The organism is Bordetella saccharivorans, assembly GCF_045862855.1.
GTDB lineage: Bacteria > Pseudomonadota > Gammaproteobacteria > Burkholderiales > Burkholderiaceae_B > Bordetella_A > Bordetella_A petrii_F.
Map to the genome: position 1 here is coordinate 2,948,510 of NZ_BAAFZO010000001.1, position 54,551 is coordinate 3,003,060.

The 54,551-nt window shown below is 67.3% G+C and carries 53 protein-coding genes (2 of these 53 running past the window's edge); 26 read left to right on the forward strand and 27 right to left on the reverse strand.

The window, feature by feature from the left end; translation table 11 throughout:
* From ACKTT0_RS14110 to dnaJ, 3 genes are all read left to right on the forward strand, one after another.
* Nucleotides 1-343, forward strand: partial view of a thioredoxin family protein gene (locus ACKTT0_RS14110; RefSeq protein ID WP_407850486.1) — the 3' portion only. The gene continues 38 nt to the left of window position 1, outside the view; 343 of the gene's 381 nt are visible here — the last part of the coding sequence; the start codon falls outside the window, past its left edge; it ends in the stop codon at nucleotides 341-343.
* A 79-nt stretch (nucleotides 344-422) separates the two neighbouring features.
* The gene (gene dnaK, locus ACKTT0_RS14115; RefSeq protein WP_028356566.1) at nucleotides 423-2,348 is read left to right on the forward strand and encodes a molecular chaperone DnaK; all 1,926 of its coding nucleotides are present in this window, start codon (nucleotides 423-425) and stop codon (nucleotides 2,346-2,348) included.
* Between the two features lie 106 nt (nucleotides 2,349-2,454).
* On the forward strand, nucleotides 2,455-3,579 hold the full coding sequence (dnaJ, locus tag ACKTT0_RS14120) for a molecular chaperone DnaJ (RefSeq protein WP_028356565.1): 1,125 nt from the start codon (nucleotides 2,455-2,457) through the stop codon (nucleotides 3,577-3,579).
* A 343-nt stretch (nucleotides 3,580-3,922) separates the two neighbouring features.
* On the opposite strand, the gene ACKTT0_RS14125 is transcribed toward dnaJ, so the two are convergent.
* Both ACKTT0_RS14125 and ACKTT0_RS14130 read right to left on the reverse strand, forming a co-directional pair.
* Nucleotides 3,923-4,258, reverse strand: a complete 336-nt coding sequence (locus tag ACKTT0_RS14125; protein WP_407850487.1) for a DUF4148 domain-containing protein — start codon at nucleotides 4,256-4,258, stop codon at nucleotides 3,923-3,925.
* A 283-nt stretch (nucleotides 4,259-4,541) separates the two neighbouring features.
* On the reverse strand, nucleotides 4,542-7,304 hold the full coding sequence (locus ACKTT0_RS14130) for a M16 family metallopeptidase (protein ID WP_407850488.1): 2,763 nt from the start codon (nucleotides 7,302-7,304) through the stop codon (nucleotides 4,542-4,544).
* Nucleotides 7,305-7,552: 248 nt separating this feature from the next.
* Here ACKTT0_RS14130 and ACKTT0_RS14135 point away from each other — a divergent pair, with 248 nt between their 5' ends.
* Entirely contained in the window at nucleotides 7,553-7,927 is a 375-nt protein-coding gene (locus tag ACKTT0_RS14135; RefSeq protein WP_407850489.1) for a hypothetical protein, read from the forward strand.
* A 50-nt stretch (nucleotides 7,928-7,977) separates the two neighbouring features.
* Nucleotides 7,978-8,535 carry a GNAT family N-acetyltransferase gene (locus ACKTT0_RS14140; protein WP_407850490.1) on the forward strand — a complete coding sequence of 186 codons (558 nt, stop codon included), beginning with the start codon at nucleotides 7,978-7,980 and terminating at the stop codon, nucleotides 8,533-8,535.
* Nucleotides 8,536-8,548: 13 nt separating this feature from the next.
* On the opposite strand, the gene ACKTT0_RS14145 is transcribed toward ACKTT0_RS14140, so the two are convergent.
* Nucleotides 8,549-9,721: a vWA domain-containing protein gene (locus ACKTT0_RS14145; protein ID WP_407850491.1), complete on the reverse strand. Its 1,173-nt coding sequence runs from the start codon at nucleotides 9,719-9,721 to the stop codon at nucleotides 8,549-8,551.
* Nucleotides 9,722-9,744: 23 nt separating this feature from the next.
* The gene (locus ACKTT0_RS14150) at nucleotides 9,745-10,617 is read right to left on the reverse strand and encodes an AAA family ATPase (protein WP_407850492.1); all 873 of its coding nucleotides are present in this window, start codon (nucleotides 10,615-10,617) and stop codon (nucleotides 9,745-9,747) included.
* Between the two features lie 152 nt (nucleotides 10,618-10,769).
* On the opposite strand from ACKTT0_RS14150, the gene ACKTT0_RS14155 reads away from it, so the two are divergent.
* Nucleotides 10,770-11,111 (forward strand): c-type cytochrome, encoded by a 342-nt coding sequence (locus tag ACKTT0_RS14155; protein WP_407850493.1) that lies wholly within the window; start codon nucleotides 10,770-10,772, stop codon nucleotides 11,109-11,111.
* A gap of 14 nt (nucleotides 11,112-11,125) precedes the next feature.
* Nucleotides 11,126-11,488 carry a c-type cytochrome gene (locus ACKTT0_RS14160; protein WP_407850494.1) on the forward strand — a complete coding sequence of 121 codons (363 nt, stop codon included), beginning with the start codon at nucleotides 11,126-11,128 and terminating at the stop codon, nucleotides 11,486-11,488.
* Between the two features lie 97 nt (nucleotides 11,489-11,585).
* On the opposite strand, the gene ACKTT0_RS14165 is transcribed toward ACKTT0_RS14160, so the two are convergent.
* Entirely contained in the window at nucleotides 11,586-12,011 is a 426-nt protein-coding gene (locus tag ACKTT0_RS14165; RefSeq protein WP_407850495.1) for a DUF1841 family protein, read from the reverse strand.
* Between the two features lie 278 nt (nucleotides 12,012-12,289).
* Between ACKTT0_RS14165 and icd the strand changes: the two genes are divergently transcribed.
* Entirely contained in the window at nucleotides 12,290-13,546 is a 1,257-nt protein-coding gene (icd, locus tag ACKTT0_RS14170; protein WP_407850496.1) for an NADP-dependent isocitrate dehydrogenase, read from the forward strand.
* A gap of 455 nt (nucleotides 13,547-14,001) precedes the next feature.
* Entirely contained in the window at nucleotides 14,002-15,138 is a 1,137-nt protein-coding gene (locus ACKTT0_RS14175; protein WP_407850497.1) for a porin, read from the forward strand.
* Nucleotides 15,139-15,214: 76 nt separating this feature from the next.
* Here the strand turns inward: ACKTT0_RS14175 and ACKTT0_RS14180 are convergent, their stop codons facing one another.
* Nucleotides 15,215-15,610 (reverse strand): pyrimidine dimer DNA glycosylase/endonuclease V, encoded by a 396-nt coding sequence (locus ACKTT0_RS14180; RefSeq protein WP_407850498.1) that lies wholly within the window; start codon nucleotides 15,608-15,610, stop codon nucleotides 15,215-15,217.
* A 344-nt stretch (nucleotides 15,611-15,954) separates the two neighbouring features.
* Here ACKTT0_RS14180 and ACKTT0_RS14185 point away from each other — a divergent pair, with 344 nt between their 5' ends.
* Complete coding sequence (locus ACKTT0_RS14185; protein ID WP_407850499.1) at nucleotides 15,955-16,236, forward strand: DUF4212 domain-containing protein; 282 nt, start codon at nucleotides 15,955-15,957, stop codon at nucleotides 16,234-16,236.
* Nucleotides 16,236-18,317 carry a VC_2705 family sodium/solute symporter gene (locus ACKTT0_RS14190; RefSeq protein ID WP_407850500.1) on the forward strand — a complete coding sequence of 694 codons (2,082 nt, stop codon included), beginning with the start codon at nucleotides 16,236-16,238 and terminating at the stop codon, nucleotides 18,315-18,317. Before ACKTT0_RS14185 ends, ACKTT0_RS14190 begins: the two co-directional genes overlap by 1 nt.
* A gap of 12 nt (nucleotides 18,318-18,329) precedes the next feature.
* On the opposite strand, the gene ACKTT0_RS14195 is transcribed toward ACKTT0_RS14190, so the two are convergent.
* The 3 genes from ACKTT0_RS14195 to trxB are packed head-to-tail and all read right to left on the reverse strand — an operon-like array spanning nucleotide 18,330 to nucleotide 20,270.
* Entirely contained in the window at nucleotides 18,330-18,662 is a 333-nt protein-coding gene (locus ACKTT0_RS14195; RefSeq protein ID WP_407852431.1) for a DMT family transporter, read from the reverse strand.
* Nucleotides 18,659-19,324 carry a Smr/MutS family protein gene (locus tag ACKTT0_RS14200; protein ID WP_407850501.1) on the reverse strand — a complete coding sequence of 222 codons (666 nt, stop codon included), beginning with the start codon at nucleotides 19,322-19,324 and terminating at the stop codon, nucleotides 18,659-18,661. The genes ACKTT0_RS14195 and ACKTT0_RS14200 overlap by 4 nt, the downstream gene beginning before the upstream one ends.
* Nucleotides 19,311-20,270: a thioredoxin-disulfide reductase gene (trxB, locus tag ACKTT0_RS14205; protein ID WP_407850502.1), complete on the reverse strand. Its 960-nt coding sequence runs from the start codon at nucleotides 20,268-20,270 to the stop codon at nucleotides 19,311-19,313. Before trxB ends, ACKTT0_RS14200 begins: the two co-directional genes overlap by 14 nt.
* Before the next feature lie 42 nt (nucleotides 20,271-20,312).
* On the opposite strand from trxB, the gene ACKTT0_RS14210 reads away from it, so the two are divergent.
* Nucleotides 20,313-22,676 (forward strand): DNA translocase FtsK, encoded by a 2,364-nt coding sequence (locus tag ACKTT0_RS14210; RefSeq protein WP_407850503.1) that lies wholly within the window; start codon nucleotides 20,313-20,315, stop codon nucleotides 22,674-22,676.
* The gene (gene lolA / locus ACKTT0_RS14215; protein ID WP_407850504.1) at nucleotides 22,676-23,302 is read left to right on the forward strand and encodes an outer membrane lipoprotein chaperone LolA; all 627 of its coding nucleotides are present in this window, start codon (nucleotides 22,676-22,678) and stop codon (nucleotides 23,300-23,302) included. The genes ACKTT0_RS14210 and lolA overlap by 1 nt, the downstream gene beginning before the upstream one ends.
* On the opposite strand, the gene ACKTT0_RS14220 is transcribed toward lolA, so the two are convergent.
* Both ACKTT0_RS14220 and ACKTT0_RS14225 read right to left on the reverse strand, forming a co-directional pair.
* Nucleotides 23,292-25,388 carry an acetate--CoA ligase family protein gene (locus tag ACKTT0_RS14220; RefSeq protein WP_407850505.1) on the reverse strand — a complete coding sequence of 699 codons (2,097 nt, stop codon included), beginning with the start codon at nucleotides 25,386-25,388 and terminating at the stop codon, nucleotides 23,292-23,294. The two genes, lolA and ACKTT0_RS14220, sit on opposite strands and share 11 nt — an antisense overlap.
* A 39-nt stretch (nucleotides 25,389-25,427) precedes the next feature.
* A complete protein-coding gene (locus tag ACKTT0_RS14225; RefSeq protein WP_407850506.1) occupies nucleotides 25,428-26,777 on the reverse strand; it encodes an MmgE/PrpD family protein in 1,350 nt (449 codons plus the stop codon).
* A gap of 217 nt (nucleotides 26,778-26,994) precedes the next feature.
* Here ACKTT0_RS14225 and ACKTT0_RS14230 point away from each other — a divergent pair, with 217 nt between their 5' ends.
* Entirely contained in the window at nucleotides 26,995-27,990 is a 996-nt protein-coding gene (locus tag ACKTT0_RS14230; RefSeq protein WP_407850507.1) for a Bug family tripartite tricarboxylate transporter substrate binding protein, read from the forward strand.
* Here ACKTT0_RS14230 and ACKTT0_RS14235 read toward each other — a convergent pair.
* Complete coding sequence (locus tag ACKTT0_RS14235) at nucleotides 27,987-28,892, reverse strand: LysR family transcriptional regulator (protein ID WP_407850508.1); 906 nt, start codon at nucleotides 28,890-28,892, stop codon at nucleotides 27,987-27,989. The two genes, ACKTT0_RS14230 and ACKTT0_RS14235, sit on opposite strands and share 4 nt — an antisense overlap.
* A 122-nt stretch (nucleotides 28,893-29,014) precedes the next feature.
* On the opposite strand from ACKTT0_RS14235, the gene ACKTT0_RS14240 reads away from it, so the two are divergent.
* Entirely contained in the window at nucleotides 29,015-30,172 is a 1,158-nt protein-coding gene (locus ACKTT0_RS14240) for an acyl-CoA dehydrogenase family protein (protein ID WP_407850509.1), read from the forward strand.
* Nucleotides 30,172-31,035, forward strand: a complete 864-nt coding sequence (locus tag ACKTT0_RS14245) for an alpha/beta fold hydrolase (RefSeq protein ID WP_407850510.1) — start codon at nucleotides 30,172-30,174, stop codon at nucleotides 31,033-31,035. Before ACKTT0_RS14240 ends, ACKTT0_RS14245 begins: the two co-directional genes overlap by 1 nt.
* Nucleotides 31,036-31,048: 13 nt before the next feature.
* On the opposite strand, the gene ACKTT0_RS14250 is transcribed toward ACKTT0_RS14245, so the two are convergent.
* The 9 genes from ACKTT0_RS14250 to ACKTT0_RS14290 are packed head-to-tail and all read right to left on the reverse strand — an operon-like array spanning nucleotide 31,049 to nucleotide 40,562.
* On the reverse strand, nucleotides 31,049-31,462 hold the full coding sequence (locus ACKTT0_RS14250; protein ID WP_407850511.1) for a RidA family protein: 414 nt from the start codon (nucleotides 31,460-31,462) through the stop codon (nucleotides 31,049-31,051).
* Nucleotides 31,459-32,943 (reverse strand): N-acyl-D-amino-acid deacylase family protein, encoded by a 1,485-nt coding sequence (locus ACKTT0_RS14255; protein WP_407850512.1) that lies wholly within the window; start codon nucleotides 32,941-32,943, stop codon nucleotides 31,459-31,461. The genes ACKTT0_RS14250 and ACKTT0_RS14255 overlap by 4 nt, the downstream gene beginning before the upstream one ends.
* Nucleotides 32,944-32,947: 4 nt before the next feature.
* Nucleotides 32,948-33,817 carry a MurR/RpiR family transcriptional regulator gene (locus ACKTT0_RS14260; protein WP_407850513.1) on the reverse strand — a complete coding sequence of 290 codons (870 nt, stop codon included), beginning with the start codon at nucleotides 33,815-33,817 and terminating at the stop codon, nucleotides 32,948-32,950.
* Between the two features lie 38 nt (nucleotides 33,818-33,855).
* Nucleotides 33,856-34,836, reverse strand: a complete 981-nt coding sequence (locus ACKTT0_RS14265; protein WP_407850514.1) for an ABC transporter ATP-binding protein — start codon at nucleotides 34,834-34,836, stop codon at nucleotides 33,856-33,858.
* A complete protein-coding gene (locus ACKTT0_RS14270) occupies nucleotides 34,833-35,840 on the reverse strand; it encodes an ABC transporter ATP-binding protein (protein ID WP_407850515.1) in 1,008 nt (335 codons plus the stop codon). Before ACKTT0_RS14270 ends, ACKTT0_RS14265 begins: the two co-directional genes overlap by 4 nt.
* A gap of 2 nt (nucleotides 35,841-35,842) precedes the next feature.
* On the reverse strand, nucleotides 35,843-36,712 hold the full coding sequence (locus ACKTT0_RS14275) for an ABC transporter permease (protein ID WP_407850516.1): 870 nt from the start codon (nucleotides 36,710-36,712) through the stop codon (nucleotides 35,843-35,845).
* 1 nt (nucleotide 36,713) lies between these two features.
* Nucleotides 36,714-37,655, reverse strand: a complete 942-nt coding sequence (locus ACKTT0_RS14280; RefSeq protein WP_407850517.1) for an ABC transporter permease — start codon at nucleotides 37,653-37,655, stop codon at nucleotides 36,714-36,716.
* A 31-nt stretch (nucleotides 37,656-37,686) separates the two neighbouring features.
* The gene (locus ACKTT0_RS14285) at nucleotides 37,687-39,240 is read right to left on the reverse strand and encodes an ABC transporter substrate-binding protein (protein WP_407850518.1); all 1,554 of its coding nucleotides are present in this window, start codon (nucleotides 39,238-39,240) and stop codon (nucleotides 37,687-37,689) included.
* Between the two features lie 38 nt (nucleotides 39,241-39,278).
* Nucleotides 39,279-40,562: an amino acid deaminase gene (locus ACKTT0_RS14290; protein ID WP_407850519.1), complete on the reverse strand. Its 1,284-nt coding sequence runs from the start codon at nucleotides 40,560-40,562 to the stop codon at nucleotides 39,279-39,281.
* Between the two features lie 181 nt (nucleotides 40,563-40,743).
* On the opposite strand from ACKTT0_RS14290, the gene ACKTT0_RS14295 reads away from it, so the two are divergent.
* The 3 genes from ACKTT0_RS14295 (at nucleotide 40,744) to ACKTT0_RS14305 (ending at nucleotide 43,936) form a co-directional block, all read left to right on the forward strand.
* Nucleotides 40,744-42,084 (forward strand): replication-associated recombination protein A, encoded by a 1,341-nt coding sequence (locus ACKTT0_RS14295; protein ID WP_407850520.1) that lies wholly within the window; start codon nucleotides 40,744-40,746, stop codon nucleotides 42,082-42,084.
* Between the two features lie 42 nt (nucleotides 42,085-42,126).
* Complete coding sequence (gene serS / locus ACKTT0_RS14300; protein ID WP_407850521.1) at nucleotides 42,127-43,473, forward strand: serine--tRNA ligase; 1,347 nt, start codon at nucleotides 42,127-42,129, stop codon at nucleotides 43,471-43,473.
* Between the two features lie 214 nt (nucleotides 43,474-43,687).
* Nucleotides 43,688-43,936, forward strand: a complete 249-nt coding sequence (locus tag ACKTT0_RS14305; protein WP_407850522.1) for a hypothetical protein — start codon at nucleotides 43,688-43,690, stop codon at nucleotides 43,934-43,936.
* A gap of 279 nt (nucleotides 43,937-44,215) precedes the next feature.
* Here ACKTT0_RS14305 and ACKTT0_RS14310 read toward each other — a convergent pair whose 3' ends face one another.
* Entirely contained in the window at nucleotides 44,216-44,524 is a 309-nt protein-coding gene (locus ACKTT0_RS14310; protein ID WP_407850523.1) for a virulence factor, read from the reverse strand.
* A gap of 332 nt (nucleotides 44,525-44,856) precedes the next feature.
* Here ACKTT0_RS14310 and ACKTT0_RS14315 point away from each other — a divergent pair, with 332 nt between their 5' ends.
* Nucleotides 44,857-45,054, forward strand: a complete 198-nt coding sequence (locus ACKTT0_RS14315) for a hypothetical protein (protein ID WP_407850524.1) — start codon at nucleotides 44,857-44,859, stop codon at nucleotides 45,052-45,054.
* A gap of 5 nt (nucleotides 45,055-45,059) precedes the next feature.
* Here ACKTT0_RS14315 and ACKTT0_RS14320 read toward each other — a convergent pair whose 3' ends face one another.
* Nucleotides 45,060-45,779 carry a glutathione S-transferase family protein gene (locus tag ACKTT0_RS14320; RefSeq protein WP_407850525.1) on the reverse strand — a complete coding sequence of 240 codons (720 nt, stop codon included), beginning with the start codon at nucleotides 45,777-45,779 and terminating at the stop codon, nucleotides 45,060-45,062.
* 100 nt (nucleotides 45,780-45,879) lie between these two features.
* Between ACKTT0_RS14320 and ACKTT0_RS14325 the strand changes: the two genes are divergently transcribed.
* Nucleotides 45,880-46,470: a TetR/AcrR family transcriptional regulator gene (locus ACKTT0_RS14325; RefSeq protein WP_407850526.1), complete on the forward strand. Its 591-nt coding sequence runs from the start codon at nucleotides 45,880-45,882 to the stop codon at nucleotides 46,468-46,470.
* 12 nt (nucleotides 46,471-46,482) lie between these two features.
* Here ACKTT0_RS14325 and ACKTT0_RS14330 read toward each other — a convergent pair whose 3' ends face one another.
* The gene (locus ACKTT0_RS14330; RefSeq protein WP_407850527.1) at nucleotides 46,483-47,184 is read right to left on the reverse strand and encodes a MarC family NAAT transporter; all 702 of its coding nucleotides are present in this window, start codon (nucleotides 47,182-47,184) and stop codon (nucleotides 46,483-46,485) included.
* A 179-nt stretch (nucleotides 47,185-47,363) separates the two neighbouring features.
* Between ACKTT0_RS14330 and chrA the strand changes: the two genes are divergently transcribed.
* Nucleotides 47,364-48,572, forward strand: coding sequence for a chromate efflux transporter (gene chrA / locus ACKTT0_RS14335; protein WP_407850528.1), 1,209 nt, complete (start codon nucleotides 47,364-47,366; stop codon nucleotides 48,570-48,572).
* Nucleotides 48,573-48,612: 40 nt separating this feature from the next.
* Here the strand turns inward: chrA and ACKTT0_RS14340 are convergent, their stop codons facing one another.
* Both ACKTT0_RS14340 and ACKTT0_RS14345 read right to left on the reverse strand, forming a co-directional pair.
* Complete coding sequence (locus ACKTT0_RS14340) at nucleotides 48,613-50,007, reverse strand: HAMP domain-containing sensor histidine kinase (RefSeq protein ID WP_407850529.1); 1,395 nt, start codon at nucleotides 50,005-50,007, stop codon at nucleotides 48,613-48,615.
* Entirely contained in the window at nucleotides 50,004-50,711 is a 708-nt protein-coding gene (locus ACKTT0_RS14345; RefSeq protein ID WP_407850530.1) for a response regulator transcription factor, read from the reverse strand. Before ACKTT0_RS14345 ends, ACKTT0_RS14340 begins: the two co-directional genes overlap by 4 nt.
* Before the next feature lie 248 nt (nucleotides 50,712-50,959).
* On the opposite strand from ACKTT0_RS14345, the gene ACKTT0_RS14350 reads away from it, so the two are divergent.
* The 3 genes from ACKTT0_RS14350 (at nucleotide 50,960) to ACKTT0_RS14360 (ending at nucleotide 52,852) form a co-directional block, all read left to right on the forward strand.
* The gene (locus ACKTT0_RS14350; protein WP_407850531.1) at nucleotides 50,960-51,388 is read left to right on the forward strand and encodes a MarR family transcriptional regulator; all 429 of its coding nucleotides are present in this window, start codon (nucleotides 50,960-50,962) and stop codon (nucleotides 51,386-51,388) included.
* Nucleotides 51,389-51,493: 105 nt separating this feature from the next.
* Entirely contained in the window at nucleotides 51,494-52,045 is a 552-nt protein-coding gene (locus ACKTT0_RS14355) for a methylated-DNA--[protein]-cysteine S-methyltransferase (RefSeq protein ID WP_407850532.1), read from the forward strand.
* A 489-nt stretch (nucleotides 52,046-52,534) separates the two neighbouring features.
* The gene (locus ACKTT0_RS14360; protein ID WP_407850533.1) at nucleotides 52,535-52,852 is read left to right on the forward strand and encodes a hypothetical protein; all 318 of its coding nucleotides are present in this window, start codon (nucleotides 52,535-52,537) and stop codon (nucleotides 52,850-52,852) included.
* Between the two features lie 50 nt (nucleotides 52,853-52,902).
* On the opposite strand, the gene ACKTT0_RS14365 is transcribed toward ACKTT0_RS14360, so the two are convergent.
* Nucleotides 52,903-54,060 (reverse strand): type I restriction endonuclease, encoded by a 1,158-nt coding sequence (locus ACKTT0_RS14365; protein WP_407850534.1) that lies wholly within the window; start codon nucleotides 54,058-54,060, stop codon nucleotides 52,903-52,905.
* A 463-nt stretch (nucleotides 54,061-54,523) separates the two neighbouring features.
* On the opposite strand from ACKTT0_RS14365, the gene ACKTT0_RS14370 reads away from it, so the two are divergent.
* A protein-coding gene (locus ACKTT0_RS14370) for a nitroreductase family protein (RefSeq protein WP_407850535.1) crosses the window boundary here: on the forward strand, nucleotides 54,524-54,551 show its beginning. The gene runs 590 nt beyond the window's last position; only the first 28 of its 618 coding nucleotides appear in the window; it begins with the start codon at nucleotides 54,524-54,526; its stop codon lies beyond the right edge, outside the window.

Sequence of the window (54,551 nt, forward strand, 5' to 3'; positions counted from 1 at the left end):
CGAGGTTTTCGCCATGCGGCCGGTAGGCTCGCAGGACTTCGATCAGGCCGTGGTCGAGGCGCCGGGCGATGACCTGCGCTGCGTTTTCCTGTGGGGCCAGGATTGTTACAATTGTAATATTTTCAAGCAGACCGCCTTGCTGCATCGCCAGGCGCTGCTCGAACTGGGCCTCACCTGGTACCAGGCCGACGTCTATGCCGACGAGGCGCTGGGACGGCGCTTTTCGCTGCATGGCGTGCCCACTTTCGTGCTGTTCCGCTCGGGCAAGCGGCTGGGGCGCATCACCGGCTGGCCGGGCCTGCCCCAGTTCACCGGGGCCATCGCGCGGCTGCGCAGCTCTTGAAAAACCCCTGCGGCAACCCCAGTTAGGCTAAGACTCAGTTTTCCATTCCATTAACGGAACTCAATCAAGGCATTTCACCATGAGCAAAATCATCGGCATCGACCTGGGCACGACCAACAGCTGCGTGGCTGTGATGGACGGCAGCCAGGTCAAGATCATCGAGAACGCCGAAGGTGCGCGCACCACGCCCTCCATCGTTGCCTACATGGACGATGGCGAGACCCTGGTTGGCGCGCCGGCCAAGCGCCAGGCGGTCACCAACCCCAAGAACACCCTGTACGCGGTCAAGCGCCTGATCGGCCGCAAGTTCGACGAAAAAGCGGTGCAGAAGGACATCGACCTGATGCCCTACAGCATCGTCAAGGCGGACAACGGCGATGCCTGGGTCGAAGTGCGCGGCAAGAAAATCGCGCCTCCCCAAGTGTCGGCCGACGTGCTGCGCAAGATGAAGAAAACCGCCGAGGACTACCTGGGCGAAGAAGTGACCGAAGCCGTCATCACGGTGCCGGCCTACTTCAACGACAGCCAGCGCCAGGCCACCAAGGACGCCGGCCGCATCGCCGGCCTGGAAGTCAAGCGCATCATCAACGAGCCGACCGCGGCCGCGCTGGCGTTCGGCCTGGACAAGTCCGAAAAGGGCGACCGCAAGATCGCCGTCTATGACCTGGGCGGCGGCACGTTCGACGTGTCCATCATTGAAATCGCCGATGTCGATGGCGAGAAGCAGTTCGAAGTGCTGTCCACCAACGGCGACACCTTCCTGGGTGGCGAAGACTTCGACCAGCGCATCATCGACTACATCATCGGCGAATTCAAGAAAGAGCAGGGCGTCGACCTGTCCAAGGACGTCCTGGCCCTGCAGCGCCTGAAGGAAGCCGCCGAAAAGGCCAAGATCGAGCTCTCGTCGAGCCAGCAGACCGAGATCAACCTGCCGTACATCACGGCGGATGCGTCCGGTCCGAAGCACCTCAACCTGAAGATCACGCGCGCCAAGCTGGAAGCGCTGGTCGAGGAACTGATCGAGCGCACCATCGAGCCCTGCCGCGTGGCCATCAAGGACGCCGGCGTGAAGGTCTCCGAGATCGACGACGTGATTCTGGTCGGCGGCATGACCCGCATGCCCAAGGTCCAGGAGAAGGTCAAGGAATTCTTCGGCAAGGATCCGCGCAAGGACGTCAACCCGGATGAAGCCGTCGCCGCCGGCGCCGCCATCCAGGGTTCCGTGCTGTCGGGCGACCGCAAGGACGTGCTGCTGCTGGACGTGACGCCCCTGTCCCTGGGCATCGAGACCCTGGGCGGCGTGATGACCAAGATGATCCAGAAGAACACCACGATCCCGACCCGGTTCTCGCAGACGTTCTCCACCGCGGACGACAACCAGCCGGCCGTGACCATCAAGGTGTTCCAGGGCGAGCGCGAAATCGCCGCGGGCAACAAGAGCCTGGGCGAGTTCAACCTCGAGGGCATTCCGCCGGCGCCGCGCGGCGTGCCGCAGATCGAAGTCACGTTCGACATCGACGCCAACGGCATCCTGCACGTGTCCGCCAAGGACAAGGGCACCGGCAAGGAAAACAAGATCACCATCAAGGCCAATTCGGGCTTGTCGGAAGAAGAGATCGAGCGCATGGTCAAGGACGCCGAGGCGAACGCCGAGGAAGACCACCGTGTCGCCGAACTGGCCCAGGCCCGCAACCAGGCCGACGCGCTGGTGCATGCTACCCGCAAGTCGCTGACCGAGTATGGCGAAAAGCTCGAGGCTTCGGAAAAGGAAGCGATCGAAAACGCCATCAAGGAACTCGAAGAGGTCCTGAAGGACGGTGACAAGGCGGCCATCGACGCCAAGGTCGAAGCGTTGTCGACGGCCTCGCAGAAGCTGGGCGAGAAGATGTACGCCGACATGCAGGCTGGCCAGGCTGCGCAGCAGCAGGCGGCGGCCGACGCGGCCAAGCCGGTGGACGACAACGTGGTCGATGCCGACTTCAAGGAAGTCAAGCGCGATCAATAATGGCCGTCCATGACGCCTAGAATGCGCCCGGTAGCCGGATTCCCCGGCTACCGGGCGGATTCGTTCAGTACCCCCAAGTCACGGCTCGTTCCCGGGCCCATCCAATATGGCAAAACGCGATTACTACGAAGTCCTGGGCGTGGCGAAGAACGCCTCGGACGATGAACTGAAGAAGGCCTACCGGAAGCTGGCCATGAAGTACCATCCGGACCGCAATCCGGACAGCAAAGACGCCGAGGAAAAGTTCAAGGAAATCAAGGAAGCCTATGAAGTCCTGGGCGACGAGCAGAAGCGCGCCGCCTACGACCGCTATGGCCATGCCGGCGTCGATCCGAACGCCGCCGGCATGGGCGGTGGCATGGGGGGCGGTTTCGCCGACGCGTTCGGCGACATCTTCGGCGAGATCTTCGGCGCCGCCGCCGGGCGCCGTGGCGGCGGGCCGCAGGTGTACCGCGGCGCCGACCTCAAGTATTCGCTGGAAATCACCCTGGAACAGGCCGCCCACGGCTTCGACACCGAGATCCGCGTGCCGAGCTGGGAGCAGTGCGAAACCTGCCATGGCAGCGGCGCCAAGCCCGGCACTTCGCCCAAGACCTGCCGTACCTGCGGCGGTTCGGGCGCGGTGCGCATGCAGCAGGGCTTCTTCAGCGTGCAGCAGACTTGCCCGACCTGCCACGGCAGCGGCAAGGAAATCACCGATCCTTGCACGGCCTGCGACGGCGTGGGACGCATCCGCCGCAACAAGACCCTGCAGGTCAAAATTCCCGCCGGCATCGATGACGGCATGCGCATTCGCTCCAGCGGCAACGGCGAGCCGGGCATCAACGGCGGCCCGCCGGGCGACCTGTATGTCGAGATCCACATCAAGCCGCACAAGATCTTCCAGCGCGACGGCGACGACCTGCACTGCGAGCTGACCATCCCGTTCACCACGGCGGCGCTGGGCGGCGAGTTGCAGGTGCCGACCCTGGGCGGCAAGGCCGAGATCTCCATTCCCGAGGGCACCCAGTCCGGCAAGACTTTCCGCCTGCGCGGCAAAGGCATCCGCGGCGTGCGCGGCAGCTATCCCGGCGATCTATACTGCCACGTGGTGGTAGAGACGCCGGTGCGCCTGAGCGACGAGCAGAAGGCCATCCTGCGCCAGTTCGAAGCCTCGCTGAATGACGGTGGCGATCGCCATTCGCCCCAGAGCAAGTCCTGGACCGATCGCGTCAAGGAATTCTTCAGCTGATTACCGGGCCGCGCCGGCGACAAGGCATTCGGCACGCAAGTGCCGCCCCTTCTGGCACGCGCAGGCGCGTAGGTGCCTGACACCCCAGCACGCATAGGTGTCTGACACCCCGGGAGATATCCGGGGCATGCCCGCAGTGCCGCAGGGGGTGTCAGACACCTCCTGGGGGGAGATATCCGGGGCATGCCAGCAGTGTTGCAGGGAGGGGGGCAGACACCTTCTGTTCTTCGCCAGACATCGGTGCCCCGACCTGCCCGCGAACAACAAAAAGCCCCTGCCGCGATTTACGGCAGGGGCTTTTCGCTGCAGGGCGCCGGCCCGGTAAGGCCGGCTGGCGTGCCGATCAGCGCACGACCGGAGGGTACTCCAGTTCGCCGAAGGTGTATTCGCCGTTGGCCTTGGCTTGGGCCAGCTCGGCCTTGACCTGTTCGCGGGTCTTGCCGGGGGCGGTGGAGACCTGGACGGCGGGGTAGTCTTCTTCGCCGTAGGTCACCAGGCCGGCGGCCTTGGCCTGGGCCAGGTCGGCTTCCACCTGGGCGCGGGTCAGCGCATTGGCGTCAGCCTGGCCATACACGCCCTGGAACGGGACGTTGTTGGGCTCGATATTGGGCGAAGCGGCATGGGCGCCGGCGCTCAGCAAGCCCATCGAAACAAATAGCGCGGTAGCAAGGGTTTTCATAAGACCTCCATTCGTCTGTTGATCTGGGACTGAATCCGGCGGCCTTTCCGTCGTGGTTCGTTGTGTTTCCCGATGACTGCATTCTGCGCCGATCGGAACCTGGGATAAACCCTGATTTATTGAAAATATTTTTCCATTATTCGGTGCAATCGGTTTTTGTGTGCCGTTTAGCGCTTAAAAATGGCTTAATAGGCCAGGGTGCCTTGGCCGCTGGACGAGCGCGCGCAAAAAGAAAGCGCCGGCCAAGCGGCCGGCGCCAAGGGGTGCGGAAAGCAGGCAGCGTCTAGGGCGTTGCCTTCTTGGCCGGGGTGAAGTCGCCCGCCACGGCGGTGCTGAACCCGGCCGGGTCCAGGTACTTGCGCAACGCCGCGTTGACCTGCTCGGGTGTCAGGGCGGCGATCTGGCGGTCCATCTGGGCGGACCATTCGAAGGTGCGGCCCCGCTTCAGGTAGTCGATCCAGGTCGAGGCCAGGACGTCATCCTGCGCCCGCGCCAGCTTGCGATAGTTGAGCAGCGCCGCGATGCCGTCGCGCACTTCTTCGTCGCTGAAGCCGTCTTTCAGGGCTCGCGCCAGCTCCTCGCCGATGGCTTGCTCGAGCCGCTCGCGGTTCTGCGGCGCATAAATGGCATAGATGGTCCAGTTGGCCGAAGGTTCGAACGAGGACACCGCCAGCGAGCTGCGGACGTTGTACGAGAGGCCCTCGGTCTCGCGCACGCGGTTCCACAGTCGCGAGGTCTCGGACGTGCCCAGCAGGAAGTTGGCCAGGTACAGCGCGGGGAAGTCCGGGTCGGTGTCCTGCAGCTTGAGCGGCATGCGCGAGATGTAGAAGGCGTTGGCCTTGTCGGGCGTATCGATGCTGTACTGCTTCGAGGCCACGTCGCGGTACGGGTCGTCCAGCCGGGTATAGGCGGGCGCGCGCTTCCAGTCCTTCAGGCCGGCCGCCAGCGTCTGCTTGACCGCGGCGGGGTCGAAATCGCCGACCGCCGAGAACTTGACGGCGCCCGCGCCGTAGAAGCGCTCGTGGAACGCCGCCAGCGGGCCGCGCTCCAGGGCCTTGGCCTCGGCCAGGGCTTCCTCGAACGAGGGCACGTAGCGCACGTCGTCGGCCGGCCACGGGTTGTTGTGGCGGGCCAGCGCGCGCGAGGCCAGGGCGGTGGGCTCGGTCATGGCGCTGCGGATCGAGGTAATGGCCTGGCGCTGGTATTCCTCGACCTGCGCCGCCGGGAAGTCCGCATTGCGCACGATGTCCAGCACCAGCGCCAGCAGCGCGGGCAGGTGTTCGCTGGCGGTGGACATGGACACGGCGAGGTCGGTGCCCGAGCCGCGGAATTCCACCTGGGCCTGCAGGGCGTCGAAGCGGTCCTGGATGTCCTGGCGCGACAGCTTGGGCGTGCCGCGCTCGAGCAGGTCGGCCACCGCCGAGGCGTTGACGCGTTGTCCGCGCAGACTGTCGGCGTCGCCGAACTGCACCAGCAGTTCGGCCTGCACGCGGCCGCCGCGCGTGGCCTTGGGCAGCAGGGCCAGCGCCACCGGCCCGTTGGGCAGGTCCAGCTGGCTGCGCTGTGTGAGCTTGTCGATGTTCTCCGGCGTGGGATCGAAGGCGTCGGCCTGCTTGAAGTCGGGGTCGCCTTGGTAATCCTTGAGCAGGGTCGCCAGGTCGGGGCGCTGGGCGGCGGGGGCGCGCTGGGGTTTCTCGGTGGGGATGTAGCGGCCTTCGGTCCGGTTGCTAGCCACCAGGTAGGCATCAGCCACGCGCTGCACGTCGGCCAGCTTGGCTTCGCGCACGCGGTCGCGCTGCACGAAGAACAGGCGCCAGTCGCCCGCCGCGATCGCCTCGGATAGCGCCACGCCGATTTTCTCCGGGTCGGCGTAGATCTGCTGCCAGGCCGTCAGCCATTTGCTGCGGGCCCGGTCCAGTTCGGCCTGGGTGAAGGGCTTGCCGGCCAGCGATTCGAGCGTGGCGGTCAGTGTCCGCAGGGCCTGGTCCTGGTCCATGCCGGGCTGCAATTGCGCGCCGAACATGGCGATGCCGGGATCGTGCTGGTCCATGGTGAAGCCGAACACGTCGGTGGCCTGCTTGGTGGGCACCAGCGCATGGTACAGGCGGCCGGACGGCGTATCGGCCAGGATGGTCGCGGCCAGGTCGAATGCGGCGTAGTCGGGGCTGCCGGCGGCCGGTATGTGATACATGGCCGCCACCAGGGGCGTCCCGCCGGCGCGGCGCAGGGTCACGGCGCGCTCGCCGTCCTGGACCGGCTCGACGGTGTACTCGGGCGGCAGCTCGCGCTGCGGCTTGGGCAGCTTGCCGAGCGTGTCGCGGATGGCGTCCAGCGTGCTTTGCGGGTCGAACTTGCCGGCCACGATCAGCACCGCGTTGTCGGGCTGGTAATACTGGTGGTAGAACGCCCGCAATTGGCCGACGTCGACATTTTCCACGTCGGAGCGCGCGCCGATGGTGCTCTTGCCGTAGCTGTGCCACTGGTACGCCGCCGCCTGCATCTTCTGCATCAGCACGCGGAACGGGTTGTTCTCGCCGCTTTCCATTTCGTTGCGCACCACGGTCATCTCGGAGTCGAGGTCTTCCTTGGCGATCAGGGAATTGACCATGGCATCGGCCTGCCAGCCCAGGTACCACTTGAGGGTTTCCGGGTTGGCCGCGAAGCTGGCGAAGTAATTGGTGCGGTCGGCCGAAGTGGAGCCGTTGGCCTGCAGCCCGCGCCGCGAGAATTCGCCCAGCGCGTTGCGCACCGTCGGGGTGCCCTTGAACAGCATGTGTTCCAGCAGGTGGGCCATGCCGGTCTGGCCGTAGTTTTCCTGGCGCGATCCCACCAGGTAGGTCATGTTGACCGTGGTGGTGGGTTTGGAGGCGTCGGGCGCCAGCAGTACGCGCAGCCCGTTGGCCAGGCGGTATTCGGAAATGCCCTCGACCGAGGCGACTTCGGACAGGCCCGCCGGCGCATTGGCGGCGCCGGCCTGGAAGGCCAGGAACGACGTGATCAGCAAGGCGTTCAGCCGGGCGGACAAACCGGAAAGCGAAAAACGCATGGCAGCAATCCATGTAACGGACGAATGTCGTTGGAGTGTATACGGATCGGATGGTTCCGATTTGAACCGCTTCCCGTCCCGGGTGTAAGCTGTACTGGACCACTGCCGTTACAAAAGACGGGATGCGCGAGGGCCTGCCAGCAGGCTTCCCGTCCTGCGCCTGCGCCGGGGCCGTCGGCCCGCAGGCGCCTGTCGTTCGCGCGCTTGTTGCCGGCGCCGGGCCGGCCAACCTGACCGGAGGAACGGCCATGCTGACCGATCTCGTCACGCGCGCCCTGTCCCAGCTGATCGGCACGCCGCTCAGCCAGGATCGCATCAAGGGACGTTTCCGCTATGCCTATGCCAGCGACGATGGCCAGTTCGTCGCCATCCTGGGACACGACCTGACCACCTATGTCGTCGATGTCCCGGCGCAGCGTTATTGCGCCGAGTGCGGCGGCTCGCCGCGCGGCTTTGCCGGCCATGTGCTCGAAATGGAAGGCCTGCCCTCGCAACTGCGCCGCTGGCCGGCCGCCAACGAACTATTCGATCTCGACATGGACAGCGACGATATCTCGTGGCGCCGCTGTCCGGGCCCGCAGGAGCATTTCTCGGTACCAGCCGGGCAGACGCGCGCGGCCTAGCCGAAGCGCCTGCCGGTGTGCCGGATGGGTTGCGCCGCTACAATGCGCGCATGGAATCCGCCGCCCCTTGCCCGATGCCGTCCGGCGCCACGCTGGTCGAGTGCACGCACACGCGCCATGCCGGCGCGATCCTGGCCATTTTCAACGACGCCATCCTGACTTCCACGGCCCTGTACGATTACAAGCCGCGCGCCGCCGCGTCCATGGAAACCTGGTTCCAGGCCAAGGCGGCCGGCCGGTTCCCGGTCGTGGGGTTCGAAGACGCGGAGGGCGAGCTCATGGGCTTTGCCAGCTATGGCACCTTTCGCGCCTGGCCGGCCTATAAATACACGGTGGAGCACTCGGTCTACGTCGACAGCCGCTTCCGCGGGCAGGGGCTGGGCGAGGCGCTGATGCGCGTACTGATCGATCGCGCCCGCCAGGGCCAGGTGCACGTGCTGGTGGGCGGCATCGACGCGGCCAATGCGGGCAGTATCCGCCTGCACGAAAAACTCGGCTTCAAGCATGCCGGCACCATCGCCCAGGCCGGCTTCAAGTTCGGCCGCTGGCTCGACCTGGCGTTCTACCAGCTGACCCTGGACACGCCCGCGCAGCCGGTCGACGGCTGAGCGCGCCGCGCTCTTATTTCGAGAGCAGCCGCATGGCCTGCTCGAGGCCGGCCACCGTCACCGGGAACATGCGCTGCTGCATGATGTCGCGCAACAGCGCGATCGACTGCCGGTATTGCCATGAGGCGGTGGGCTCGGGATTGAGCCACGCGGCCTTGGGCCAGGCGTCCAGCAGGCGGCGCAGCCAGACCGCGCCGGGCTCTTTGTTGTAGTGCTCGACCGAGCCGCCCGGCTGCAGGATCTCGTACGGGCTCATGGTGGCGTCGCCGACGATGATCAGCCGCCAGTCGGGGTTGTACTTGCGCAGCACGTCCCAGGTATCGAAGCGCTCGTTCTGGCGCCGGCGGTTGCTCTGCCACAGGCTTTCATACGGGCAGTTGTGGAAGTAATAGACCTCCAGGTTGCGGAACTCGCTGCGGGCGGCGGAGAACAGTTCTTCGACGCGCGCGATGTGGTCGTCCATGCTGCCGCCCACGTCCAGGAGCATCAGCACCTTGACGGTATTGTGGCGTTCCGGCACCAGCCGCAGGTCCAGGTGGCCGGCGTTGCGCGCCGTGCTGGCGATGGTGTCGTCCAGGTCCAGCTCGAGCTCGGCGCCTTCGCGCGCGAAGCGGCGCAGCCGCCGCAACGCCACCTTGAAATTGCGCGTGCCAAGTTCGATCTGGTCGTCGTAGTCGCGGAACTGGCGCATGTCCCAGACCTTGACCGCGCTGCGGTTGCCGGCCGAGTCGCCGCCCACGCGTATGCCTTCCGGGTGGTATCCGCCGTTGCCGAATGGCGAGGTGCCGCCGGTGCCGATCCATTTGCTGCCGCCGGCGTGGCGTTCTTTCTGTTCCTCCAGGCGTTCCTTGAAGAGCTCCATCAGCTTGTCCCAGCCATGCCGCTGGATGGCGGCCTTTTCTTCCGGGGTCAGGCTTTTCTCGAATTGCTTGATCAGCCAGTCGAGCGGGATTTCCTTGCCGGCCGGCAGCGCCGCCTCGACGCCCCGGTAATAGGCGCCGAACGCCTTGTCATAGCGGTCGTAGAGCGATTCGTCCTTCACCAGGGCGGCCCGCGCCAGGAAATAGAAGTCGTCCAGCGTGGGCGGCATGACCTGCGCGCGCAGGGCTTCCAGCAGGGTCAGGTATTCCTTGACCGAGACGGGCAATTGGTGGGCGCGCAGGTGGTAGAAGAATTCGATCAGCATGGCGGCCTGGCCGTGGCGGGGATTCAGCGCCGCTGGGAGCCGCGCGTCATGGCGGCCAGCCGTTCCAGCAACTGCACGTCCTGCTCGTTCTTGAGCAGGGCGCCGGCCAGCATCGGCACCGAGGCCGCCGCGTGGGCGTCGATCTGGGCCGCGCTGGCGCCTTCGGCCAGCAGCAGTCGCAGCCAGTCCAGCAGTTCGGAGGTGGACGGCTTCTTCTTCAGCCCGGGCGCCTCGCGCAATGCGAAGAAGGTGTCCAGCGCGGCCCGCAGCACGTCCTGCTTCAGGTCGGGGAAGTGCACGCCGACGATGTCGCGCATGGTCTCGCGGTCGGGGAAGCGGATGTAGTGGAAGAAGCAGCGCCGCAGGAACGCGTCGGGCAGGTCCTTCTCGTTGTTGGAGGTGATGATGACCAGTGGCCGGTGGCGCGCGGCGATGGTCTGGCGCGTCTCGTACACATGGAATTCCATGCGGTCCAGTTCGCGCAGCAGGTCATTGGGAAATTCGATGTCGGCCTTGTCGATTTCGTCGATCAGCAGCACCACGGGCTCGGACGATTCGAACGCCTGCCATAGCGTGCCCGGCACGATGTAATTGCGGATATCGCGCACCTTTTCGTCGCCCAGTTGCGAATCGCGCAGGCGCGACACGGCATCGTATTCGTACAGGCCCTGGTGGGCCTTGGTGGTGGACTTGATATGCCACTGCAGCAGCGGCCGGCCCAGCGCCTGCGCAACTTCCTCGGCCAGCATGGTCTTGCCCGTGCCCGGCTCGCCCTTGATCAGCAAGGGGCGCTGCAGCGTCAGCGCCGCATTGACGGCAAGCTTCAGATCGTCGGTGGCGACGTAGCGTTCGGTTCCTTCGAAGCGGGATGCGGGGGAAGTCTGGGCAGCGGGCATGGGCGGTGGCGTAGGCAGTTGAGGCGCCGGCAGGCGTGCGCGGGTTGGTATGGCTCGGCAACAATTATCGTACAATCGCAGGGTTTTGTAGCTGGGCATAGACCCGGCGCTCATCCCTAGCCAAGTTTTCAGCCTTACCAAGAGCCATTCCAATGAAGTTGAGAACCTCTCTGTCCGTGCTGGCCACGGTGGCGTCCTGTGCGATCGCCGGCCAGGCGGTCGCCGCCGATGCAGCGCCGGTCGGTAATGTCCAGAACGCCCGCGACAAAGTCTCCATGTGCATCGGTTGCCATGGCATTCCGGGATACAAAGCCAGCTTTCCGGAGCTCTACCACGTTCCGATGATCGCCGGGCAAAACGCCAAGTACATCGAGGCGGCCCTCAATGAGTACAAGAAGGGTGCGCGCAGCCATCCCACGATGGACGCCATCGCCGGCAGCCTGAGCGATCAGGACATCGCCGACCTGGCCGCGTACTACTCCAATCTCAAGTAATCCGGGGGCAAACCATGAAACGCTATACGCTGACCCTCGCGGGCGTCGTGCTGGCCGCCGCCGGCTGCGCCGCGCAGGCGCAAGACCTGGCCGCCGGCAAGGCGGTGTTCGACAAATTCAATTGCGCGTCGTGCCACGGCGCGGATGCCAAGACCGCGGTGGACCCGAGCTACCCGATCCTGGCCGGCCAGCACGCCGACTACCTGAAGCAGGCGCTGCATTCGTACAAGCGCGGCGCCGCCGGCGCGCCGGCTTCGTCGAACGTGCGCAAGAACCCCATCATGGGCGCGTTTGCCGCCCAGTTGTCGGACCAGGACATCGCCCACGTGGCCGAATGGCTGGCGGCGCAGCCCAGCGACCTGGGCGTGCGCAAGTAGCGCGCCGGTCCCTTCGCGCCCATGAAAAACCCCGCGCCTGCCGCGGGGTTTTTCATGCCGTGGCGTCCCAAGCCCGGCGCGCCGGCGGGCGCGGGCCTCAGCGTTCGGCGCGCTGCCGGATGAGTTCGATGTAGGCGTCGCTATCGAGCGGCGTGCCCAGGCGCTGCGCCTCCCAGACCACCTGGCCCAGGCATTCCATGATGTCGTGCGCCGCCTGGTGCGCATCGCTGCGCGCCACCAGCTTCTGGTACGCGGCGCGAATGCCGTGGGGATGGTCGATCGACAACTGCTCGGCGATGGCCAGGTGCATCGACAGATGCAGGAAGGGGTTGGTGCGGCCGTGCTCGACCGGGTATTCGGCGGTCATGGCGTCCGGGTGTTCGAGATCGCCGTGGTATTCAGGGTGCTCGATGACCCAGTCCAGCGCCATGGACTCCAGCGGCGTCAGAACCTCGGCCGCGCGGTGCTTGCGCCAGGTCTCGATGAAGAATTCGCGGACTTGGTCGCGGGAAGGGTTGAACATGGGGGAGGGGGCGGCCGTCGGCCTGAAAGACAACAGCTGCCATTTTAGCGCCCCTGGGGTGGCATCCCTGTGAGGGCAGGGCGTCCGGCACCCTCGCGAGCCGCCCGCACCAGACCTCGCCGGCCGCGCCTCCAGGCCGCCCTTCCGGACGCGACGCCCCAATGCGAGCTAGAATTGGGGGTTGTCCGCCATCCGGCTCGGGTTGCTAAGGGGCTTCCAGCCTGCGCCGCCCCCGGTCAGGCGAGCGCGCAAAACCACCCGGAGCAACTGGAGCATTCATGTCCTACCAACATATCAAGGTTCCCGCAGGGGGCCAGAAAATCACGGTCAATGCCGACTTCTCGCTGAACGTGCCCGACCAGGCCATCGTTCCGTACATCGAGGGTGACGGCACCGGCGCCGACATCACCCCGGTCATGATCAAGGTCGTCGACGCGGCCGTGCAGAAGGCCTACGGCGGCAAGCGCAAGATCCACTGGATGGAAGTCTACGCCGGCGAGAAGGCCACCAAGGTGTACGGCCCCGACGTCTGGCTGCCCGACGAAACCCTGGAAGTCGTGAAAGACTACGTGGTGTCGATCAAGGGCCCGCTGACCACGCCCGTCGGCGGCGGCATCCGCTCGCTGAACGTGGCCCTGCGCCAGCAGCTCGACCTGTACGTCTGCCTGCGCCCGGTGCGCTACTTCAAGGGCGTGCCGTCGCCCGTGCGCGAGCCGGAAAAGACCGACATGGTCATCTTCCGCGAGAACTCCGAAGACATCTACGCCGGCATCGAATACCAGGCCGAAACCGAGCAGGCCAAGGAACTGATCCAGTTCCTGCAGACCAAGCTCGGCGTCAAGAAGATCCGCTTCCCGAATACCTCGTCGATCGGCATCAAGCCGGTGTCGCGCGAAGGCACCGAGCGCCTGGTGCGCAAGGCGATCCAGTACGCCATCGACAACGACCGCGCCTCGGTCACCCTGGTGCACAAGGGCAACATCATGAAGTTCACCGAAGGTGGCTTCCGTGACTGGGGCTACGAGCTGGCCCAGAAGGAATTCGGCGCCCAGCTGATCGACGGCGGCCCGTGGTGCAAGTTCAAGAATCCCAAGACCGGTCGCGAGATCATCGTCAAGGATTCCATCGCCGACGCCTTCCTGCAGCAGATCCTGCTGCGCCCGGCCGAGTACGACGTCATCGCTACCCTGAACCTGAACGGCGACTACATCTCCGACGCGCTGGCCGCGCAGGTGGGCGGCATCGGCATCGCCCCGGGCGCCAACCTGTCCGACTCGGTCGCCATGTTCGAAGCCACGCACGGCACGGCGCCCAAGTACGCCGGCAAGGACTACGTCAACCCGGGCTCGGAAATCCTCTCGGCCGAGATGATGCTGCGCCACATGGGCTGGACCGAAGCGGCGGATCTCATCATTGCCAGCATGGAAAAATCCATCCTGTCGAAGCAGGTCACCTATGACTTCGCCCGTCTGCTCGAAGGCGCCACCCAGGTGTCGTGCTCGGGCTTCGGCCGAGTCATGATCGACAATATGTAATTGTGACCCCAGGCGGCCGCCCCTGGCCGCCCGTGGTCCGGAAGCCGTCCCGCGGGACGGCTTTTTTGCGCCTTAATACCCGGATGAAACAATGGACAGATATTATCCATATGTATTAAAAACATGACCTGGCGTTGGCGGGTCTGAAAATCCATCCAAAAAAGCACTCGCCGGAAAAGCAGCAGGCAAGCCGCCTGCGAGACACCCCGACATCACATCTGTTGCTTGCACGCCATAAATCCGATGTTTATGAAAGTGTATTAAGTAACTTAATGTTTTGTTTCTAAATTTTTCCCTAGAGGGAAATTGTTGATTTTCGCGGCCTTTCGGAAATCTTTTGATTACTTGTGTAGTTCCTCGTTTTGGTGAATGCAACGCCTTTCCCTAACGTATGGGTTCGGAACTGTCTCCGCGGGTGGAGACAGACGGCTTTCACTCTTGATCGGGATGAGGACATGAAACTAACAAGAACCTTGCTCGCCGGCGCAATCCTTGCCGGCATCGGCGGCACCGCGTACGCAGAAACGTCGGTGACCCTGTACGGCTTGATCGACGTCGGTATCACCTACCAGCGTGGCAAAGTGGGCACCGAGGATGTCAACCGCCCGTTGCACGGGGGTGATTACCAGTCCCGCATCGGCATGACTGACGGCATCCAGAGCGGTTCGCGCTGGGGCCTGCGCGGCACCGAAGACCTGGGCGATGGCCTGTCGGCGGTGTTCGTGCTGGAAAGCGGCTTCGGCGCCAGCAACGGCAACAGCAAGCAGGGCGATCGCCTGTTCGGCCGCCAAGCCACCATCGGCCTGGCCCACCAGTCGTTCGGTCAACTCGACCTGGGTCGCCAGACCAACATCGCTTCGAAGTACTTCGCCGACATCGATCCGTTCTCGCTCAGCTACCTGAACTCCTCCATGGGTTCGGCGTTCAGCGCCGCCGACACGGTTCGCTATGACAACATGGTGATGTACCAGACCCCGAGCTGGAGCGGCTTCCAGGCTGGTATCGGCTACTCGTTCTCGACCGACGACGTCGAAGGCCCGACCAACTTCGAAACCGACGAGAACAACAAGGCCCTGACGGCCGGCGTGCGCTACACCGGCGGCCCGCTGCAAGTGGCTTTGACCTACGACCAGCAGTGGCGCGAGCCCAGCCAGCCGCAACCCAAGCAGATCATCCTGGGCGCGGCCTACGACTTCGAAGTCGTGAAGCTGTCGCTGGCCTACGGCCGCACCGAAGACGGCGTGTTCCTGGGTCAGGACTTCGACCTGGGCGGCGGCTATGCCAACCCCAACACCCCGGCCAAGGGCCTGGGCAACACCAACGATCGCTTCACCTGGGACGGCCTGAAGATCAATTCGTACCTGGTCGGTGTGAGCGCGCCCATCGGCGGCGCCAGCAACGTGTTCGCGTCGTGGCAGCGTGCCGACCCGAACAAAGAGCTGGAGAACATGGATATCTACAGCCTGGGCTACACCTACGATCTGTCCAAGCGGACCAACCTGTATGCGATCGGCTCGTACGCCGACGGCTACGCGTTCGTCGACGGCAACAAGATGCTGACGGTGGGCGTCGGCCTGCGTCACCGCTTCTGATCAGGGTACGGGTTGCCCTTTTTCCGAGCGGAGTCGGGGCACCTTTCTTTGGCCATCCATTCGTGGATGGCCTTTTTTATGCCTTCGCCGTGCCGGCCGGGTAGGGCGGCCCGCCCCGCTCGGCAATGCGCCGCCGGTTCAGGGCCAGGGCCTGCGGGGTAGGGGTCCAGTCGCCCCACAGCGCGGGCGGGATGTCGGCGTGCACTTGCGCCAGCGGCGCCAGGAAGCCCGGCCGGTAGCCGCGCCGCTGCATTTCCTCTACCAGTTCGGCGTGACGGCGGGCCAGGTAGCCCAGGCGCGTATAGAAAAACAACAAATGGCCCTTGCCCAGGGTGTATTCGGCGGGCCGGGGTACCGGACCGCGTTCCCAGGCCTTGCGGGCCAGGGCGAAGACGCGCGGCAGCTCGCGATACTCGGCCACCAGGTGCTGGCGCGTCAGCTCTTGCACGGGGACGCAATTGATGCGGGTCATGGCCTTGCCGATGAATCAAATCGCTTATCTTAGCGGGCACCGACCCGGCGCGGGGTTTGGTGTGCACCATATTGGTGCATTCAATCACATGTTTCAGCGCCGTCTTAGGGCATTCCCCTAGTGTGACAATCCCGTTCATGGTGCAGAATCCTGATCCATGCAGGTGAGGAGACAAACAGCCCTGCATGGGCGACCGGCGGCACCGGTATAACAAACTGGCAGTACCCAATAAAAGCAAAACGCACAACGGCTGGCACCATTACGTGCCGGCCGTTGTCGCTTCCAAGGCCCGGGTTGGTGCATAAGGGCTTTTCAAGCGCTGCGTAACCGGATATTAATCACGCATGCCGCAAACCCGCCCCCAGACCGCTTCCCCCGCCACCTCGCCCTATTGGCGGCGCAATGTCCGGCTGATCGCCATCCTGACCGCTTGCTGGGCGGCGCTGACTTTCCTGCCGGCTTTTTTCGCCCGCGACCTGTCGTTCGACTTCATCGGCTGGCCGTTCTCGTTCTGGATGGCCGCCTACGGCGCGCCGCTGTCGTACCTGGTGCTGATCGGCATCTATGCCCGCCTGATGAACCGCGCCGACGCGCGCGAGCGCCAGGACGACGAGCGGGGCGGCTGATGCCATTCACCGGCGACAATCCGCGCGAATTCGACATTCGGCTGCGGCGCATCTATGTGTTGTACACGGCCGGCTTCGCCCTGCTGATCCTGCTGCTGGGCCTGGCCGAAGTGGCCGGCATGGCGCGCAACTGGATCGGCTACGTGTTCCTGCTGGTCACGGTGAGCCTCTACGCCGGCATCGGCATCGTGTGCCGCACCTCCGACCAGGTCGAATACTACGTCGCCGGGCGCCGCGTGCCGGCCTTCTACAACGGGATGGCCACCGCCGCCGACTGGATGTCGGTGGCCTCTTTCATCGGCGTGGCCGGCACGCTATACCTGACAGGCTACGGCGGGCTGGCCTATATCATGGGCTGGACCGGCGGCTACGTGCTGGTGGCGCTGCTGCTGGCGCCGTATCTGCGCAAGTTCGGCCAGTACACGATCCCGGATTTCATGGGCGCCCGCTATGGCGGCAACCTGGCGCGCCTGGCCGGCGTGGCGTGCGCCGTGTTGTGTTCGTTCACCTACCTGGTGGCGCAGATCTACGGCGTGGGCATCATCACCACGCGCATGACCGGCATCTCGTTCGAACTGGGCATCTTCGTGGCGCTGGGCGGCATGCTGGTGTGCTCGTTCCTGGGGGGCATGCGCGCCGTCACCTGGACCCAGGTAGGCCAGTACATCATCCTGGTGGTGGCGTACCTGGTGCCGGTGGTGTGGTTGTCGGTCAAGCACACTGGCATGCCCTTGCCGCAGCTCTCGGCCGGCACGGTGTTGCAGCAGGTCACCGAGAAGGAAGACCAGTTGCGCAAGGACGTCTCCGAGCTGCAGGTCCGCCAGCTGTGGCAGGCGCGCGCCGACGAGATGACGCAGCGCCTGCAGGCGCTGCCGGAGTCGTGGGAGCAGGAAAAGGACAAGCTGCGCAGCCGCCTGGCGCAACTGACCGCCACCGATGCGCCCATGGTCGAGGTCCGCTCGCTGGAGCGCGAACTCGAGGCCTATCCGGCCAGCGTGGAGGAGGCCCGGGTATTGTGGTCGCAGGCGCGGGCCGCCTTCGAGGCGCGCAGCGCGCCGCCGGTTCCCCACGCCGAGCCGTTCCCGGCCAAGGACCCAGAGGAACGGCAGCACATGCGCGTCAATTTCCTGGCGCTGGTGCTGTGCCTGATGCTGGGCACGGCCGGCATGCCGCATATCCTGATGCGGTCCTACACCACGCCATCGGTTGTCGAGGCGCGCCGCTCGGTGTGCTGGTCGCTGCTGTTCATCCTGTTGTTGTATTTCATGGCGCCCGCCCTGGCGCTGCTGGTCAAGTACGAGGTCTATACCCAGGTGGTCGGCACGGATTTCCTCAGCCTGCCCAACTGGGTGCACGCCTGGAGCGCGGTCGACATCAACTTGCTGAACCTGCTCGACGTGAACCGCGACGGCACGGTCCAGCTGGGCGAGATCAGCATGGGGGCGGACGTGGTGGTGCTGGCCATGCCGGAAATCGGCGGGCTGCCATATATCATTTCGGGCCTGGTGGCGGCTGGCGGGCTGGCCGCCGCCCTGTCAACCGCCGACGGGCTGTTGCTGACCCTGTCGAACTCGCTGTCGCACGACATGTGGTACCGGCTGGTGTCGCCCCGCATGTCGGCGGCCCGCCGCGTCATGGTGTCCAAGATCCTGTTGCTGGGCGTGGCTTTCGGGGCCGCCTGGGTGGCGGCGCGCAAGCCGGCCGACATCCTGTTCATGGTGTCGGCGGCGTTTTCGTTCGCCGCCTCGTCGTTCTTCCCGGCCCTGGTCATGGGGATCTTCTGGCGGCGCGCCAACAAGTGGGGCGCCACGCTGGGCATGTTCGCCGGCCTGGCGACCACATTCACCTACATGGCGCACACGCATCCCTGGCTGCGCGAATGGGTGTTCGGCGTGGACCGGGGCCAGCCGGTGGACCTGTGGTGGGGCATACAGCCGGTCGCCGCCGGCGTGTTCGGCGCGCCGGTGGCATTCATGACGATCATCGTGGTGTCGCTCTTGACGCCGCGGCCGGACCGGGCCACCGACATGCTGGTGCAATACCTGCGCGAGCCCGATGGCAAGCCGGCGCAATTGCCCTGAGCGCGCCGGCCGTCAGTGGCCGACCGATTTCGAGAAAACGTTCATGATGACCACGCCGGCGATGATCAGCGCAATGCCCAGGATGGCGGGCGCGTCTAGGTGCTGCTTGAAGAGCAGCGCGCCGACCAGCGAGATCAGCACGATGCCGACCCCCGACCAGATGGCATAGGCAATGCCTACCGGGATCTCGCGCAGCGTCAGGGCCAGGAAATAGAAAGCCACGGCATAGCCCGCCACGGTGATGGCCGACGGCAGGAGGCGGGTGAACCCCTCGGCGCTTTTCAGCGCGCTGGTGGCGATGATCTCGGCCACGATGGCGATGCCCAGGTAGACCCACTTCATCAGCGCCGCGCCCCCGCCCGCCGCAGCAGCACCAGCAGGGCGCCGGCGCCGCCTTCGCGCTCGGGCGCCTGCGAGAACGCCATGACGTCCTGCTTCTGCACCAGCCAGGTGCGGACCTTGTCCTTGAGGACTGGCTCCAGGCCCTGCGAGCCATAGCCCTTGCCGTGCACGATGCGCACGCAGCGGATGCCGTGCTCGAGGCATTCGTCCAGGAACGACAGCACGGCGTGGCGGGCCTGCTCGACCCGCAAGCCGTGCAGGTCCAGCTCGGCGCCGGCCGGCCATTGCCCGCGCCGCAGGTTGCGGGCGGTGTCGGGCGCGGCGTCGGCCCGCACGAAGGCGGTGCCGCCTTCGGACAGCAGGTGCGCCACCTCGCCGCCGTCCGATACCCCGGCATCGGCGCGCGCGGCGGACTCGCCGACAGCCGCGGCACGGCGCATGGCTACCGCGGCGCTGGCCGGCGCGGGCCGCGGCGCCGGAGGCGCGCGCCGGCCGCTCTGCTTGATGGGGGTGACCGCCTGCATGGCGCGCCGGAACGCGGCCGGGTCGAAGGCGGGCTCGTCGGCCGGCCGCGCCGGGGTGGCCGGCCCGGCCTGCGCGCGCGCCTGGCGGGCGCCTTGCTGCAGGCGCTTCAGGTCCGCCAGACCGGCCTTATTCCCCCGCATTCTCCAGCCACCGCTGCGCGTCCAGGGCGGCCATGCAGCCCGTGCCGGCGCTGGTAATGGCCTGGCGGTAGACGTGGTCCTGCACGTCGCCGGCGGCGAACACGCCGGGCACCGAGGTCATGGTGGCCATGCCGGACAGGCCGCTCTTGGTGATGATGTAGCCGTCCTTCATCTCGAGTTGGCCTTCGAAGATGCCGGTATTGGGCTGGTGGCCGATGGCGATGAAGGCGCCGGTGACCTTCAGGTCTTCGGTGGCGCCGGTGTCGGTGTGGCGGATGCGCACGCCGGTGACGCCGCCGTCGTCGCCCAGGACTTCGTCGAGCGTATGGAACAGCTTGAGCTCCATGTTGCCGTTGGCGACCTTGTCCATCAGCTTGTCGACCAGGATGGGCTCGGCGCGGAACTTGTCGCGGCGGTGGATGAGCGTGACCTTGCGGCAGATATTGGACAGGTACAGGGCTTCCTCGACGGCGGTGTTGCCGCCGCCCACCACGACCACGTCCTGGTTCTTGTAGAAGAACCCGTCGCAGGTGGCGCAGCCCGAGACGCCGCGGCCCATGAACGCCTCTTCGGACGGCAGGCCCAGGTACTTGGCCGACGCGCCGGTGGCGATGATGAGGGAGTCGCAGGTATAGACGTTGCCCGTGTCGCCGGTCAGGGTGAAGGGGCGGCGCGACAAGTCCACTTTGGCGATGTGGTCAAAGACGATGTCGGTGTTGAAGCGCTCGGCGTGCTGCTGGAAGCGCTGCATCAGGTCGGGCCCCTGGACGCCGGTGGCGTCGGCGGGCCAGTTGTCCACATCGGTGGTGGTCATGAGCTGGCCGCCCTGGGCCAGACCTGTAACAAGAACTGGCGCCAGATTGGCCCGCGCGGCATAGACGGCCGCCGTGTAACCGGCGGGGCCGGATCCGAGTATCAAAACTTTAGCGTGCTTGGGCGTGGACATAGGTAAGTATCTTTAGAGGGATGCCCAATTATAATGAGCCGCATGCCGCGTATTTCAACTGCTTCCCCGCGCGCCTCGCGCAACACCCGGAACGGCCCTTCGCCGTTGCAGGCACGAATTTCCGCCTTGCTGCGCGAAGCGCGCTGGATCCTGTTCGCCGCGCTGGCTGCCTGGCTGACGCTGGTGCTGGCCACCTGGTCGCCCGCCGACCCGGGCTGGTCGCATTCGGTGCCCGGCGGCGCCATTCATAACCAGGGCGGCACGCTGGGCGCCTACCTGTCCGATATCCTGCTGTACTTGTTCGGCTATTCCGCCTGGTGGTGGGTGGTCCTGCTGCTGCACCGGGTGCGCGCGGGCTATCGCCGCCTGGCCAGCCACCTGCGGGCGGGCGACGGCAAGCAGCCGGAGGTCCTGCCCCGTGTGCACTGGGAAGAGGGCGTCGGCTTTTTCCTGGTGCTGATCGGCTCGCTGGGCATCGAGGCGCTGCGCCTGTACAGCTGGGGCATGCACCTGCCGGGCGGCACCGACGGCGAAAGCGGCGCCGGCGGCGTCATCGGCCAGATGCTGGCCGGCTGGCTGTCCGAAGGCGTCGGCTTCACGGGCGGCACGCTGGCGCTGCTGGTGCTGTTGGCGGTGGGCCTGAGCCTGTTCTTCTCGTTTTCCTGGCTGCACGTGGCCGAGCGCGTCGGCGCCTGGCTGGAAGGCCTGGTGCGGCGCGCCCGCGATTCCTACACGGCGCGCCAGGACCGCAAGGTCGGCGAGGTGGCCAAGGCGGTGCGCACCGAGCAGGTCGAGGCCAAGCACGAGAAGCTCGTCCACGAGCAGCCGGTGCGCATCGAGCCCGCCATCACCGTGGTGCCGCGCTCCGACCGGGTCGAAAAGGAAAAACAGCAGACGCTGTTCGCGCCGCCCGCGGGCGAGGGCGACCTGCCGGCCATCAGCCTGCTGGACCCGCCGGCGCCCAACCAGGAAACGGTCTCGGCCGAGACCATCGAATTCACCTCGCGCCTGATCGAGAAAAAGCTGGCCGACTTTGGCGTGAACGTCACGGTGGTGGCGGCCCAGGCCGGCCCCGTGATCACCCGCTACGAGATCGAGCCGGCCACCGGCGTCAAGGGCAGCCAGATCGTCAACCTGGCCAAGGACCTGGCGCGCGCCCTCAGCCTGGTCAGCATCCGCGTGGTGGAAACCATCCCGGGCAAGAACCTGATGGGCCTCGAGCTGCCCAACCCACGCCGGCAGATGGTCAAGCTGTCCGAGATCCTCGGCTCGCAAACCTATCACGCCAGCCATTCGAACGTGACCATGGCGCTGGGCAAGGACATCGCCGGCAACCCGGTGGTGGCCGATCTGGCCAAGATGCCCCACCTGCTGGTGGCCGGCACCACCGGCTCGGGCAAGTCGGTGGGGATCAACGCCATGATCCTGTCCCTGCTGTACAAGGCCAGCGCCGCCGATACGCGCTTGATCCTGATCGATCCCAAGATGCTCGAGATGAGCGTCTACGAAGGCATCCCCCACCTGCTGGCGCCGGTGGTCACCGACATGCGCCATGCCGCCAACGCGCTGAACTGGTGCGTGGGCGAGATGGAAAAGCGCTACCGTCTCATGAGCAAGATGGGGGTGCGCAACCTGGCCGGCTACAACAACAAGATTCGCGACGCGATCAAGCGCGAGGAACCCATCCCCAATCCGTTCTCGCTGACGCCCGACGAGCCCGAGCCGCTGGCGCCGCTGCCCACCATCGTGGTGGTCATCGACGAGCTGGCCGACCTGATGATGGTGGTGGGCAAGAAGATCGAGGAACTCATCGCCCGCCTGGCGCAGAAGGCCCGCGCGGCCGGCATCCACCTGATCCTGGCCACCCAGCGCCCCAGCGTGGATGTCATCACGGGCCTCATCAAGGCCAACATCCCCACCCGCATCGCCTTCCAGGTGTCGTCCAAGATCGATTCGCGCACCATCCTCGACCAGATGGGCGCCGAGACCCTGCTGGGCCAGGGCGACATGCTCTACATGCCGCCGGGCACCGGCCTGCCGGTGCGGGTGCACGGCGCCTTCGTGCACGATGACGAAGTGCACCGCGTGGTCGAGCACCTCAAGGCGCAGGGCGAGCCGAACTATGTCGAGGGCCTGCTCGAAGGCGCGCTGGAAGGCGAGACCGGCGACGGCGTGGGCAGCGTCACCGGCTTCACCGATTCCGAAAGCGACCCGATGTACGACCAGGCCTGCGAAGTCGTGCTGAAGCATCGGCGCGCCTCCATTTCGCTGGTGCAGCGCCACCTGCGGATTGGTTACAACCGAGCGGCCCGGTTACTGGAACAGATGGAGCAATCGGGTATGGTGTCGGCAATGCAATCCAACGGCAACCGGGAGATCCTGGTGCCGTCCAAAGAGGAAGCCTGATGCCTGGTCTACGCCGGCTGGCCGCCGCGGCCGCCCTGCTGGTGCTGTGCCCGCTGGCCGCCCTGGCCGCCGATGCCCGCACCCAGTTGAAATCCTTCGTGGCCGAAATCAAGAGCGCCACGGGCTCGTTCACCCAGTCCACTGTGGGGCCGCAGGGCGCCACCCAGCGCGCCCAGAGCGGCACGTTTTCGTTCCAGCGGCCCGGCAAGTTCAAATGGGCGGTCAGCAAGCCCTATGAGCAATTGGTGGTGTCCGACGGCCAGCAGCTGTACCAGTACGACCCCGACCTGGCCCAGGTGACCGTGCGCAAGGTCGACCAGGCCATCGGCACCTCGCCGGCCGCCATTCTGTTCGGGTCGGGCGATCTCGAACAGGCTTTCCAGGTCGAGCCCTTGCCGGCGCGCGATGGACTGGAGTGGCTGCGCGCCAAGCCGCGCAACGCCGACGCCGGGTTTGCCCAGGTCGACATCGGCATGAAGGACAACCTGCCCGCGCGCGTGGAGCTGCTGGATGCTTTCGGCCAGACCACTCGCGTCGAGCTGTCCGGCATCCAGGCCAACCCGTCGCTGCCGGCCAGCGAGTTCCGCTTCACGCCGCCCGCTGGCGTGGACGTGGTCAAGATGTAGCGTCGTCCGGGTCCTGCAGGTTCAGCAGGCCGTCCACGGCGATGACGCCGTCCTGCCGCACGAACAGGGGGTTGATTTCCGCTTCGGCCACGCAGGCGCCACGCACGTGCGCCAGCCGCGAGAAGGCCACGATGGCATCGGCCAGCGCCTCGCAGTCGCCGCGCGGCAGCCCACGGAAGCCCCGCACCAGGCGCGTGGCGCGCACTTCCTCGATCATCTGCATGGCCTGGTCGCGCGCCACCGGCGCCAGCCGCACCGCGACGTCGGGCGCCAGTTCGGCGGCGACACCGCCGGCGCCCAGCACCACGATGGGGCCCACCAGCGGATCGCGGCGATAGCCCAGGATCAGCTCCAGCAGCCTGTCTTCCATCTGCTGCACCAGCATGCCATCCAGCCGCGCCTGCGGCGCGCGGGCGCGCACATCGGCCAGCATGCCGGCCGCCTGGCGCCGCAGCTCGGCGGCGTCGCGGATGCCGACGCGCACGCCGCCGGCGTCGGTCTTGTGGAGAATGTCGCGTGACGAGATCTTGAGCACCACGGGATAGCGCAGGTCGTGGGCCGGCGCATCGAGGGGAACCAGGCGCGTGGCCGCCATCGGCACTCCCAGCCGGCTGAAGACCTGGCCGGCCTCGTGTTCGGTCAGCGCGCCGGCGGCGGGCAGGCTGGCAGGCCAATCGAATGCCACATCCTGGTCCGGCGGCGGCGGGGCGACCGGACGGCGCAGGAACAGCGCCAGCGCCTCGGCGCACGATTCCGGGGTACGGAAGCCGGCAATGCCTTCCCGCTGCAGGACTTGCAGCGAAGCCATGGCTTCGGGCGCCAGGAACGCCGCCACCGGCTTGTCGTCCGGCTTGCGGGCGCGCACCAGCGGCTGCACCGCCAGCTCGGGGTGGAACTGCGCCGACGACCCCGCCACGCTCAGTACCGCGTCGCACCAGTCGCTCTCCAGCAATTGTTCCAGCAGGTCCTGGTATTGCGCCCCGCTGGCGGCCAGGGTCAGGTCGATGATGGGCGCCGGCCGCAGGCGCAGGCCCCGCGCCGCCATGCGGGCGATGAACTCGTCCGGCGGGCAGGCCGCCTCCAGCCCGCGCAGGCCCAGGTTGTCGACCACCGTGGCGGCGCCGCCGCCTGTGGTCGTGATGACCGCGACGCGGGGCGCGCGTGCCGGCGGCACATGCCGGCCATAGCGCAGCGCCAGCGGCACGATTTCGAACAGGGTCTCGAGAGATTGCACGCGCAGCACGCCATGGGCGCGCAGGAAAGCGTCGACAGCCGCGTCGTTGCCCGCCATGGCGCCGGTATGCGATTGCGCCAGCGCGTCGCCTTGCGCCGAGCGGCCCAGTTTGTAGGCCACTGCCGGCTTGCCGGCCGTCCTGGCGCGCTCCAGGGCACGCGCCAGGACGGGCGCGTCGCGCAGCGTTTCCAGGAACAGCAGGATGGCGCCGGTCTCATCGTCGTCGGCCAGCGCCGCGACGACTTCGCCCACGCTGATATCGCTTTCGTTGCCCACTGATACTGATTTGGCGAATCCGAAGCCCCGCGCCGCCGCGCGCGATAGCAGCGACCCCATCATCGAGCCGCTTTGCGACACCAGGCTCAGGGGGCCGGCTGGCAGGCTGTCGGATTCGAACACGGCGTTCACCGAGATGATGGCGCCGGCATGGATGTTGGCCAGGCCGATACTGTTGGGACCCAGCAGGCGCAGGCCCAGCCGCCGCGCCTGCGCCACCAGTGCGTCCTGCGCCGCGCGCCCCTGCGCGCCGGTTTCGCCGAAGCCGTCGCTGTAGATCGTGACGACCTTGGCCCCGGCGCGCGCGCAGGCTTCGAGCTGGCCGGCCACCTGGGCGCCGGGGACCATGATGAAGACATGGTCGACCGGGCCTGGCAGCGCATCCAGGCCGGGGTAGGCCGGTTCGTTCAGGATCTCGGTCCGCGCGGGATTGATGGGAAAGATGCGGCCGCCGTAGCCGTGCTTGCGCATGAAACGCAGCGGCCGGGCGGTGTTCTTGGCGGGATCGCCGGATGCGCCCACCAGGGCGATCGCCCGCGGGGCGAGCAGGGCTTGGGCAAACGTACCGTCGTGCATGGACAAAGTCGCAGTGGAAAGAGGAAGGGGGAACAGGGCCTAGACAGGCCGGTGCAGTTGCAGGTCGCGAACCGGCAGGGACTCGAGCCGCCAGGCCTGGTCGCGCAGCCGGCGCGCGCCGGCCGCGCCCAGTACCGGCCCCGCCAGCTCGTCGAACTTGGCGTCCAGCTCGGCATCGCTCAGCGGCGCCTCGGGATCACCCTTGCGGTACGGGGCGAAATGGCTGTGGCGGACGCCGGCGCGCGTGTGGATGGTGACCCGCGCGGCGCGCTGGCCCGGGAACGCGGCGGTCAGCGCCGGATCGGCGCGCAGCGTGATGCGGTCCATCAGCGCGCGCAGCGCGGGGTCGGCCAGGCGCGCGGGCTCGAAGGCATCGAGGCGCACCGAGCCATACTGCAATGCGTGCGCCACGACATAGAACAGGCTGAACTTGCCCTCGAACGGCGTGCGCGGGTCGCGGTTGCCGGTCACATCCAGCGTGGCCTGGTAGGCGTCCACCTCGATGCGTTCGATATCTGTCGGGGTGAGGCCGTGCTGGGCGCGCAGGGCCAGTGCCGCGTCGATGGCGGCGAAGGTGTGGCCGCAGCAGCCATGGTTCTTCTGGGTGATATGCAGGATGTTGTAGTGCTCGCCCAGCCCGTGCGCGGCGCGCGCCCAGTCCGGGCTGTCGGCCAGTGCCGCGCCGAAGCCGACCGGGCCGTCGAGCATGCCGGCCGCGCCTGTCAGGCCATGCGCGGCGCCCAGGCCCGCGCGCACGCCGGCATTGGCGGCATTGCCGGCGTGCAGCGCCTTGGTCATTGCGTCGGACCGGAAGGCCTGCTGCAGGCCGGCCGCGAAACTGGCCGCGGTGGCCAGCGCATGCCGCATGGCCTGGGCATCGCCCGGCGCTGCCAGCGCCGCCGCGGCGGCGGCCGCGCCGAAGGCGCCGACGGTGCCAGTGGTATGGAAGTAGCGGTAATGCGCGGGTTGTACGGCCGCGCCGATGCGGGTCGATATCTCGTAGCCGGCCACAATGGCGTTGAGCAGCGCCGCGCCGCTGGCGTCGCGTTCTTCCGCCACCGCCAGGGCCGCGGCGATCACTGGGCAGCCGGGGTGGTAGACCGCATCGCGGTAGATGTCGTCGAATTCCACGGCGTGCGAGGCGCTGCCGTTGATCCAGGCCGCCGTGGGACTGAACGCCGTGGTGCCGCAGCCCGGCAGGCTCGAGCGGCCCGCGCCCAGCTCGGGGCGGTGCGCCGCCAGCAGCTGCGGGCAGGGCGCCACCCGGGTGCCGGGGTACAAGGCGGAAAACCAGTCCAGCACGGCGCGCTTGGCGTGGTGGATGACGTCGGCGGGCAACTGGCGCGTGCCGTCGCGGGCGCCGTAATCGGCGAGTTGTTCGAGGATCATGCGGTGTCTCCGGCGTGCATGGCCCGGCCTGTCCAGGCGGCCGGGACCTGCGGGTACTCTAGCGACCCGGCCGGCGGGACGGCTGCAAAATCGGCGAAACCTGCTATGCCGTTTTTTCAAACCGGGCGTGCGCCCGGCTCCTAACATGCTGGTCCATGGGCGCGCCGCCGCCGCTTGCGAGAGCGCCGCGTCCATGGACCAAGATGAGGAGACATTCGTGAAGATTCGCTTCAGTGCGCGGGTGGCCGCGTCCCTGTTGGCCATGGCCGGCCTGGCAGCCGCAGCGCAGGCGGCCGGCCAGGCCGACGACTATCCCGCGGGCCCGATCACCCTGCTGGTGGGCTTTCCGGCCGGCGGCCCCTCCGACACGGCCGCGCGCATCCTGGCCAGCCGCCTCGAGGCCGAGATGCCCGGCGCGCGCGTGGTGGTCGAGAACCGCGGCGGCGCCAACGGCACGATCGCGGCGGCGGCGCTGACCAAGGCCCGGCCGGACGGCCAGACGCTGTTCCTGGTCACCAAGAGCCACGTCAATACCAAATGGCTTTATCGCCACTTGCCGTTCGACCCCGCCACCGACTTCCAGCCGGTGGCGCTGCTGCTGACCATGCCCAACGTACTGGTGGTGGGGCCGTCGATCGAGGCGGCGGACTACCGCGGCTTCGCCGCCGATGCCGCCAGCCATCCCGACGAGTACACGGTGTTTTCCACGGGCAATGGCTCCGACCCGCACCTGGCGGCCCAGGAATTCCAGGAGAAGACCGGGTTGAAGTTCCGCCACATTCCCTATAAAGGCGGCGCGCAGGGCATGGTGGACCTGCTGAGCGGGCGCGTCGACCTGTCGTTCGCCACGCTGGGCACGGTGATGAGCTACTTGCAGGATGGCAGCGGCAAAGTGCGCGCCCTGGCGCTGGGCGGCGCCCGGCGCGACCCGTTGCTGCCCGACGTGCCGACCTTTGCCGAAGTGGGCGTGGCCGGTTTCGAGCCGATGGCCTGGTATGGGGTGATGGCGCCGACTGGCACGCCCCGGCCCATCGTAGAAAAGCTCAACCGCGCCATCAATCGCGGCATGAACCAGCCGGAAGGGGTGGCGCTGCTGCACAAGATGGGTGCCTCGCCTGTCAATGCCTCGGTCGAGGCGTTTGCCGCCCTGTACGACCGCGACATGCGGATCAACGGCGAGCTGATCGGCCACCTGGGCGTGACCCTGGACTAGGGCTCGCGATGGGACGCGGATTCGGCCAGGAACTGCAGCAGTTCGGCGACGACCGGACTGGCGCTGTCCTGGTCGCGCACGGCGACGTAGAAGCGGCGCGCGGCCCAGTCGTCCCGCAGGCGCAGCAGCACCAGCCCCATGCTGCCCAGGTAATTGGCGGCGATGCGCTCGGGCACGATGCCGATGCCCAGGCCTTCGCGGATCATGCGGCAACGGGTCTCGAAGTTGGATACCTGCAGCTTCACCGTGGGCGGCCGGGTGACGGTCTGACCCACATAGGCCAGAAACTGTTCCAGCGAATGCCGCGGGAAATAGCCCAGCAGGTCGTAGTCCAGCGCCTCTTCGAGGAACAGTTCGCCGCGTCCGGCCAGCGGATGGCCGATCGGCACCACCAGGCCGACCCGGTCGCTCGCGAACGGGAACGAGGCGACGCCGATGGCGGGGTGGTCGGCATGGTAGATGCCGATATCCGCCGAACCGTCGATCAGCAGGCGGGGGATGTCGTAGCTGTGGGCTTCCAGCAGGTCCACGCTGACGTTGTCGCGCGGCGCCAGGAAGCGCCGCATGCGATCGGGCAGGAACTGCAGGATGGTCGAGGGATTGGCGGCCAGCCGGATCTTGGCCTGCCCGTCGGGCGAATAGATCTTCACCGCCGATTCGGCCAGCTGAACGGCGCGCAGGATCGCCTTGGCGCGCTGGTACAGCAGCGTGCCCGCGGGCGTGGGCTCGACGCCGCGCCCGTGGCGCTGCAACAGCGTGCGCTGCAGGTGGCGCTCGAGTTCGGCCACGCGCTTGCTGGCCGCCGAAGTGACCAGGTTGGCGCGCTCGGCCGCCTTCGACAGACTTTTTTCTTCCACCGCGGCGACAAAGGCCTCCAGGGCGGGAATATCCATGCCTTTCATTGGAATTCTCGGTGCTGCAAGGGCGGCCCGGGCCGCGACAGGAATCCACCGCTTTTATCACGGCCGCGCGGCGCTTGGAAAGCAAGCGCGTGCCGGCCATCTTGACCTAGGTAGCCACGCACATGGATTTCAACCTGAACCCGGAATACCAAGCCTATGCCGATTCGGTGCGCCGCTTCGCGCGCGATCACCTGGCCGCCGGCGCGCTCGAGCGCGCGCACGCCGATACTTATCCATGGGAAACCGCGCGCCTGCTGGCCGACCATGGCTTCCTGGGCATCGCCTTCCCGGAGGCCGACGGCGGCCAGGGCGGCACGCTGATGCACGCGGTGCTGGCCATCCAGGAGATCGCCCTGGTGTGCCCGCGCAGCGCCGACATCGTGCAGGCCGGCAACTTCGGGCCGATCCGCACCTTCGTGGAATACGCCAGCCCGCAGCAGAAAGCCCGTTTCCTGCCCGACCTGCTGGGCGGGCGCAAGCTGATCTCGCTGGGCATGACCGAGCCGCAGGCCGGCTCGGCGGTCACCGAACTGGCCACCCGCGCCGAACGCGACGGCGACGAGGTGGTCATCAACGGCAGCAAGATATTCTCCACCCATAGCCCCGAGGCCGGCGTGTTCCTGGTCTACGTGCGTTTCGGGCCGGGCACCGGCGGCATCGGCTCGGTGCTGATCGAGCGCGGCGCGCCCGGCTTCACCGTGGGGCAGCCGTCGCGCTTCATGAACGGCGAGCATTGGGCCCAGCTATATTTCGAGGATGCGCGCATTCCGGCTTCGCAGATACTGCTTGGCCCGGGCGGGTTCAAGAAGCAGATCTCCGGCTTCAATGTCGAGCGGCTGGGCAATGCCTCGCGTTCGCTGGCGCTGGGCCGCCACGCCTTCAACCTGGCGCGCGAGCACGCCTCGATCCGCAAGCAGTTCGGCCGCGAACTGTGCGAGTTCCAGGGCCTGCAGTGGAAATTCGCCGACATGTGGATGAGGCTGGAGCAGGCGCAATTGCTGCTCTACAAGGCGGCCCTGGAGGGCGAGCACGGGCTGCCCAGCGCCCAGAGCACCGCCATGGCCAAGCTGGCCTGCAACGAGGCGGGCTGGTTCGCCGCCAACGAGGCCATGCAGGTCATGGGAGGCATGGGGTTCAGCCAGGAGTCCCTGGTAGAGTATTGCGTGCGCCGCACACGCGGCTGGATGATTGCCGGAGGATCCATCGAAATGCTCAAGAACCGCATCGCCGAAGGCGTATTCGAACGCAGCTTCCCGCAGCGGCCGCCGAAGGCCGCGTAATGGCCAACTCTTCCGGCGTGGCGCGCGCCCATCCCGAACTCGCCCGGCTCGAGGCGCTGGCGCGCCATCACGACATCCCCGGCCCGGCCGGCGCCGTGCGCTGGCATACGCTCGGCCACGGCGCGCCGCTGGTGCTGCTGCACGGCGGGCATGGCAGCTGGCTGCACTGGGCGCGCAACATCGAGGCGCTGGCGCGCCGCCATACGGTCTGGGTGCCCGACATGCCGGGCTACCTGGATTCGGCCGACGTGCCGCCGCCCTCGGGGAACGACGACCTGGAGCCCTTGCTCGCCGCGCTGCGGGCCACCCTCGACCAGGCGGTGGGCGCCGATACCGCCATCGGGCTGGCGGGTTTCTCGTTCGGCGGCCTGGTGGCGGCCCGCCTGGCGGCCGCCAGGCCGCGCGTGGAGCGGCTGGCCCTGCTCGGCTCGGGCGGCCATGGCATGCCCCGGCCCCGCAAGCTGGACATGCGCAACTGGCGGCAGGCCGCCACGCCGGCGCAGCGGCGCGACATGCTGCGGCACAATCTCAACCAACTGATGCTGTACCGGCACGCGCCCGACGAGCTGGCGCTGGCCATCCATGAAATCAGCTGCGTGGCGACCCGCTTCCGCAGCCGCACCGCCTCGCAGGGCAACGGCATGGTGCAGGCGCTGCGCCAGTACGGCGGGCCGGCGCTGCTGGTATGGGGCGAGCACGACGTCACCGCGACGGCCCGCGAAGTGGCGCCCGCCATTGCCGCCGACGGCCCGGGGCGGCTGTGGCGCGTGGTGCCCGAGGCCGGCCACTGGGTGCAGTACGAGGCGGCGGACGCGGTCAACGACCTGCTGGCGCGCTGGTTCGCCGGCGAATTGCCCGGCTGACCGCGGCGGCGCGCTACGGACGCTTGTAGGCCACGCAGTCCACTTCCACCTTGGCGTCGATCACCAGCCGCGACTCGACGCAGGCGCGCGCCGGCGGATGGTCGCCGAAGTGTTCCCTGAACACCTTGTTGAAAGCGGCGAAATCGCGCGGATCGTCGAGCCAGACGCCGCAGCGCACCACATGTTCCGGGCCATAGCCCGCCTCGCGCAGTGTCTGCAGCACATTGCCGATGGCGGCGCGCGACTGGGCCGTGATGCCGCCGTCGACCACCTCGCCGTCCTGCATGGGCACCTGGCCCGACACATACAGCCAGCCATCGGCCTGCACGGCGCGGGCGAATGGCATGTGCTGGCCGCCCTGGCCGGTGCCGCCGGCCACGCCATAGCGGATGATGCCGTTGGCATCCGGGGTGGGGATATTGCTCATGATGCCTCCTGGAGGGAAGAAGAAAAGCGGCCGAACCCTGCCCGCAGGTCGCCGCTGCGCGGCAGCCAGCGGCCCGCGCGCGCGCCGGTGAGGCGGCCTTCGCGATAGGACAGCTGGCCATTGACCCATACCGCCAGGATGCCTTGCGCGGGCCGCGCCGGGTCGGCGTAGGTGGCGCGGTCGGCCACGCTGGCCGGATCGAACAGCACCAGGTCGGCATGGTGGTCGACGCGCACCAGGCCCCGGCCGGCCAGGCCGAAGCGCGCCGCCGACAGGCCGGTCATCTTGTGCACCGCCTGCGCCAGCGGAAACAGGCCGAGGTCGCGGCTGTAGTGGCCCAGCACGCGCGGAAAGGCGCCCCACAGGCGCGGATGCGGCAGCGGGTCGTTGGGCAGGCCGTCCGATCCGACCATGGTCAGGCGGTGCGCCAGGATGCGGCGCACGTCGTCTTCGTGCATGCCGTGGTACACCGCGCCGGCCGGCTGCAGCCGCCGCGCCGCTTCGATCAGCGGCACTTGCCATTGCGCGGCGATGTCGGCCAGCCTGCGGCCGGCCATGTCCGGATGCGGGTCGGACCAGGTGATATCAATGTCGAATTCGTCGGTGACCTGTCTGAGGTCCAGGGTGGATGAGCTGGCCGAGTAGGGATAGCAGTCACAGCCTACCGGCAGGTAGCGGCCGGCGGTGTCCAGGCTGGCCAGCACTTCGCGGCTGCGGCCCCAGTTGCCGGCGCCGGCGCATTTCAGGTGCGAGACCACCACCGGCACGCGCGCCTGCCGGCCAATTTCGTAGGCCTCCTGCAGGGCCTCGAGGATCTCCGCGAACTCGGAGCGCAAGTGCGTGGTGTACAGGGCGCCGAAGGCGTCCAGCTCGGCCGCCAGCGCCTGCACTTCCGCCGTGTCGGCATGCCGGGCCGACGCATAGGCCAGCCCGGTGCTCAGGCCGATAGCGCCCGCTTCCAGCGCTTCGCGCAGCTGCGCCCGCATGGCGGCGATCTCGGCCGCCGTGGCGCGGCGGTCGAGCCGGTCCATGTGGTTGTTGCGCAGGGCGGTGTGGCCGACCAGCGCGGCCACGTTGACGGTCGGCCGGGCGGCATCGACGGCGCGCGCGTAATCGGCGAAAGTGGGGTAGGCGAACGCGTCGCGGCCGCCCAGCAGGTTCATCGGGTCCGGCGGCTCGCCGCGCAGGCGCACCGGCGCGGCGCTGATGCCGCAGTTGCCCACCACCACGGTGGTCACGCCCTGCGACAGCTTGGGCAGCATGTCGGGCGTGCGGATGACATTGGTGTCGTCGTGCGTGTGCACGTCGATGAAGCCGGGCGCCAGCGCCAGGCCGGCGCCGTCCACATGCTCGCGCGCGGCGGCGGCGCCCAGCGAGCCGATTGCCGCGATGCGGCCCGCGGCCAGCGCCACGTCGGCCTGGAAACCGGCGGCGCCGCTGCCGTCCAGCAGCTGCACGCCGCCGATCAGGGTGTCGTACATCGGCTCAGTCTCCCAGCGGCAGCCGATTGGGGCCGCCGCGGTATTCGTCCAGCGCCAGCTTGATGCGGCGCAGCCGTTCCTGCGTGGCTTCCTGGCGGGCCAGCGCCAGCTCCGTCGCCAGGATGTCGATGGCCAGCAGCATGGCGTAGCGCGACGACGACGGCTTGTAGATGAAGTCGGTCTCGGCGGTCCGGATGGGCAGCACCACGTCGGCCAGTTCCGCCAGCGGCGAGCCCGGGTCGGTGAGCGCGACCATGCGCGCGCCGTACTGCCGCACGATGCGGGCGCCGGCGAGAATTTCCGGGGTGAGGCCGGAAGTCGACAGCACCACCACCACGTCGCGCTCATCCAGGGTGGCCGCCACCATGCGCAGCAGCACCGCATCGCTGTAGGCAGCCACTGCATAGCCCAGCCGCACCAGGCGCGACTGCAGTTCCTGCGACAGCACGGCCGAGGCGCCGCCCATGCCGAAAACATAAGTCATGCGCGCGTCGCGCACGATGCCGGCGGCCTGCTCGAACAGTGTTTCCGTGAACAGCGGCAGGTGTTCGCGCAGGGTAGCCTCGATGTCGGCGTACAGCCGCGCGTAGAACGTGCTTTCTTCCGGCGTGGCCGGATCGAGGAAACGCTCGCCGACCGCGCTGGCCTGCGCCAGCCTGACCTTCAGGTCGCGCGTGTCGTCGCAGCCGACCGAGCGGGCGAAGCGCGAGATGGCGGCGATGCTGACGCCCGCCTTGTGGGCCAGCTGGTCCACCGTTGCGCCGGCCGCCGCGGCGATATCGTCCAGGATGGCGTCGGCCACTTTGCGCTCGGTGGCGCTCAGGCCGTCGCGGCGGCTGCGGATCTGGTAGACGATGTCGCGCGGAGTGGGCATGCCGGGGGTTCCGAGGGAAGAGGGGGAGGCGGGTGGGTTCATGGCGCGATCTCGTCCAGGCGCACGCAGGCGGCGTAATGTCCGCCGCCCAGGTCGCGCGGCGGCGGCACGGCGCCGGCGCACACCTGCGCGGCGTGCGGGCAGCGGGTGCGGAACACGCAGCCGGAGGGCGGGTCCAGCGGACTGGGGATTTCGCCCTTGAGCAGGATACGCGAACGTGGCGCGCGCGGGTCGGGCACCGGCGCGGCCGACAGCAGCGCCTGGGTGTATGGGTGGCGCGGCGCCGCGTAGACCCGCCGCGTGGGGCCGCGCTCCATCACGCGCCCCAGGTACATCACCACGACTTCGTCGCACAGATAGTCGACCACCGCCAGGTCGTGCGCCACGAACAGCATGGTCAGGCCCAGGTCGCGCTGCAGGTCCTGCAGCAGGTTCAGCACCTGCGCCTGCACCGAGACGTCCAGCGCCGACACCGGCTCGTCGGCCACGATGAAGTCGGGTTCGACCGCCAGGGCTCGGGCGATGCCAATGCGCTGCCGCTGGCCGCCCGAGAACTCATGCGGGTAGCGGCGCCGGTGGTCGGCGTTCAGGCCCACGCGTTCCAGCAGTTCGCCGATGCGGGCCGCGCGCCGGTCGCGCGCCAGCCCATGGGTGTCCAGCGCCTCGCCGAGGATCTCGGCCACCGTCATGCGCGGATTCAGGCTGGCGTATGGGTCCTGGAACACGATCTGCATGCGGCGGCGCCAGGGCAGCATGCGCGCCTCGTCCAGGCGGGTGATATCGGAGCCGTCGAACAGGATGCGGCCGGCGGTGGGCGCGAACAGCCGCAGCAGCGCGCGTCCGGTGGTGGTCTTGCCCGAGCCGGACTCGCCCACCAGGCCGACGATGGCGCGGCGCGGGACATCGAAGCTCACATCCTCCACGGCGCGCACCACCTGGCCGCGGCTGGCCGGGAAATGCACTGTGAGTCCCTGTACCTGCAGCAGCGGTCCGGAAGCGATGGGAAGGGCGGCGGTCATTGCGGGATCACCTTGATGCAGCGGGCATGGTGGGCCGGACGCACCGCCACCAGGGCGGGCACCGACCGCGCGCAGGCCGCGTCCGCCAGCCCGCAGCGTGGCGCGAACGTACAGCCCGGCGGCAGGGCCAGCACGCTCGGCACGTTGCCGGGGATCGGCTGCAGGCGTTCGCGGGCGGCCAGCAGCGCGGCCGTTGGAATGCACGACAGCAGGCCGCGCGTGTAGGGATGCGATGGGCGTTCGAACAAATCGTGCACCGTGGCGTCCTCGACGACCCGGCCGGCATACATGACGGCCACGCGGTGGGCGATTTCCGCCACCACGCCGAGGTTGTGGGTCACGAACAGGATGCTCATGCCTGATTCGGCCTGCAGGCGCCGCAGCAGGTCGAGGATTTGCGCCTGCACGGTAACGTCGAGCGCCGTGGTGGGTTCGTCGGCGATCAGCACGGATGGGTTGCACGCCAATGCCAGGGCGATCATCACGCGCTGCCGCATGCCGCCGGACATCTGGTGCGGGTACTCGCCGATACGCCGCGTCGCGGCCGGGATCTCGACCCGTTCCAGCATTTCGCGGGCGCGCCGCAGCGCCGCGGCGCGCGAGCCGCCTTCGTGCTGCAGCACGGCCTCGGCGATCTGGTCGCCCACCGTGTACAGCGGATTCAGGCTGGTCATGGGCTCCTGGAAGATCATCGCGATTTCCGCGCCGCGGATCGCCTGCAGCGTGGCAGGCGCGGCGCGCGCCAGGTCGTGCTCGGCGCCGTGGCGGTCGCGGAAGCGGATGCTGCCCGCCTCGATGCGGCCGGCCGGCTTGGGCAGCAGGCCCATGATCGACAGGCTGGTCACCGATTTTCCCGAGCCCGATTCACCGACGATCGCCAGCGTCTCGCCGCGCGCCAGGTCGAAGGTGACGCCGTCGACCGACTTGGCCACGCCGTCGCGGCTGTGGAACCAGGTCTTCAGCCCTTGCACGGCCAGGATGATGTCGCGTTGGCTCGCGGTCATGTCTACAGCTCCTTGCGCAGGCGCGGATCCAGCACGTCGCGCAGGCCGTCGCCCACCAGTTGCAGCGACATGACCGACAGCACGATGGCGATGCCGGGGAACACCATGATCCAGTCCGCCGAGCCCATGTATTGCTGGCCGGCGTTGATCATGGTGCCCCAGGTGGGAATCTCGGGCGATACGCCCACGCCCAGGAATGACAGGCCGGCCTCGGCCAGGATGGCATAGGCGAAGATGAAGGTGCCCTGCACCAGGATGGGCGACACCAGGTTGCGCAGCACGTGCACGACCACGATGCGCCGCGTCGGCACGCCCAGCGCGCGGGCCGCTTCCACGAACGGCAGCTCGCGGATCACCAGCGTCGAGGCGCGCACGATGCGGGCCAGCCGCGGCGCATACACAATGCCCAGCGCGATCACTACATTCAGCAGCGACGGCCCCAGCGCCGCCACCAGGGCGATCGCCAGCAGGATGTCGGGGAACGCCATCATGGCGTCGATCAGCCGCGACACGAATTTGTCGGCGCCGCGGAAGAAGCCGGCCACCAGCCCCAGCGCGATGCCCAGCACGCTGGACAGCAGCACCACCAGGAAGCCGACCAGCAGCGACAGCCGCCCGCCGTGGATGACCCGGCTGAAGACGTCACGGCCGAAGTCGTCGGTGCCGAACCAGTGGGTCGCACCGGGCGCCTGCAGGCGGTTCATGATGGACAGCTTGTACGGATCGAACGGGCTGATCCATGGCGCCAGCGCGGCCGCGGCCACCAGCACGGCCAGCACGATCAGGCTGGCCAGCACGGTCCGGCGCGCCACCAGCAGGCGCAGCGCCTGCCAGCGCTCGGCGCCGCCGTCGGAGAAAGTCGCGATAGTCATGTCAGTAGCGCACCCGCGGGTCGACCACCAGGTAGAGCAGGTCGATGAACAGATTGATCAGTACGTAGATCGCCGCGATCACCAGCAGCGCGCCCTGGATCACCGGATAATCGCGCCGCAGCACCGCCGACACCACCAGGCTGCCCACGCCGGGCAGGCCGAACACGGTCTCGGTGACCACCGCGCCGCTGACCAGCAGGGCGGTGGTCAGGCCCAGCACCGTGAGGATCGGGATCAGCGCGTTGCGCACGGCGTGCTTGAGGATCACCTTGCGTTCCGGCAGGCCCTTGGCGCGCGCCGTGCGCACATAGTCGTCGCGCAGCACGTCCAGCATGCTGGCGCGGATGAAGCGCGTGATCAGGGCCGAATTGACCAGCCCCAGCACGATCGCCGGCAGTATCAGGTGCGACAGGCGGGTGGCGATGCCGGCGTCCGGCCCGCCATAGCCCGCCACCGGCAGCCAGCCCAGCCTGACAGAGAAGATCTGCATCAGCAGCAGGCCCAGCCAGAAGCTGGGGATGCTGGAGGTGAACATCGAAAAGGTCACCACGGACTGGTCCAGCGCCGTGCCGCGCCGCACCGCCGACAGAATGCCGACCGGCAGCGCGATGGCGCTGGCGATCGCCAGCGACATCAGGGTCAGCCAGAAGGTCGGCTCGGCGCGGTCGGCCAGCGCCGCCAGCACGGGCTTGTCCAGGAAGATGGACTGGCCCAGGTCGCCGCGGGCCAGCTGGCCCAGCCAGGCGGCGTATTGGGACGGCAGGGACTGGTCCAGGCCCAGGCGCGCGCGCAGCGCGTCGATGTCCTGCTGGCTGGCCTGCGGGCCGAGCATCACGGCGGCCGGGTCGCCCGGCGTGATGCGCAGGATCACGAATACGATGGTCGCGACGATGAACATCACGGCCACCAGCCCGACCAGGCGATTCAACAGGTAGCGCAGCACGGTCGCGTCCTCTCCGGTTGGCGGGTTGGCACTACTTGGCCTTCCAGGCGTTCCAGAAGTACGGCCACGGCGTCGGCGCCACGCCTTGCAGCGCGGGGGAGCGGGCGGCCAGCGAATTGAAGTCGCCCACCTTGATGAACGGCACTTCGTCGAACACGGCCTGCTGCACCTCGGCCCAGCGCGCCAGGCGCTCTTGCGGGCTGCGCGCCTGGTTGAAGGCATCCAGCGCCTGGTTGCGGCGCGGCGTGTCCCACCAGCCCGGCGAGTCCTTGGAGGGAAAATCGATCAGCGCCGGCTCCGGCAGGAACGGGCTGTGGGTAATGAAGATATCCCACAGGGCCGGGTCCTGGCGGCGCTGCGTCAGCGTGGCCCAGTCCACCACCTGCAGGTCGACCTTGAAGCCGGCCATCTTCAGGTATTCGGCGGCCACCAGCGCCATCTTGTAGTGGAACTCGTATTGCTGGCTGGTCAGGATGCGCAGCGTGCGGTCGGCCACCTTGGCTTCATCCAGCAGCTTCTTGGCGCCCGCCACGTCGCCCAGGTTGTAGACCTTGCCGCCCAGTTGCGTGGCCCACGGAAAGCCGGCCGGATACAGGTCGCCGTTGAGGCTGTAGAAGTCCTTGCTGCCGAACGCGGCGTACAGCATGTCCTCTTCGTTCAGGGCCCGCTGCACGGCCTGGCGGGCCGGCAGGCTGGCCATGATGCCCTGGCGGGTATTGAGCACCAGGCGCGGCCAGCCGAATGGCTTGAGCAGCATCGGCTCGGACCGGCTGTCCTTGAGCTTGGCGGCCGATTCCACCGGCAGCGCGTCCACGTAGTCGTACTGGCCCGCCGCCGCGCTTTCGACGCGCGTATTGGCATTGCTGACCGGCGCGAAGCGGATCTCGTCCAGGTATTGCATGCGCGCGCCGCCATAGCCGTCGGGCTCGCCGGCGCGCCGCTGGTAGCCGTCGTAGCGCACGAGTTGTATGTACTGGTCCGGCACCCGGGCCTTCAACTGGTACGGGCCCGTGCCGACCACTTCCTTCAAGGGCGTGGCCTGTTTCTCGGCCGGCATCACCACCGCGGCGCTGTTGTTCATGGCCAGCAGGGCGGTCAGCGGCGCATAGGGTTGTTTCAGGACGATGCGCACGGTGTGGGCATCGGACGCCTCGATCGCGGCGATCAGCTTGGCGGCCTGCTTGCCGCGCGAGGCGGTTTCGGTCCAGCGCTTCAGCGACGCGACCACGTCGGCCGAGTCCATGGCCGAGCCGTCGTGGAAGCGGATGCCCTGGCGCAGCGCGATGGTGTAGGTCAGGCCGTCCTCGCTGACCTGCGGCATTTGCTCGGCCAGCAGCGGCGTGGTGTTCCACTTGGCGTCGAACGTGTAGAGGGTCTCGAAAATGTGCTGGGTCAGGATGCCCACCAGGTCGGCGGTGCTGGCCATGGGGTCCAGGGTGGGCGGTTCGCCGATGGTGGCGATCACGGCCGTGCCGCCCTTGACCGGCGTCGCACAGAGCGCCGGGGCGGCCAGCGCGGTCAGGCCGATGGCGCCCGCGGCCAGCAGGCCCGGCCATGCGCCACGGCGGAAGATACGCAATTTCATGGTTTTGTCTCCAGGAGGGGCTACGGCACGCGCGGCATTCAGAAGCAAGTGGGCGCCACGTCCGTGATCCGGTACTGCTCATCGACCAGCAAGACCTGGCGCCATTTGTCGAACGTCAGGCAGGGATGGGAAATATCGAAGGCGACCATGTCGCCGACCTGAATGTCGTCGTCCGCGTCGATGTCCATGAAAGCGTGCTGGTCCATCATGGCGGTCAATTTCCAGTGGGCGGGCGCCGGCAGCGGCGCCGGCCGGCCGGGACGATGCTGCACGGCCGGCACTGGCAGGCCGGCGTCGAACGCCGCATCGCGCTTGCCCAGGCCGACGATGGCGCGTCCGCGTTCGGGCAGCGACTGCACGTAGGCCCATACTTGCAGGGCCGGCAGCAGGCCGGGCTCGAGCCGGCGCGCCACCGCGTTGTGGGCGGCGATCCGCTCCGCCGCGCTGCGGTAGATGCCGACGTCGTGCGACAGGTAGCAGCCCGGGCGCAGCACGATCTCCAGCGGCATGCCGATATCCAGGCCGGAGAATTCTTCGGCCACCACGTCGAACCAGGCCGAGCCCGCGCCCGACAGCAGCGCCGGGCCGTCACGGCGCAACTGCCCGCCGGCGGCCAGGGCGCGCAGGGTGTCGACAGCGCGCCGCAGGAAGGCGCGGATGCGCTGCTCGTCCTGCAGCACGCCTTCGTAGATCTCGATGCCGGCCAGCGCCAGCGCCTGCGGCCAGCGCGCCAGTTCGGCCAGTACCGCCTGCAGTTGCGCATCGTCCCGCACGCCGGTGCGCCCGCCGGGCACGCCCAGTTCGATCAGCACCGGCAGCCGCAGCCCCCGCGCCGAGAAATAGGCGCCCAGCTGGGCGGCATTGGCCGCTGAATCGAGCAGGCACCAATAGTCGAAGCCCGGGTCGCGCAGCAGCTCGGCCACCAGCGCCATGTTGGCGCGGCCGACCAGCTGGTTGGCCATCAGCACGCGGCGCACGCCATGGCGGTAGGCGGCGTGGGCCTGCGGCGCGGTGGCCAGCGTGATGCCCCAGGCGCCGGCGGCGAGCTGGCGATGGAACAGCGCCGGGCTCATGGTCGTCTTGCCGTGCGGCGCCAGCTTGACGCCATACGCTTCCATGAAGCGCTGCATCCATTGCAGGTTGTGCCGTACGCGCGCCTCGTAGAGCACCGCCACCGGCAGGCTGACGTCTTCTTCCAGCAGATTCCAGCCCAGGGCCGGCGCCTGGGCCACCGTACAGCCGGGCGGGAAGGCGCCCAGGCCCTTGCCATCCGCGTCCAGCGGCGAATCGGCAGGGGCAGGGGAAAGCGGGGAAGTGGTCATGCGCCTCTCCGTAAAAAAATTACTCAATCAGGCGTATTTGGCGATTATCATGAAAATAATTTACATGACGCACTTGGGAGTTACCCCTACGCCGGCCCGGATCGCATGGCCGGCGGCAGGGTCGCGCGCCCCATGGTGTAATGATCGTTTTGGCCGTTTTCGCGGCTTTCGCCATTCCGTCATGAGCAACGATCTGTTCGCCGCCGATCCGGCTCACCGGCCCTATGTGCCGCTGGCCGAACGCCTGCGGCCCCGCACGCTGTCCGAAGTAGTGGGGCAGTCGCACCTGCTGGGGCCCGACAAGCCGCTGCGCGTCGCTTTCGAGTCCGGCCGCCCGCACTCGATGATCTTCTGGGGCCCGCCCGGAGTGGGCAAGACCACCCTGGCGCGCCTGATGGCGGATGGCTTCGATGCGCAGTTCATCGCCATCTCGGCCGTCCTGGGCGGCGTGAAGGACATCCGCGACGCCGTGACCACCGCCCAGGTGGCGCAGGGCCAGGGCCGCCGCACCATCCTGTTCGTCGACGAAGTGCACCGCTTCAACAAGGCCCAGCAGGATGCCTTCCTGCCCTATGTCGAAAGCGGCTTGTTCACCTTCATCGGCGCCACCACCGAAAACCCGTCGTTCGAGGTGAATTCGGCGCTGCTGTCGCGCGCCCGCGTCTATGTGCTGCAGTCGCTCAGCGCCGAGGAGCTCGAGCAGTTGATCGAGCGCGCCGTGCAGGCGCTCAACGAAGGCCGCGAGGCGGCAGCCGCGATCCGCTTCCAGCCCGACGCCCGCGCGCAGTTGGCGGCCTGGGCCGACGGCGACGCGCGGCGGTTGATCAGCGCGGTGGAAGTGGTGGCCGAATCGGCCCAGGCGGCCGGCCGCGACGAAGTCGACGTCGCCTGGCTGGAAACCTCGCTGTCGCAGAACCTGCGCCGCTTCGACAAGGGCGGCGACGCCTTCTACGACCAGATCAGCGCGCTGCACAAGGCGGTGCGCGGGTCCGACCCGGACGCGGCGCTGTACTGGTTCGCGCGCATGCTCGATGGCGGCGCCGACCCGAAATACATGGCGCGCCGCCTGGTGCGCATGGCGGTCGAGGACATCGGCCTGGCCGATCCACGCGCCACCGAGCTGGCGCTCAACGGCGCCGACATCTACGAGCGCCTGGGGTCGCCCGAAGGCGAACTGGCGCTGGCCCAGGCGCTGGTCTACATGGCCTGCGCCGCCAAGTCCAACGCGGTCTACAACGCCTACAATTCGGCCCGCAAATTCGCCGCCGAGCATGGCAGCGCGCCAGTGCCGATGCACCTGCGCAACGCGCCCACCAAGCTGATGAAGCAACTCGGCCATGGCCGGGCCTATCGCTACGCCCATGACGAGCCGCATGGCTATGCGGCCGGCGAACAATATTTGCCCGACGGCCTGAAGGCGTCGTTCTACCGGCCGACCGATCGCGGCCTGGAAGCTAAAATCCAGCAAAAGCTGGCGTTCCTGCGCGAACTCGATGCCCAGGAACGCGCCAAGAAGCGGTAGGCCCCGGCCCGCCGCGCTCTTTCAACCCTGAATCCATCGCTCATGCTAGACCCGATACTGCTGCGCAAAGACCTGCAAACCGTCGTAGACCGCCTGAAAAGCCGCGGCGTCGATTTCGACAGCCAACGGTTCAACGAACTGGAATCGCGCCGCAAGGCGGTCCAGACCGAGACCGAATCCCTGCAGGCGCGCCGCAACGCGCTGGCCAAGCAGATCGGCCAGCTCAAGGCCCAGGGGCAGGACGCATCGGCGGTCATGGCTGAATCGCAGGCCATTCCCGGCCGCCTGAAGCAGCTCGAGGACGAGCTGGCCGGCGTGCAGCAGTCGCTCAACGAACTGCTGATGGCCGTGCCCAACCTGCCGCATGCCAGCGTGCCGGCGGGCGCGTCGGCCGACGACAACGTCGAAGTGCGCCGCTGGCTGCCCGGGCAGCCCGGCGCGGACGGCAACCCGCAGGCGCTGGGGTTCGAGCCCAAGGACCACGTCGCCCTGGGCGAACCCCTGGGCCTGGATTTCGACACCGCCGCCAAGCTGTCCGGCGCGCGCTTCTCGTTCATGCGCGGCCCGGTGGCGCGCCTGCACCGCGCGCTGGCCCAGTTCATGCTCGACCTGCAAACCGGCCAGCATGGCTACACCGAGTGCTATACGCCGTACATCGTCAACAGCTCCACGCTCTACGGCACCGGGCAACTGCCCAAGTTCAAGGATGACATGTTCTTCGTGACCAAGGGCGGGGACGACGAAGAGCCCCGGCTCGATGAGCGCGGCAACCCGCTGGCGCGCGAAGACCAGTACCTGATTTCCACCTCGGAAATCACCCTGACCAGCGTCGCCCGCGACACCATCTTCGCCGCGGCCGATCTGCCCATCAAGCTCACCGCCCATACGCCGTGCTTCCGTTCCGAGGCGGGCAGCGGCGGGCGCGATACGCGCGGCATGATCCGCCAGCACCAGTTCGACAAGGTCGAGATGGTGCAGATCGCCCATCCCGACGCCTCGTACCAGGCGCTGGAAGAGATGGTCGGCCATGCCGAGCACGTGCTGCAGCTGCTCGAGCTGCCGTACCGCGTCGTGCTGCTGTGCACCGGCGACATGGGTTTCGGCTCGGCCAAGACCTACGACCTGGAGGTCTGGCTGCCGGCCCAGGACACCTGGCGCGAGATTTCCTCGGTGTCGAATTGCGAAACCTTCCAGGCGCGCCGCATGCAAGGCCGGTTCCGGGGCGCGCAGGGCAAGCCCGAGTTCGTGCACACGCTCAATGGCTCGGGCCTGGCGGTGGGCCGGGCGCTGGTGGCCGTACTGGAGAACCACCAGCAGGCCGACGGCAGCATCAGCATCCCGAAGGTGCTGCAGCCCTATATGGGCGGGCTCACGGTGCTGCAGCCCTGATCCGCTTTTTTGGTGTCAGCAAAGCCCTCGCAAGAGGGCTTTTGTTTTATGCGTCGCCATATTTTTGTCTTATCGCGTCGTTATGCTGCTGGCATTTCCGCGTCATTGTCAGCAAATGTGTTCGCATAAAAAAGGGCCGCATCTTTAGGGCACAATATGCGCGGCACGCCGCAGGCGGGTTTTTACGTCAATGAACGTGTGGAGAATGCCCAACATGGATTCCAGAATGATCGGTGATTTTCGTGTGCGTTGCGATGTCGTTGAAGACGAAACGCAAGGCTATCGCGTGCGGATCTGGACCCGCCGCGTCGGAGCGACCGCTCCCGAAAAAAGCTGGCCCGTGCCCGGCCAGCAGCCGTTCGCAACCCGTGCCGAAGCCGAGCAGAGCAGCCGGCAGGTATTCCACGGCATCAACGGAGTACGTTTCAATGGTGAACCCGAGTTCTCGCACGCGTCCGCATAACGGCTGGTGGCGTTCGGCCAGCGTGCCGCGCCGCTGGCCCAGCCCGCAGGCCCGCGTTGCGGTCGCGCCCCAGCCGGCCGCGCCCGCCGCCGAGCCCGCGGTCATTGCGCGGCCGCGCCAGGAAGACTGACGCGCCGGCGCCGCGCCGCAGCCCGGCCCTGCGGGCAGCAGGCTGCCTGGCGAGGGCTTGTTGCCCCGCCGCCCGACCGGGAATAAAAAAAGGCCGCCTGGCGGCAGCCTCATAAAGCCGGGCGGACGGGCCGCCCGTGCACGTGTTGGTCAATCGTCGTAGCGGTGATGGCGGTGGCCATGCCGCTTCCAGTGCTTATGGCCGTGGCGGTCCCAGTGGCGGCCGCCGTAGTAGTACACCGGGGCCGGGCGGACGTAGCGCGGGCGATATACCGGCGCGGGGTGGTAGTACACCGGCGGCGGCGGCGCGACATAGACGGGCTGGGGCGCCACATACACGGGAGCAGGATAGATCAGGCCCGGGATGCCGATGGATACGCCGATGTCGACGCGCGCCATGGCGGCACTGGAGATCAACAGCCCCGCGGCGCCGATTCCGGCAATGAACCATTTTTTCATATGAACCTGCCTTGCTGCCCAAGCAGCCGAGTTGATAAGACGAGCCTATTGTCGGGGCTTTTGGGCGCCAGAACGTGAATGAAGCTGCTGCAATGGCGACAATCCGCAACATGGCCGCCATGCGGCGGCATTGCTCTGTTGCATCGCGGCACGAGGTTTCGCCCGGGGAAAGCCATTTCCGAAATCATCTGAAATTCCTGGCGCCGCGGCGCGTTATGGGGGAGGTGTTACATTCGTACACCAAGGCGGGCGGGTTTGCGACAAGCCCGGTGCGCGTGCCGGGCGCTGCAATATACTGGCCTGCCGCGACAGCGTTTTTTGATACCGAGTCGATGCAAACCAAAATCCACGATCTCAAGCCCGGCTACTACTGGTACACCATGGAGAACGACCCGCTGGCCGTCATTCATATCCATGACGACGGCGGGGCCACGCTCATGGGCACCGATTTCCGCATGGAGGCGCAGGGCGTGGCCGACATGATCCAGCAAGGCGAAAGATTCTTCTGGATCGAGCCGCCCACCCTCTAGCCGCGCTAGCGGCGCGCCCAGCCCGACAGTTCCGGATAATTGGACGGAAACAACGCGCGCTTGGTCTCGTCGTCGTTCACGCGCTTGAAGTCATGCTCCCTGCCCACTTCGCGCGCACGCGCCGCGGCTGGGCGGGCATCGATGGCCGCGAACCAGCGCTTGAGGTTCGGATACGGCGCCAGGGCGTCCGCTTCGTCCTTCATCACGCGCGAAGCACGGTCCAGCCAGCCCCAGCCCGACATGTCGACAATGGAATAAGCGTCGCCCACGATGTAGTCGCGGCCCGCCAGGTGATCGTCGAGCACGCGGTAATGGCGCTCGGCTTCGCGCCGGTAGCGGTTCACCGCATACTCGTTGCCCTGCGGCGCCGCATACTGGAAATGCACCGCCTGGCCTGAAAACGGGCCCAGGCCCGATGCAATGAAGAACAGCCACGACAGCAGTTCCGGGCGGTCGGCCGGCGTTCCGACGAAGCGGCCGGTCTTGTCGCCCAGGTAGAGCAGGATGGCGCTGGAGTCGAACAGCCGCGTTTCGCGGCCAGCCGGCCCCTCGGTGTCGACGATGGCCGGCACCTTGCCATTCGGGTTGACGGCGCGGAACTCCGCCGCATGCTGGGCCCCCTTGCTGGTGTCGACCGGCACCACCTCATAGGGCAGCCCGGACTCCTCCAGGAACAACGCAACTTTCGCCGGATTGGGGGTGGGATGGAAGTAAAAGCGGATCATGGGCAGTCTCCAGGCGCCAGAGGTTTTGGATCGAGTGATCTAGAATACGGCAGGTAGACTGCCCGGGCAACTCCGCCGGGACGACATACAAGGAGCCATCATGGCCAGGCCGCGGGAATTCGATGAGCAGGCAGCGCTGGACGCCGCCGTGGGCTGCTTCTGGCGCAGCGGCTATGAAGCGACATCGGTGCGTGAGCTCGCCGACCACATGGGCATCACCGGCGCCAGCCTGTACAACGCCTTTGGCGACAAGCGGGCGTTGTACCGGCGCGCCCTCGACCATTATGTCGAGAGCCGCTTCGCGGCCCGCGCGCGGCGGGTCGAGCACCTGCCGCCGCGCGAGGCCATTGCCGCCTTCTTCGCCGACATCGTCGAGCACTCGCTGGCCGACCCGCAGCGCAAGGGCTGCATGATCGTCAACTCGGCGCTCGAGGTGGCGCCGCACGACGCGGAGTTCCAGGCGGTGGTCGCCAAGGTGCTGGTGCGCATGGAAGCGTTTTTCCGCCGCTGCGTGGCGACCGGGCAGCAAGCCGGCGCCATCGCGCAGGACCAGTCGGCCGACGACCTGGCGCGGCTGCTGCTGGGGTTGTTGATGGGCGTGCGCGTCATGGCGCGCGCGCGGCCCGAGCCCGAGCTGCTGCAAGGCATGGTGCGCGCGGCGCTCGCCCTGCTGGAGCCGGCGCGCCGGTAGCCTGGCGTTCCGTCAGGCGGGCAGCGCCTTGCCCACCAGTTCGAAGATACCGTCGATGCAGAACTGCACGCCCATGCAGATCAGCAAGAACCCCATGATGCGCGACATCGCGTCGACGCCCGATTCGCCCAGCACGCGCACCACGCGTTCGGCGCTGCGCAGGCAGATCCAGAAAATCAGCGCCACCAGCGCCGTGACCGAGAGCACCACCAGGTGGTGGATCGGCTGCAGGCCGTCGTGGCCGTGCAAGGTCGAGGCGCCGCTGATGATCAGCGCGATGGTCCCCGGCCCGGCGGTGCCGGGCAGCGCCAGCGGAATGAAGGAAATGTCGCGCGGCGCGCGACGCAGGTTGCCGTGCGCGGCGTCCACCTGCACGCGCGGTTCGTCCGGCGCCATCTCCACCTGGGCTTGCGCCTCGGTCTGCGCGTCGGGGAACAGCATGGAAAAACCGATGTACGCCACGATCAGGCCGCCGGCGATGCGCAGGCCCGGGATCGAAATGCCGAACCCGGACATGATGGCGTTGCCGGCATAAAAGCACACCAGGATGATCGCGGCCACGTAGATCGTCGCCCGGTCGACCTGGCGATTGCGTTCATCTCGCGTGTAGCCTTTGCTCAGCGCCAGCAGCAGGGTGGCGCTTGTCAGCGGATTCGCCACGGGCAGCAGGGCCACCAGGCCCAGGCCGACCAGCTTCAGATATTCAAGTATCACGCGGGTGCTCCGGTAAGGCCTGGGGCCGGCGGACGGCCCGCCGGCGCACATGGCCGCATCGTAGCATCGGGCGCCGGGCGCCTGGCGCGGCTGTGGCGCCGGCCCCACGCCAGGTCCATGCGGGGCGCCGGTTTCGGCTACCATCGCGCGGCGAGCCCGTCATCGAAGGATACGCATTCATGAACGATTCTGCCGCGCGCGATGCCCGTCCGTGGGCCGTGTTCCTCGTCTTCCTGCGCCTCGGGCTGACGTCGTTCGGCGGTCCCGTGGCGCACCTGGGCTATTTCCATGCCGAATTCGTGGCGCGCCGGCGCTGGCTCAGCGAACGCGCCTACGCCGACCTGGTGGCGCTGTGCCAGTTCCTCCCGGGGCCCGCCAGCAGCCAGGTCGGCATGGCGCTGGGATTATCCCGCGCGGGCTATGCCGGGGCGCTGGCCGCCTGGGCCGGGTTCACCCTGCCGTCCGCCATCGCATTGATCCTGCTGGCGCTTGGCGTGTCGCGTCATGGCCAGGCGCTCGCGCCCGGCGTGCTGCACGGCCTGAAGATCGTGGCGGTGGCCGTGGTGGCGCAGGCTGTCTGGAACATGGCGCGCAGCCTGTGCACCGATGGCCGGCGCATCGGCATCATGGCCGCGGCGGCCTGCTGCGTGCTGTTGCTGCCCGCGGCCTGGGCCCAGGTCAGCGTCCTGGTCGTCGCGGGGCTGGCCGGCCTGCTGTGGCTGCCGCAGGCGCCGCACGAGGCGCACGAGGCCTTGCCTATCGCCATGAGCCGGCGCGCCGGGGCGGTGTGGCTGCTGTTGTTCGCCATCCTGCTGGCCGGGCTGCCGCTGGCCGCCGGCGCGTTCTCCAGCCACGCACTGCAAGTCGCCGACGCGTTCTACCGCGCGGGCTCGCTGGTGTTCGGCGGCGGCCACGTCGTCCTGCCGCTGTTGCAGAGCGAGGTCGTGCCGACCGGCTGGGTGGACAACGATGTGTTTCTGGCGGGCTACGGCGCAGCCCAGGCCGTGCCGGGCCCGCTGTTCACCTTCGCCGCCTTCCTGGGCGCGTCGCTGCAGGGCGGGCCCTCGGGCTGGCTGGGCGGCATGCTGTGCCTGGCGGCGATCTTCGCGCCGTCATTCCTGCTGGTCGCGGGCGCGCTGCCTTTCTGGGAGCCGTTGCGGCGCGACCGACGCGCGCGCGCGGCCCTGGCGGGCGTCAACGCGGCCGTGGTCGGCCTGTTGCTGGCGGCCTTGTATCAGCCGGTCTGGACCAGCGCCATCCTGGGCCCGCGCGACTTCGCGCTGGCCTTGCTGGCGCTGGCCGCCCTGGTCGCGTGGAAGCTGCCGCCCTGGCTGGTGGTGGCCGGTTGCGCGGCGCTCGGCGCGCTGCTGCCCGGCCTGGCTCCCTGAGCGCGCCTCGTCCCGGGGCGTGCGGCATGCCGGCAGCCGTTCAAGATGCCCCCGACGTCGCCCCCCGCGGAAAGCGCAGGCACGCGCGCAGCCCTGGATTTGCGTTGGCCAGTTCCAGGCGGCCGCCGTGCAGGCGGGCGATCGCCATGACGGTCGCCAGGCCCAGGCCATAACCGGGCACATGGCGATGCGCGCGATAGAAGCGCTCGCCAATGCGGTGCAGCTTCTCCGGCGCAATGCCCGGCCCGTTGTCGACCACCGTCAGCGAGGTCTCGCGCGCTGTCTGGGCGGCCTCGATGCGGATGCGTGCGCCTTGCCCGGCATACTTCAGGGCATTTTCCACCAGCGTGGCGATGGCCCCGGCCAGCAGGTCGGGGTCGCCGTGCAGCGGCGCGGTGCCGGCCGGCTGGAACGTCAACGCCGCCTGGTTGTCCTCGGCAACCGCCTCGTACAGGTCGGCCACGTCGCGCGCGATCACATCCAGGCGCACCGGTTCGAAATGCTTGCGCCGCGCGCCCGACTCCAGTTCGGCGATCTGCAGCAGTTTCTCCGAAACCTTGACCAGGTCCTCCAGTTCGGCCGACAGGCCATCGACCGACTTGCGGATCTGTCCACGCGATTCCGTTTCCCAGTCGATCGTGCGCAAGCGCGCCAGCATGCGAGTCAGCGGGGTGCGCAAATGGTGGGCCACGGCGTCCGAGACATTGCGCACCCCGCTCATCAACAGCTCGATGCGATCCAGCATGCGGTTGATGTCGTTGGACAGCAGCGCGAACTCGTCCTGGCGCGGATGCGCCGGAATGCGCTGGCCCAGCTCGCCGGCTTCAATCTGCGCTGCCGTCTGGCGGATGATCTCGACGCGGCGCTGCAGCACGCGCCGGAACAGGGCCGCGCCCAGCAACACCAGCAGCGCGATCACGCCGGTGGCCGCCAGGCTGACTTTACGGATCAGGTCGGTCAGTTCGTACAGGTCGCGCAGGTCATGGCCGATGATCAGCGTCGAGCCGTCGCGCAGCTTGCGGGCCACCAGATAGCCGTGCACCGGCTGGCCGCGCAGCAGCACCGAACGCATCACGCCGCTGCCGTTGAGCGGCGCGTCGCCCGGGTCCCAGGCGATGTTGCCCGCCAGCATGCGGCCGACCGGATCCAGCAGCATGAACATTTCGGTGTCCGTGTTGACGTGGTCGGCCATTTCCAGCGAGATTTCGCGCGCCAGGCCGGCCAGGCCGCCTTGCTCGAAGTGCGCGTTCATGCGCTGCGCCGTGATCTGCACCTGGCGCGAGAACTGGGATTCCAGGATCTTGACGCTCTGGGTGTACAGGAAGAACAGCGACACCAGCGAGGTCAGCAGGGCCAGTATGCTGTAGTTGAGCGTCAAGCGGAACGCCACTGAACTACGGATGGCGCGCAGCGCCCCGGCCAGGCGCCGCATCATGGCCGGACCCGGTCGCCGGATTCGGCCTCGGCCGCCAGGCGGTAGCCCACGCCACGCACCGTGTGGATCAACGGGATGTCGGCGTCGCCATCGATCTTCTGCCGCAACCGGCTGATGTGCACGTCGATCACATTGGTCTGCGGGTCGTAGTGATAGCCCCATACCGTGGCCAGCAGCATGGTGCGCGTCAGCACCTGGCCCGCGTTGTTCATCATGTAGGCCAGCAGCTTGTATTCGCGCGGTTGCAGCGCGATGGGGCGGCCGCCGCGCGTCACCTGGCCGCTGACCAGGTCGAGCGACAGGTCGGCCACGTTGAGCTGGCGCTGTTCGTAGCCGGCTGACGAGCGCCGGATCAGCGCCTCGATGCGCGCCGCCAGTTCGGGAAAGGCGAACGGCTTGGTCAGGTAGTCGTCGCCGCCGGCCTTCAGGCCGCGCACGCGCTCGTCCAGCGCGGTCAGCGCGCTCAGCACCAGCACGGGGGTCTTCTTGCCCAGCGCGCGCAGCGACCACAGGATCGACAGGCCGTCGACGTCATTGGGCAGCATGCGGTCCAGCACGATCGCGTCCCAGTGCTCGGTGGTGGCGCGCTGCAATGCCGTCGCCCCGTCCATGCAGACCACGGGATCGTAGCCCAGCTCTTTCAGCCCATTGGCGATGTAGCGGGCATTGTCGGCGTCGTCCTCGACGATCAGGCAGCGCCACATGGTTTACCTCCGCATTCCGGCCCGTCCACACTGAAACCGTGTCGCGCGGGCCCTATGCCTTGCAGCGGCGAATTCTAGCGCACGCGGCTGCGCCACATGGCCCGTGCATCCCCCGACATTACCAATAATTAATGATTCGGTAATCCCCGGACAGCCGCCCGCCTGCGTACCATCACTACAGACTCACGCCGGCATCGCGCCATACTGGTGGCCGGCCTGAAGGACGCCTTGCGATGGATGCACCGATCTTGCAGACTCCCTCCCGCGCCGCTGAAAACCGGGCCTTGCGGCCCGCCGACTTCGCCGCGCTGGCGGATTTCCGCCACGAACTGCGCCGCTTTGCCATGGGCAGCGAGGCCCGGGCCCATGCCTGCGGGCTGGCGCCGCAGCAGCACCAAGCCCTGCTCGCCATCAAGGGCAGCCCGATCGCGCCCACCGTCACCGAGTTGGCGCAGCGCCTGTGCATCAAGTCCCATAGCGCGGTCGAATTGGTCAGCCGGCTGGCGCGCATGGGCATGGTGACGCGGCTGGCCGATCCCGACGACGGCCGGCGCGTGCTGCTGGGGCTGACGCCGCGCGCCGAACGCACGCTGGAAGACCTGTCCGCCGCGCACCTGGAGCAGCTGGAAAACATCCGTCCGCTGCTGACGGGGCTGCTGGAACGGTTCGGCCGCTGACGCGCTGGCCGTCGGAATTCGGCCGCAAGCGCCGGGATGCCGGCACGGCGCTGCTGGCCTACAGTGGTTGTCACGGGCTCATTGCCCGCCTGAGGGAAGACAGCCATGAAACTGCACCTGAGCAAGATTGTGTCGCCCCTGGGCGACCTGCTGCTGGTCGTCGACGCAGCCGGGCGCGTGCGCGCCCTGGATTTTGCCGACCACCAGGCGCGCCTGCATCGCGGCCTGCGCGGCCATTACGGTTCCTACGAACTGGCCGAAGACGCGCCGCCGCCGGCGATCGCCGCCGCGCTGGCCGCCTATTTCGCCGGCCAGCTCGATGCGTTGCGCGATATTGCCACGGCTACTGGCGGCACCGCTTTCGAACGCCGCGTCTGGCAGGCCCTGCTCGACATTCCGCCCGGCCAGACCACCACCTACGGCCAGCTGGCGCGCGCGCTGGGGCTTGACGACCCGCGTGCCGCCATTGACGTGGGCGCGGCGGTCGGCGCCAACCCCATCGACCTGATCGTGCCGTGCCATCGGGTGATAGGCAGCAAGGGCGAGCTGAAAGGTTATGCCGGCGGGGCGCAGCGCAAGCGCTGGCTGCTCGAGCACGAGGGCGCCTGGCGCGAGGCGCCGGCGCGGGCCGAGACGGCGCGCCTGCCGGGCTTTTGAGAGTGCCGGTACCAAGCTGGGTTCAGAACGGGTTCACGGCGGGTGGCCGAACTGTGCCAGGGGGGTTCTTTAGGCGCCCGGGCCTGCCGGCGGGGCCGGGCTCGCAGGATCTCTGGTCGACGCGCCGGGGCTCGCTGTAGGTGTCAGACACCCCTGCGTTGCCTTTTGTGGCCGAGACGACGCGCGTGGGGTGTCTGACACCGGCATCGCGCGGAGGGCGCCTTCGCTTGTGAGCGCCGGCAGAAAGGCCGCTCAGAACAAGCTGATGATCCAGTCGAACAGCACGAGGGTGTCGTAGAGCAGTTGCATGTGCCTGGGTGTCCAGAAGTGCGCGGATACGCTTGCAAGGATTGTAAGCCCGCGCGCCTGCCGAAAGGCACGGGGGAGGGGGTTCCGCAACCTTGCGAGCGATCATGTAACAAACGGACAGCGACTTGCGAGGGGCGGCGGCTATTCTCCGTAGCGAGAAATTGCCACAAGAGGGCCCGCATGAAAAAGACATCGGTGCTGGGTATGTTCGCCGTCGCGGCCGCGCTGCTGGCGCCCGCCGCGATGGCCGACCCATGGAAAGACGAATCGGGGCATGGCGACCGCTACTATGGCGGTCATTACCACGGCGGCGACCACAAGGAAGAATACTGGGACGGCCACTGCAAGGTCGAACGCAAGTGGAAGGGCAACGGCGACTACAAGGAAGAGCGCAAGTGCAAGGCGCCCCGTTACCACCAGCCCGTTGTGGTGCCGGGCTATCCCGTCTATCCGGCCGAGCCGGGCATCGTCATCGAGGGCACGGCCGTGATTCGTTGAGCTGTGTCGGGTACAACAAGCCGAGCGTCGCTGTTGAGTAGTGGGAACTCCTAGGTATCTTCTGGCCTTGCCCGAGTACCTCGACGAAAATTCTCGTCATTTTTACAATACGCCAATGCATCGCGCACTATACCCGCAAGACGGTAGAGGTCCTCTGGTTTCTTGAGCAAAATTTGGCCATTGCGCCCAAGCTCCAAGCCGGCTCTTTGAGCTTCGAGCTGATGCGCTTCAGTGACCGGCTCAATGAATTGAATGGATGGATGGCGCTTGTCACCCCAAAACCTGAATAGCCATCGGTTCGACTTTCCATCCAAGATCACCGAAAAATAGGTTTCGGTGTCTCGCATCGATAGATTCTCTCCAGGGAGAATGTCTGCGCAGATTTCATGCAAGCGACGTTCTTCTGCAGTGGTGACAATTTTTTGGTTGTCAGGATCAATGACTGGTGCATCGTCGTCTGATACGACTTCAACGGGAGGAGCATCTGGCACTTGGTCTGTTCTCGACAGACTAACGGCCACCATGCTGCTGATTGACTGTGCAATTGCCTGCTTTACGATAGGCTGAATGCTCTCCAAGAATTTCCCGGTGAAGGTGCGTTGAATGCCTCCCCGGGCGGCTATATACCGCACGAAGTCAAGGTCGCAGTCTCGGAGTGCCGAGGTGATCGCTTCACGGCAAGAAGTTAGATAAATATTCTCCTCTGCAAGGGCACGCAGGGCGTCAGGCTCGAGGCGGTCATGATGAAAGCGCTGGAGATGGTCGGCGATGTCTGGCGAATCTGACTCGAAATCGACAACAAGGAACGGATCTCGATCCATGATGTTCCGATTGACTAGATCAGTGAAAAAGCGCCACTCACGACCGTTGGTGATAGCGGCTACCGCGACTTCCGGGGTGGCGTTGTAGTAGCGCGAAAGTTGGGGGCAGTGATTCGTCAGTTCCTGCGCGTGGGCCTTTGCTTCGATGAACAGGACTGGAATGCCGGCGCTGAACAATGCATAGTCGACACGTTCAGTCGCTTTCACACCTGGAAAATCGGCGCTGTACTCCGCTTTTACTTTGGTCGGGTCATATGGACTGAAGCCCAAGATATCAAGCAGTGGAAGGATCAGTGCCTGCTTTGTTGTTTCTTCAGTAGAGCAATGGCCACCCACTTTTTTTACGTGCTCTATGTGGGCGGCGATGCGTCTTTTGAAATCGTCCACGGATGTCTCCACACGAGTTAATGCGCAACTCAAGGTAAGGAGAAATACAAAAAGATGGTTAAGTCGTATTTAGTTACTTTGAGTATTCAAAACGTAAGATACCCTAGTTCGTGTGTTTTCTCATCTGGTCTTGCGTGACTGTTGAGCGTGGGCCACAAAATCGCACGTCATCCTTAAGTGTGCGCCTCAGCGACAAAGTCAGTGTCAATGAAAATAGTTCCAGCGCGGGGCGATCGCGACGTCAATGTTTTTGTCTTCGACGTTCCTTCTAATTCACGAACTTAGTGGGTTTCTTGGCGAGCGCTGCGCTGGACTACAGGAAGATGGTCAACGCAGACGGACCTACGGCTGTCTGCTCAAAGTGATCCTTTTAGGCATTTTATTGAGCTAATTCAGTCTCGAAATGCGCATTCAATGATCCTACAGTGGAGGCTCCTAATCACCTCCGCCCATAGGACCCACCGTGACCAACGCCGTCATTGAATGCATCT

What these genes read in the sequence shown, in the direction of transcription:
- dnaK (WP_028356566.1), top strand. Translation starts at nt 423, where the DNA reads ATGAGCAAAATCATCGGCATCGACCTGGGCACGACCAACAGCTGCGTG.
- dnaJ (WP_028356565.1), top strand. Translation starts at nt 2,455, where the DNA reads ATGGCAAAACGCGATTACTACGAAGTCCTGGGCGTGGCGAAGAACGCC.
- ACKTT0_RS14125 (WP_407850487.1), bottom strand. Translation starts at nt 4,258, where the DNA reads ATGAAAACCCTTGCTACCGCGCTATTTGTTTCGATGGGCTTGCTGAGC.
- ACKTT0_RS14130 (WP_407850488.1), bottom strand. Translation starts at nt 7,304, where the DNA reads ATGCGTTTTTCGCTTTCCGGTTTGTCCGCCCGGCTGAACGCCTTGCTG.
- ACKTT0_RS14135 (WP_407850489.1), top strand. Translation starts at nt 7,553, where the DNA reads ATGCTGACCGATCTCGTCACGCGCGCCCTGTCCCAGCTGATCGGCACG.
- ACKTT0_RS14140 (WP_407850490.1), top strand. Translation starts at nt 7,978, where the DNA reads ATGGAATCCGCCGCCCCTTGCCCGATGCCGTCCGGCGCCACGCTGGTC.
- ACKTT0_RS14145 (WP_407850491.1), bottom strand. Translation starts at nt 9,721, where the DNA reads ATGCTGATCGAATTCTTCTACCACCTGCGCGCCCACCAATTGCCCGTC.
- ACKTT0_RS14150 (WP_407850492.1), bottom strand. Translation starts at nt 10,617, where the DNA reads ATGCCCGCTGCCCAGACTTCCCCCGCATCCCGCTTCGAAGGAACCGAA.
- ACKTT0_RS14155 (WP_407850493.1), top strand. Translation starts at nt 10,770, where the DNA reads ATGAAGTTGAGAACCTCTCTGTCCGTGCTGGCCACGGTGGCGTCCTGT.
- ACKTT0_RS14160 (WP_407850494.1), top strand. Translation starts at nt 11,126, where the DNA reads ATGAAACGCTATACGCTGACCCTCGCGGGCGTCGTGCTGGCCGCCGCC.
- ACKTT0_RS14165 (WP_407850495.1), bottom strand. Translation starts at nt 12,011, where the DNA reads ATGTTCAACCCTTCCCGCGACCAAGTCCGCGAATTCTTCATCGAGACC.
- icd (WP_407850496.1), top strand. Translation starts at nt 12,290, where the DNA reads ATGTCCTACCAACATATCAAGGTTCCCGCAGGGGGCCAGAAAATCACG.
- ACKTT0_RS14175 (WP_407850497.1), top strand. Translation starts at nt 14,002, where the DNA reads ATGAAACTAACAAGAACCTTGCTCGCCGGCGCAATCCTTGCCGGCATC.
- ACKTT0_RS14180 (WP_407850498.1), bottom strand. Translation starts at nt 15,610, where the DNA reads ATGACCCGCATCAATTGCGTCCCCGTGCAAGAGCTGACGCGCCAGCAC.
- ACKTT0_RS14185 (WP_407850499.1), top strand. Translation starts at nt 15,955, where the DNA reads ATGCCGCAAACCCGCCCCCAGACCGCTTCCCCCGCCACCTCGCCCTAT.
- ACKTT0_RS14190 (WP_407850500.1), top strand. Translation starts at nt 16,236, where the DNA reads ATGCCATTCACCGGCGACAATCCGCGCGAATTCGACATTCGGCTGCGG.
- ACKTT0_RS14200 (WP_407850501.1), bottom strand. Translation starts at nt 19,324, where the DNA reads ATGCGGGGGAATAAGGCCGGTCTGGCGGACCTGAAGCGCCTGCAGCAA.
- trxB (WP_407850502.1), bottom strand. Translation starts at nt 20,270, where the DNA reads ATGTCCACGCCCAAGCACGCTAAAGTTTTGATACTCGGATCCGGCCCC.
- ACKTT0_RS14210 (WP_407850503.1), top strand. Translation starts at nt 20,313, where the DNA reads ATGCCGCGTATTTCAACTGCTTCCCCGCGCGCCTCGCGCAACACCCGG.
- lolA (WP_407850504.1), top strand. Translation starts at nt 22,676, where the DNA reads ATGCCTGGTCTACGCCGGCTGGCCGCCGCGGCCGCCCTGCTGGTGCTG.
- ACKTT0_RS14220 (WP_407850505.1), bottom strand. Translation starts at nt 25,388, where the DNA reads ATGCACGACGGTACGTTTGCCCAAGCCCTGCTCGCCCCGCGGGCGATC.
- ACKTT0_RS14225 (WP_407850506.1), bottom strand. Translation starts at nt 26,777, where the DNA reads ATGATCCTCGAACAACTCGCCGATTACGGCGCCCGCGACGGCACGCGC.
- ACKTT0_RS14235 (WP_407850508.1), bottom strand. Translation starts at nt 28,892, where the DNA reads ATGAAAGGCATGGATATTCCCGCCCTGGAGGCCTTTGTCGCCGCGGTG.
- ACKTT0_RS14240 (WP_407850509.1), top strand. Translation starts at nt 29,015, where the DNA reads ATGGATTTCAACCTGAACCCGGAATACCAAGCCTATGCCGATTCGGTG.
- ACKTT0_RS14245 (WP_407850510.1), top strand. Translation starts at nt 30,172, where the DNA reads ATGGCCAACTCTTCCGGCGTGGCGCGCGCCCATCCCGAACTCGCCCGG.
- ACKTT0_RS14250 (WP_407850511.1), bottom strand. Translation starts at nt 31,462, where the DNA reads ATGAGCAATATCCCCACCCCGGATGCCAACGGCATCATCCGCTATGGC.
- ACKTT0_RS14255 (WP_407850512.1), bottom strand. Translation starts at nt 32,943, where the DNA reads ATGTACGACACCCTGATCGGCGGCGTGCAGCTGCTGGACGGCAGCGGC.
- ACKTT0_RS14260 (WP_407850513.1), bottom strand. Translation starts at nt 33,817, where the DNA reads ATGCCCACTCCGCGCGACATCGTCTACCAGATCCGCAGCCGCCGCGAC.
- ACKTT0_RS14265 (WP_407850514.1), bottom strand. Translation starts at nt 34,836, where the DNA reads ATGACCGCCGCCCTTCCCATCGCTTCCGGACCGCTGCTGCAGGTACAG.
- ACKTT0_RS14270 (WP_407850515.1), bottom strand. Translation starts at nt 35,840, where the DNA reads ATGACCGCGAGCCAACGCGACATCATCCTGGCCGTGCAAGGGCTGAAG.
- ACKTT0_RS14275 (WP_407850516.1), bottom strand. Translation starts at nt 36,712, where the DNA reads ATGACTATCGCGACTTTCTCCGACGGCGGCGCCGAGCGCTGGCAGGCG.
- ACKTT0_RS14285 (WP_407850518.1), bottom strand. Translation starts at nt 39,240, where the DNA reads ATGAAATTGCGTATCTTCCGCCGTGGCGCATGGCCGGGCCTGCTGGCC.
- ACKTT0_RS14290 (WP_407850519.1), bottom strand. Translation starts at nt 40,562, where the DNA reads ATGACCACTTCCCCGCTTTCCCCTGCCCCTGCCGATTCGCCGCTGGAC.
- ACKTT0_RS14295 (WP_407850520.1), top strand. Translation starts at nt 40,744, where the DNA reads ATGAGCAACGATCTGTTCGCCGCCGATCCGGCTCACCGGCCCTATGTG.
- serS (WP_407850521.1), top strand. Translation starts at nt 42,127, where the DNA reads ATGCTAGACCCGATACTGCTGCGCAAAGACCTGCAAACCGTCGTAGAC.
- ACKTT0_RS14305 (WP_407850522.1), top strand. Translation starts at nt 43,688, where the DNA reads ATGGATTCCAGAATGATCGGTGATTTTCGTGTGCGTTGCGATGTCGTT.
- ACKTT0_RS14310 (WP_407850523.1), bottom strand. Translation starts at nt 44,524, where the DNA reads ATGAAAAAATGGTTCATTGCCGGAATCGGCGCCGCGGGGCTGTTGATC.
- ACKTT0_RS14315 (WP_407850524.1), top strand. Translation starts at nt 44,857, where the DNA reads ATGCAAACCAAAATCCACGATCTCAAGCCCGGCTACTACTGGTACACC.
- ACKTT0_RS14320 (WP_407850525.1), bottom strand. Translation starts at nt 45,779, where the DNA reads ATGATCCGCTTTTACTTCCATCCCACCCCCAATCCGGCGAAAGTTGCG.
- ACKTT0_RS14325 (WP_407850526.1), top strand. Translation starts at nt 45,880, where the DNA reads ATGGCCAGGCCGCGGGAATTCGATGAGCAGGCAGCGCTGGACGCCGCC.
- chrA (WP_407850528.1), top strand. Translation starts at nt 47,364, where the DNA reads ATGAACGATTCTGCCGCGCGCGATGCCCGTCCGTGGGCCGTGTTCCTC.
- ACKTT0_RS14340 (WP_407850529.1), bottom strand. Translation starts at nt 50,007, where the DNA reads ATGATGCGGCGCCTGGCCGGGGCGCTGCGCGCCATCCGTAGTTCAGTG.
- ACKTT0_RS14345 (WP_407850530.1), bottom strand. Translation starts at nt 50,711, where the DNA reads ATGTGGCGCTGCCTGATCGTCGAGGACGACGCCGACAATGCCCGCTAC.
- ACKTT0_RS14355 (WP_407850532.1), top strand. Translation starts at nt 51,494, where the DNA reads ATGAAACTGCACCTGAGCAAGATTGTGTCGCCCCTGGGCGACCTGCTG.
- ACKTT0_RS14360 (WP_407850533.1), top strand. Translation starts at nt 52,535, where the DNA reads ATGAAAAAGACATCGGTGCTGGGTATGTTCGCCGTCGCGGCCGCGCTG.